This is a genomic window from Rhizobium sp. N324 (assembly GCF_001664485.1).
In the GTDB taxonomy this organism is placed as follows: domain Bacteria; phylum Pseudomonadota; class Alphaproteobacteria; order Rhizobiales; family Rhizobiaceae; genus Rhizobium.
Window position 1 is genome coordinate 228,323 of record NZ_CP013635.1, and the last position, 57,416, is coordinate 285,738.

Sequence of the window (57,416 nt, forward strand, 5' to 3'; positions counted from 1 at the left end):
AGGCTTGAATGCCCGGTTGCAGCCGGTCGAACTCATGGGAGAGCCCTCCCCCCATGACGATGATATCGGGGCTGAAGATATGGATCAGGCTGGTGAAGCCGCGCCCGAGAATTTCCGCCTCCTCGTCGACCAGTTGATTGGCGAGCCGATCGCCATTTCTGGCCGCCGCGAAAACGCTGCGGCTGTCGATAACACTGCCGTCGCTGCCTAACGTCGTCTCGCGGCTTTCCACCGCCCGCATTTGCGCGCGCCGCGCAAATGCGGGTCCGGATCCATAGGCTTCGAAACAGCCCCTGTTGCCGCAAGGGCAGAGGTCTCCGTTCGGCACGACCGACATGTGGCCGACATGGGCCGCCATGCCCTTGCGGCCGCGCACCACGCGGCCGTCCGAGATAACGCCGCCGCCGATCCCGGTGCTCACCGTGACGTAGACGAGGTTATCAAACCCCTTGCCGATACCGAACTGCCATTCGCCGATCGCGGCGGCAATGGCGTCGTTTTCAAGATCGACCGGAAACGCAAACCGCTTCTGCAGTTCCGCCTTCAGCGGAAAATCGACGAAGCCGGAAAGCGTCGGGATATCTGTCGCAACACCGGTGACCGTATCGAGCGGGCCCGGGGCGGATACGCCGACGCCCACCACCGAAGCAGTCTTCGATGCTGCAAGCAGTCGATCGGCGAGGCCGCAAATCTGGGCGAGCACCCGGTCGGGGCCGGCCAGCGCAGCCGTTGGTTCGGCCAATCGCGTCAGGATCCTGCCTTGCTCGTCGACAAGGGCGGCGCGCACCTGCGTTCCGCCGAGGTCTATGCCAATGGCAACCTGTTGCATGTGAAGACCACCGGTTAGAGTGCGCGCATCCATGCCATCCGCTCATCGAGCGACGGCGCATTGAAAGCCAGGGAACCGAGAACGACCGTTTCCGCACCGGACTGGCGCAGCAGCGGCACAGTGTGCTCGCGAATGCCGCCATCAGCCGCCAGCACGATCCGATCGGCCGCACCGCAACCAGCGATGATCTGCTTTGCCTGTTGAAGCCGGGCGCCGGCCTTCTGGTCGAGGCCCTGGCCTTTGACGCCGATCGCCGTGCCGAGCAGCGTCACAAAACGCAGCCGGGAAGCGTATGTCTCGATGCGCTCGACGGGAGTATCGACCTTAAGGACCATGCCGGCTGCGACACCGCGGCGATCGAGAAGATCGAGAGCCTGGTCGGCGACGCTTTCGTTTTCGACATGAAGACTGATCAGGTCGCTGCCGGCATCGGCGAACTGCTCGATCTGCGACAGGAGAATGCTGTCGGCGACCATCAGGTGAACATGGATCGGGCGCGTGGAGGCTTTGCGCACACCGGCGACAAGATCGGGGAAAAACAACATCGCCGGCGCAAAATGGCCATCGGCGACATCGATGTGGAGGATGTCGACGTGAGGATCGACACGTGCGAGATCATCGGCGAGACGCATGAGATCGGCCGACCAGACGGAGAACTCGGCAATCAATCGATCCTTCGGCAGATCGGCGATCCAGGTCTTGGAGGGGGTAGGCATTCTTTCAGAGCTCCTTCAGAAAATTGCCGACGGCAAGCCGAAAGTCGGCGACATATTGCGGACGGCTCTCCGTTTTCGGCGTGATCTGCACGAAACGCGCGCCGGCAATCCGCGCGGCAAGCGCACGCGCATGCCTGAGAGGATGGATGCTGTCGCGATCATGGCCGATGACGAGCGTCGGCAGAGCGAGATTGCCGATCTCCGCGTCGGTCACATCAGGGCCGTCGTTTGAGATCCTGGTCAGCAGTTCGGCGGTCACATCGAGAGGCGCGCGGGAGAAAAACCCGGCAAGCGAGGCGAGATTGTCCGGCGCCTCGGCGGCGAGCCGCACGCCGACGGGCCCGGCAAGAAATGCCTGCTTTGCCTCATCCGGCGGCAGCGTTTTCAGCAGTCGCCCGACTTCGGCATTGGGTGCCATATTGTCCGGCGCCGATGCCATCAGCCAGGCCGGCCTTGCCAGGATCAGAGCCTTGACGAGATCGGGCCGTTTGACGGCGAGACGCAAGGCGATCGCGGCCCCCATCGAAATACCGCCGATCACGACCGGCTTTGTAAGTTTATTCTCGATATAAGCGGCAATATCATCGCAGAAGAACGAAATCGACCATTGCTCGGGATTGTCGGCCCCCGAACGCCCGTGGCCGCGGGCTTCGACCGTAACCCGGCGATATCCGCTTTCGCGCGGAAAGACTTCATCCGTCTGCGCCGCATCTCCGCACAGGCCGTGCTGGAATATTGCCGGCGCGCCCTCGCCCGCCATATCGACGTTGAGAATGGTCCCGTCGCTGGTTTCGAACGGTTCAGCCTGTCTCATCGTCCTTTCCCCGCGCCTTCGCCGTCGAGGGTCTTTTTCAGAAAGGCCGCCACACCGGCCGCCTCCGAGGCTGACAGACCATGGGTGACGAGACTGCCGCCAAAGCCGATTGCCTTGAGACGGCCGAGATAATGCACGTAGTCGAGAACGCCCTTGCCGGCGGTCGCGAAACTGCCGTCGGGATTGCGGTCTTTCGCATGCGCCATGACGATCCGATCGGCGAGAAGATCGACGGCTGAAGAGACGATGCGCCGCTGCTCATCCAGCGTCGCGACCTCGAAAAGATTGGCCGGATCGAGCACGATCTTGACGCGGGGGCTCTTCAGCGCTGCGATCAGCCGATGGGCTTTCTCCGCCGAGTTGACGACATTGGCAAGCTCCGGCTCGATGCCGAGATCCACATTATAGCGCTCGGCGATCTCGATGGCCTCCCCCATGGCTTCAAGAAGATCGCGCCAGGCTGCCGGCGTATCGTTGTCGGCATGCGCTTTCCACTGGTCGATGGGGTCGCGTGTGCCGGTGCAGAGCGTGATCAGGGCGGTCGACATGCCGGCGCAGCGCGCGGCCAGCGTCGCCAGGTTGCGAAGGCCGGCCTGGCGCAGGGCGGGATCGGGATGGATCATGTTGTAGGTGCCGGACACGGCGACGATCTCGACGCCGCTCATGCGTGCCGCCTCGGTGACCGCGCGCGCCTCAACCTCGGCAATCATCTCCGGCATCGGCGGCAGGCCCGAGCAGGCCATATTGTATTGTGCTGCGGCAAACCCGGCCCGGGCGACGGAGTTGAGGACGGTCGAGGGGTCGATTCCCTCGAAGGTCTTTGCGAAAATGCCCAGTTTCATCAAACGCCACCCGTGACATCGGCCAGCGCCACCGCCTTGCCGCTTTCGGCCGATCGCGCGACGGCGACCATGGCGCGGACGGAGGCCAGGCCGTCATCGATGTCGGCGCCTTCCATCACTGCGCCATCCAGAATGGTGCGGGCGAAGCCTTCGACCTGACGGCGATAAAAATGACCGTCGGCGCCGAGAACGCGATGGGTCGCGCCGTCGGCTTCCCGGAAAATGTCGACTTCGCTGGTTTTGTAGTACCAGGGGTTATAGGTCTTTCCCAAAATGCTGCCGTTCTTGCCGTAGATCTGGAAACCCTCGTGCCAGTCCATGCGCACCTGGACGGTGAGATCGAGGTGGCCGAGCGTGCCGGAGGCAAACTCCACATCGACGAACCAGCACCAGATGCCGGCTCGCTCACTCAGACGCGCGGTGACGGCAACGATGTCGCCGGCAAAATAACGCGCCGTGTCGATCAGGTGGCAGCCATGCGCCAGCATGTAATAGCGGCGCAGGTCGGCTTTCGGATTGGCGGCGGGTTTTCGCGCATTGGCGCTGGCAACGATCAGCGGCTGGACCGCATCGGTCATCGGATAGCGGTGGGTGCTGTCGCAATACCATGCCTTCAGCGCAACCATCTCGCCCATCTCGTCGCGGATGAAGGATTTCGCCGCCTGAAGCCCGGCGTCGAAACGCTTCATATGCCCGACCTGAAACACTTTTCCCGACGTCTCGACTTCAGCCTTCAATTCAAGGCATTCCTCGACGGTGACACCGACCGGTTTCTCGCACAGCACATGCTTGCCCGCCTGAAGGGCGCGGATCGAGGCCGGGACGTGAAAGGTATCGGCGGTGGCGATGATCACCGCATCAAGGTCGGGATCGGCCAGCATCTTGTCATAGTCGTCGTAGGTTTTTTCCGCTCCATGGGTGATTGCCATTCGTTCGCGGAGATCCGCGGCGACGTCGCAGATCGCATAGAGATCGGCATTCACAGCCTTCGTGCAGCTCTCGAAGTGCGCGGCCTGGGCAATCTGGCCGGCCCCCAGTACGCCGATGCGGAGGCGCCGTTCCTGTTTTGCTGGCATCAAGAAGCCCTCTAGGTCGGATGTTGAAGATGAACGCCGGTTTCGTATTCGCTTAACAACGCCACATGGGTTTGAGGATGGAAAAAATGAAGTTTCGCCGGATCGATTGCCAGATTGATCGATTGGCCTGCCTCGACCGTACTGACAGCTTCGAAGCGGGCGACGGCGTTGGCCGCACCGCTCAGGTCTTCGACGGCGTCGGGGTCGCCCGAGTCGATCCGAACCGCGTCGATCTTCAAATGCACGATCAACTCGGAGCCAAGCTCCTCGATCGATTTGACGACGACCGGGATCGTCGGATGGGAGGCCCCGGACGGCAACCGGCTGTCGTAGAGGTCCTCCGGCCGAACGCCGAAGATCAGCGCCTTTCCCTCGAAGGCGGAAAGGCCGGGAGCACGCTCGAAGGCGCCGTCGGACAAGGGGATGGAGAAGCCTGGCAGATGGATCCGCATGCCCTCCAGACGCCCTTCGAACAGGTTCATCGACGGCGAGCCGATAAAGCCTGCGACAAACGCATTGACCGGGCGGTGATAGAGCGCCTTAGGCGTATCCACCTGCTGAAGCACGCCACCCTTCAGCACCGCGACGCGATCGCCCATGGTCAGGGCTTCTGTCTGATCATGCGTCACGTAGATCGTCGTCACCCCCAGCTGCCGCTGCAGGCTTGCGATTTCGGCGCGCATCTGAACTCGCAGCTTGGCATCGAGGTTGGAGAGCGGCTCGTCCATGAGGAATGCCGCGGGCTCACGGACCATGGCGCGGCCCATCGCAACACGCTGGCGCTGGCCGCCGGAAAGCTGAGCGGGTTTGTTGCCGAGCAGGCTTTCCAGCTGCAGGATCTTGGCGATCTCCTGCACGCGCTTGGTTCGCTCGGCCTTGCTCTTGCCGGCCAGTTTCATCGAAAAGGCGATGTTGTCGAACACGGTCATGTGCGGATAGAGCGCATAGCTCTGAAACACCACGGCAATGTCCCGGTCCTTGGGCGCCAGATCGACGACGTCCTGACCGCCGATGCTTAGAGTTCCGCTGCTGATTTCCTCGAGCCCGGCGATCATGCGGAGCGCGGTTGATTTTCCGCATCCGGACGGACCGACCAGAATCAGAAACTCGCCGTCATGGATCGTCAGGCTCAGATCCTTGATCGCATGGTAGCTGTTTCCATAGGTCTTGCAGATCTTGTCCAATACAACCACGGCCACGTCTCGTCCTCCCGTATCCGCCCGCTCACGTCTTCGATCGGCGCTCCGCCACCGCCGATCCTTTCGACAAGAAGGCTCAGGCCTGAGCTTCAAAGTCAACAGAAGAATCGAGGAGATTTCGCCATACGCCATCCACAGATCTGGTTATCTTTTTGAAACTACTCATTTTTATTTAATTTATTTGCGCGCTTATATTTTTTTACGCGCGTAATTTTTAGAGCCGATGCGACAGTCGTTGATGGCCGTTTCAAGCCTTACGGTCAGCGAGGGGCTCCGCACGGGCTGCCAAGGCTGCCACCTATCAACTGCGCGCTAATCGTGACATCCCGGGATCGGGCGCGGCGTCGGTGCATTTGCCCCTGCTATCCATGCCCGGCACGTCCGGTTGTCCGGCAGGCCCCTGCGCCCTCCGCGCGCGGTCACGGAAATGGCGGCAGCCGCTGTGGCATAGGCTACGCAATCCAGCGGGCTCTTCCCCTCGGCAAGGGCAAGAGCGTAGGCACCGTGAAAACAGTCGCCGGCGCCGGTCGTGTCGACCGCTTGAACCTGATAGGCCGGCAAGTGCCACCGGGTGGGATCGCCTTTCTGGCGGAGGCAGGTCCCTCGTTCGCTATCGGTCAGCACGACAGCGGACCTCTGCGCTGACCAGAGCGCGTCCAGGATCGCCGCCGGATCGGTGTGGCCGGTATACTCCCTCGCGAAAGCCAGCGGCAGCACCAGATGGTCGGCGAAGGCGAGGATTCGGTCCGTCGCAGCGCCGACCGTCCATTCGATGTCGGCTATCACGGCAAGGCCGAGCGCCCGCGCCCGTGCCACGACGCTTTCCGAGTGTGTGGCATAACCATCGATCAGCAGGACGGGGGCCTGCATCAGAACATCGTCGGGCAGCGCATCCGACGTGCCATGCAGCACATCGTCGTCGTAAGCTATGAACCGGTCGCCGTCAGGACCGACGGTGATCACGGAGCGGATCGGCGCGGCAGCGGCGTGGCGCGGCGCCAGGGATATGTCGACGCCCTCGCGCGCGAGCTCGGCCCCGGCCGGATCGGCCGCAGCATCCTCACCGAGCCAGCCGATGAAGCCGGCGCGGCCGCCGAGCCTAGCGACGGCGACCAGGGCCGTCGCCACGTTGCCGCCATGGTCGGTTGCCCGTTTCGTCACCTTCCCCTTGCCGGCCGAAAGCCCCCGATCGACATAAATGATGTCATCGATGGCAAGGGCGCCGAAGCCCAGAACCTGGAGCGGGCGCGACATGGCTCAAGCGCCGGCCGCCGCCAGCGCCTCCTCCGGCGCCATGCCATTATGAATAACGAATTTGAAGGCGCGCGCGGCCATGGTCGTATCGCCGTGACCCCAGAGGTTGCGGCCGACGACCGCGCCCTTGGCGCCGGCGCGCAATGCTTCCGATGTCTGGACGAGCGCGCCGAGCAGCGTATCGGTCTTCGGGCCGCCGGCAATCACCACCGGGATCGGGCAAGTGGCGACGGTCTCGCGGAAAGATTCGAAATCCCCGGTGTAGCCGACCTTGATCACGTCGACGCCGGCTTCGAAACCGATGCGCACCGCATAGGCGATTTCATCCGGGGTGAACACGATCTTGCCGCCGTCGGAGAAATCACGGGGATAGACATGGGCGACGACCGGCATTTCGAAGCGGGCGGCAGCGTTGACCGTGTCGGTCAGCCAGCGGATATATTCTCCTTCGGTGGCGCCGCGCACCGGAATGGCGACGGCCAGTGCGTCCGCACCATAGCGCACCGCGTCTTCCGGGGTGGCGATGAGCTGGCGAATCCGATCGTCGGCGGTGAAGCAGCCGCCCTGAATGACGAGGGCTGCCTTTCCGGCATAGTCCGACCAGAGGTGGCGCGCCGCGCCGGGCTGGATGCTGATGTAGTCGGGGCCTCCCGCCATGACGCGTCTGAGCGCGCCCGGCAGATCGGCAAGACCGCCCTCGCGAACATTGCCATAACCGACAAAATGGTCGACCGCGCCCCCAAACAAATGCCCCGAGGGGTTCGAGAACAGGCGTGCGAGGCGGACTTTCGTTCCGAGTCCCATGGCGATGCTTCCTTTGCGATTGCGGCGTCGAAAATGCCGGCGGCGTTGTTGAGAAAACCCTAACTCGAAAACAAACAAATGTTCAATATTTCGAATTCTTTCGTTTTCACGCGGAAAGAGAATTTTTGACGTGCATTTTTTGCTACTGAAGGCTATTTATGCAGCATAAGCCGCAGCATCAGGCGGCTGTCTTTCGTTTTTCAAAAGTCGCCTTATCACAACGAGGCGCGCCGCAGCCGGGATCGAACATGCTTGCAGAACAGAGGCGGCAGCAGATCATGCTGGAACTTCAACGGGTCGGTCAGGCCCGCACCCGCCAGCTCGCGGAATTCTTCGAGGTTTCGGAAGTCACGATCCGCTCCGATCTCGAAATCATGGACGCGAAGAAGCAGCTGATCAAAACGCATGGCGGAGCAATCGCCCTGCCGTCCGACTCGCCGGCCGCAGCCTTCGAGGAGCGCATGCAGCGCAATTTCGATGCGAAGCGGCGCATTGCCCAGGTGGCCGCGCGGCAGATCATCGACAACCAGTCGATCGTCTTCGACAGCGGCTCGACGCTGCTGCAGGTGGCCATGCAGATGCCGCCGGTCAACAACGTCGTGGTGGCGACGACGGCGATGAACATCGCCCAGCATCTGATGTACCGGCCGGGGCTCGACGTCCACATGATCGGCGGCCGGGTGTTTCCCAGCACCGTCAGCACGATCGTCTCGGATTCCGACAAGGCGGTCGGCGGGCTCGTCGCCCACCAGGCCTTCGTCAGCGCCCATGCGATCGATCAGGCCTTTGACGTCGTCGATGTCTCCGAGGATATCGCGCGCACCAAGCGCAACCTGGTTCGCATGGCCCGGCGCGTCGTGCTGGTGGCGGATTCGAGCAAGTTCGATATCGGTGCCTCCTCGAAAGCCTTCTCGCTGTCGCGCGTCGACCTGATCATCACCGACAGCAACATGCCGCACAGCATCCGCCACCGGCTGGACAAACTCGGCGTGGAGGTCCGTTACGCGTGATCTTCAGCCTCTCTCTTCACGGGAGAAGCGAGCCGGGAGAGGCTTTGCCGCGGCTCTATGGCGCTCGGCGCCAGGGGACGAGATCGGCTAAAACCCCAGTCGTCGAAGCGTCTCGCGATTCTTGCCAACGGCGGCGGCAGGATCGGTTCCGGCATGGTCCGACTCTTCCTCCACCACGATCCAGCCGGTAAATTCCGGCGCCGCCCGAACGGCCGAAATCACGGCAGGCACGTCGCAGACGCCTTCGCCGAGCATCGCCCAGATCCCGCCGGCGCCGACATCCTTCAGATGCACGTAGCGTATACGGTCCCGGTAGGCCGAAAGCGTGTCGCCGATCTCCTGGCCGCCCCGCAGGATATGGCCGGTATCCGGCACCCAACCCACGCGTGGATCCAGGAGAGCAAACAGCCGGTCATAATCGGCCCTGGTGAAGAGCAGCGTATTGTGGTGCGAGGAAGGGTGGACGGCGACGGCGACACCAGCCGACCGTCCGATCTCGGTCGCGCGATTATAGCACTCCGCCGCAATGGCGAACTTCTCCTCGCGCGGCCCATCCGAAACGACCGTGGCCGACCCCATTGAGACCATCGCACCGGGAAAATTCGCCACGAAATCCACCCATCGCCGGGCCGTCTCCAGATCGGAGGCGATATTTTCCGTCACCGTGAAACCGCTGGCGGAGCCGAAGGCAAAGGAAACCAGCGTCAAACCGGCCTCCGCAAGCGTCCGGGCAAAGTCGACAGGCTTAAGCGCGTAGTGACCGATCATCGTGTCGGTGATTTCGAGACCGGCATATCCGCCGTCGGCGATGGCGCGCACCAGATCGTCCGGCCCGCCGCTCCACCTCTTGCCCAGCATTTCCCAGGTGAAAGTCTGGCAGCCGATCTTCAGCGCAGCATCGTTCATAACTTGGTCCTGACCTATTCGTTGGTGACAGCCGAAATCGAAGGAGATCCACGCAGGCGATCATCGCGGCAATACGAAGGGCTTTGAATTGCGACGCTTCCCAACGTCTTGTCATTTCGTAGGGGAAAATGTTAGCGTGCGTCAACATAATTTATTGCTCGCGAATTCAACGTTTATCCGCGGCTCTCCGCGCACGGAACGGCAAGGTCAGGTTCTTCAATGGCACAGACACTCAGGATCGGCGTTGTCGGATGCGGCAGCATTTCGCTCGCCTATATGCGCAACGCGCCGCTGTTTCGCGGCGTCGAAATCACCGCCTGTGCGGATCTCAACGCAGACGCCGCCAAGCGCCGTGCAGCCGAGTTCAATCTGCGGATAGCCGAGGTCGACGCCCTCATCGACGACAGGAATATCGACCTGATCCTCAACCTGACGATTCCGGCCGCGCATTTCGACGTCTCGATGCGGGCGCTGTCGGCGGGCAAACATGTCTTCACCGAAAAGCCGATCGGCGTCACGGCCGCGGAAGGCCGCCTGCTGGTGGGCGCGGCTGCCGAAAACGGTCTCATGCTCGGTTCGGCCCCGGACACCTTCCTGGGGGCAGCCGGACGCCATGCCCGGCGGCAGATGGAAGCCGGCGCCATCGGCAGGCCGGTAACGGGAACGGCCTTCATGATGGGCCGCGGCATGGAGCATTGGCATCCGGACCCCAGCTTCTACTACCAGGCCGGCGCAGGCCCGGTGATGGACATGGGCCCCTATTACCTGACGATGATGGTCAATCTGATGGGGCCGATCCGCCGGGTGCAAGCCGTCGCCACAAGCGGGCAGGAAGAGCGGCTCATCACCGCCGAAGGGCCGAAACAGGGCACCACGTTCAAAGTCGGCACACCGACCAACGTGCTTTCGCTGCTGGAATTTAATTGCGGCGCCACGGTTACCTTCGGCGCCTCCTGGGACGTCTTTCGCCATTCCAACCACCCGATCGAACTGCATGGCACCGAAGGATCGCTGCGCCTGCCCGACCCCGACAATTTCGGCGGCCGCATCGCGCTCTCCAACCGTGGCGCGCCCTGGGAGGAAACCGATACGTCAGGCGCACTCTTCGGTGCCGTCAACTGGCCGATCGCGGCACCGGACCGCGCCAATTATCGCATGCTTGGCCTTGCCGACCTCGCCCGCGCCATCATCGAAGGCCGGACGCCACGTGCTTCAGGGGATCTCGCGCTGCATGTGCTCGATGTCATGGAAGCAATCCTGCGGGCAGGTGAAACCGGTGTCGCCCAGACCATTCCGAATACTGTCGCCCAGCCGAGCGAATTGGGGGAAGACGAAGCAAGGAGCCTGCTTGCATGACGCAGATGGATGAATCCGCAAGACGCGCACTGGCATGGCCGGGCGATCCGCAGGAGCCGGTGGAAAACTGCACTCCGGCGCTGGCGCGGCAACAATATCTGGACGGTTTCGCAGACATCCAGTGGCCGCTCGAGGATGTGGCCGAGATGTCGGAGAGGCATGCCGGCGCAATCCGGGTGAAGATATGGCGCGGCCGCACCGCGCCGGGCCAAGCAGCTCCGGCCTTGCTTTATCTCCATGGCGGCGGCTTTGTGATCGGCGCGCCGGAAACCCATGAGGATATCTGCCGGACGCTTGCCAATATGATTGGCGCCGTGGTGATCTCGCCCGACTATCGCCTCGCCCCGGAACATCCCTTTCCGGCAGCGATCGAAGATTGCGCAGCCACGCTCTTCTGGATGAGGGATCAGGCTGACGCCCTCGGCATCGATCCGGCACGAATCGTCGTTGGCGGCGATAGCGCCGGCGGAAATCTCGCCGCCGTCATCGCCCTTTTGGCGAGGGACGGAGAGGTGCCTGATGTCATCGGGCAGGTGCTGATCTATCCGGTGACCGACCAGTTGCAGGCAAGCGACAGCTACATGCGGTACGCCGAGGATTTCGGCCTGACGGCAGCGGCGATGCGATGGTTCCGGGATCACTATCTGCCGGTGACGGCAAGCCGCTCCGACTGGCGGGCCTCGCCGCTTCGCGCGGCATCACTCGCCGGCGTGGCGCCGGCCTTCGTGATCCTTGCCGGCCACGACGTGCTGTTCGACGAAGGCGCGCTTTATGCCGAGCGGCTCAATTCGGAAGCGCGGGCGACAAGCCGGACCTGGCCCGGACAGATCCACGGCTTCGTCTCGAAGAGACGGGCCATTCCCGAGGCGCAGGAGGCGCTCGAAGCCATTGCAGTGGCATGGCGCGCCATGGACCCTGCACTGGCGCGGTGAAGCCACGCCCCACGATGCTCTCACGCCGAGTCGCGCATCACCAGTGTTGCTTCCAGGATCACCCTGTTCGTTGAAGGCGTCGTACCCTCGTCTTCGCTTTCGATATGCGCCAGCAAAAGCTCCACGGACTTTGCCGCGATCTCCGGCGCGTTCTGCGCCATCGTCGTCAGCGACGGGCAGGTATATCGGCTGAGCGGATGGTCGTCGTGCCCGGCGATGCGCACGTCGCAGCCGTCGCCACGACCGATTTTCAGGCCGGAAGCGAAGGCCGCCGCCATGGCGCCAAAGGCGAAGCGGTCGTTGGCGCAAAGAAGGGTTTTGCCCGGCAGGCCGCCACGCGCAAGAATTCTCTGCATCTGCTCGTATCCCAAGCGCTCGAACTCCCAGGACGGCGGTGCGTCGCAGTCGATGACCATCGGCGCATGCCCTTCCCTTGCCATCGTCGCACGATAGCTCGCCTGCCGCTCGCCGGCGTTTTCCGTCAGATGCGGAATTTCCAGGAATATCGGCGGCTCACCGGACCGGCAGAGATATTGCACGATCGCTGCCATGCTTTGGGCGTTGTCGTTGCCGACATAAGGAAGATCGCCGCTGGCCGGATTGTCGAAGCAGACGACGGGGATGGCGTCCTTCAGTCTTTCCAGCGCGGAGCGGCGCGAGCCGGCCCCGAGCGGCGCCACGATCGCACCGGCAACCTTCAGCGAGAGCAAAGTTCGCACCGCCTCCGCCTCAAGCTCCGGCCGCGTGTGCGACGAGATCTGAAACGGCCAGAATCCCTTGTCGCGCAACTCTAGTTCGATCAGCGACACCACCTGCACATAAAAGGGATCCGACATGGTCGGGACCAGGATCCCGATATTCCGGGTCCGTTTGCGATTGAGATGCCGGGCGAACAGGTTCGGCTCGAAATTCGACTTCTTGAGAGCCGCCTCGATACGCTTGCGGGTTACCTCCTTGATCTGCGAGGGATCATCGAAATATTTCGACAGCGTCGGACGCGACACGCCGGAGGCGGCCGCGAAATCGTCCATCGATTTATAACTCTTCTTGGCCATTCAGTTCCTTAACCGACAGGGGCGATCACGCTGGATCGAATTGATAATCGCATTGGCGGCACTGCCTTTCGAAAAACGAAATTTTCGTCTTCATCCGCCAGTTCCTCGTCTCCACTGGGCCGCTGTAAAGCCGCTCGTTTCGGGCCAGAACCGAGAGTTTTGCAACGAAGGCGACCGTCGTGAGGCCTTTCAGTTTGTTGGGCAAACTTTCATTTGTTTACGAAAGTAAAGAAAAAATGCATCACAAGCAACACAAATGCTGCGAAAAAACCTCAGCGCCTCAGATGAATAATACATTTTAATATCAAATAGTTATCACTCAGTACATCGCCCATGCTGGCGTCACTTTTTTCCCACATCGCAGTTCTTCATTGACAGACAGGTGCCTCCGGGAACCTACTTTGCCTACGGTCTTGAGGAGGATCGATCAACTGAAAATCTATGGGAGGCACAGATGAATATCAGAAAATTCAGCGTGACGATGCGGGCTGCCGTGGCCGTGTGGGCGCTTTGCGCCAGCTCGGCATTTGCCGACACCACCATCGAGTTCATTCAATGGTGGGAACCCGAAATGCCCTCCGGTGCACTGCGCGGCATCATGAACGATTTCGAGGCGGCAAATCCCGGCATCAAGGTGACGCTCGTCAGCGGTCCCTATGCCACGACCCGTGACCAGATCGTCGTCGGCGCCGCCTCCGGGACCTTGAGCGACGTCGTCGGCCTGGACGGCGCCTGGGTCAACGGCCTCTCCAAGCAGGGCGCGATCGCTTCCATGGACGAACTGATGGAGAAGGCGAAATACGACAAGAGCCAGATCACCGATATCGTCAAGGTCGACGGCAAGAGCGTGATGTTCCCGCTGGCATCCTTCGTCTATCCCGTCTTCGTCAACCTTGATATTGCCAAGGCGTCTGGTGTCGACAAGCTGCCGGCCACGCGCACGGAATTCGCCGACGCCGCCAAGAAGATGACAGACGCGTCAAAGAATCAGTATGGCTGGGTTTTGCCACTATCGCTGCAGTCTCCGAGCGGTATCCAGAACGACGTCATGTCCTGGGTCTGGGCCTCCGGTGCCTCGATGATGAAGGACGGCAAGCCTGACCTCGAAAATGACGCCGTCGTCGGCACGCTCGACTATCTGGCTTCCCTCAACAAGCAAGGCGTTATTTCTCCCGGCATTTTCGCCAAGAAGGAGCAGGACAAGGTCGAGGAATTCGTCAACGGCCGCGTCGGCATGATGGTCGATTCCCTGGCACATGTGAACCTCATCCGCGAGCGCAATCCGAAGCTCAAATTCGGCATCTCCGCCTTGCCGGCCACCGACGGCTATACCGGCAAACGCGGCATGCCCTATGCGTCATGGGGCATCGGCATCAGCGAGGGCAGCAAGCATAAGGAAGAAGCCTGGAAACTGGTGGAATATCTGATGAGCCCCGACGTCAACGGCCGCCTGGTGTCGATTGCCAATGCCTTCCCCGGCAATGTCCATGCCAAGCCGGACTTCGTGGCATCGGACCCGATCTTCGCCGAAGCTTTCAAAATCTTCCAGAGCGGCTATCCTGCCAACGAATTCGTCGGCCTTCCGGTTGCCGAAGAGCTGATGCGCGACATGAACGTCGAAGTTCAGAAGATGTTCGATGGCGGTCAGTCGGCCAAGGACGCGGCTGCCAATACCGAGAAAGCCTGGCTCGCGAAGTTCTGATGCATGTCGCCCGGAAATGCGCAGCGGCGCTCCGGGATAACGACATGCATAAAACAAAGGACCAAAGCACATAGCTTTCACGAAATCGCCGGCAGCGCGACGCGGCGCTGCCGGCGTAAGTCGTCAATCTCGGCAGAATGGGAAGTCACAGCTCATGAATCATTCCGCTCCGGCTCTGGTCGCTGCGCAAGTCAACGCGCGGAAGAAAAGATGGCTTCGTTACAGCACCTTGAGGAAACTGGTGCCGTATTTCTACGTGTCGCCGGCGACCTTTTTGCTGGTTCTGCTGATGCTGTTCCCCATGGTGATGGTCTTCAAATATTCACTGATGGACGGCGCCATCATGAAAAAGGACGCTGCATTCGCCGGCGTCCAGAATTACCTGACCATCTTCGAAAATCCGGTCTTCTGGCAATCGGTCGGCCAGACGATGTATTTCACGATCATGAGCGTCGTCTTCCACTTCATCATCGGTCTCGCCTTCGCGCTCCTGTTGAACACCAACCGCGTCGATCCGCTGATCAGGAGCATCCTGCGTGTGCTCTTCATCCTGCCGTGGCTGTTCACGGCCGTCATCATAGCCATCATCTGGCGCCTGCTGCTCGACCCGAACGGCGTCGTCAACAGCGTGCTGATGGCGCTCCATATCATCAATTTCAAGATCGAGTGGTTCTCCTCGACCCACACCGCCATTCATGCCCTAACCTTTGCAAACATCTGGGCGGGTTATCCGCTCTACATGGTCAGCCTGCTCGCCGGCCTCCAGGGCATTTCGAAGGAGCTTTACGAGGCGGCCGGGATCGACGGCGCCAATGAATTGGAAAAATTCTGGTACATCACCATTCCACAGCTGATGCCGATCATTATCAGCATCGCGCTTCTCGACTTCATCTGGACGATGCAGGTTTTTCCGCTCGTCTGGATGACGACGGGCGGCGGCCCGATCTACTCGACGGAGGTTCTGTCCACCTTCACCTACAAGCTCGCCTTCTCCCAGTATGAATTTTCGCTGGCTTCGGCGAGTGCGATGATCATCCTCATCATTTCGATGAGCGTCACCTACTTCTACATCAAACACCAGCAGCGCAGGTGACCGCCATGGCAAAGCGTTCCTTCAAAAGCTCGACCCTGCCGACCATCCTGACCTATCTCGGGCTGGCGGTCGGCCTCGTCTTTTCGACCTTTCCGATCGTCTGGATGTTTTTCAGCTCGCTGAAATCGAACACGGAAATCTTCGCCCTTCCGCCGCGGCTTCTGCCGCAGGATTTCACCGTGGCCGCCTATCTGACGATCTTCAACGATCCGGTGAAGGTGCGGTTCTTCATCAACAGCTACTTCGTCGCCGGCGTCGTCACCTGCCTGACCCTCGTCATCGCCATCCTGACCGCCTACGGCTTCAGCCGCTATTCGTTCCGCTTCAAGAACACCTTGAACATCTTCATCATCAGCACCCAGACCGTTCCACCGATCACGCTTCTCATCCCCTATTTCGGCATGGTCGTTGCCTTCAGGATCTTCGACACCTATCTGGCCCTGATCCTCACCTACATGGTCTTCACACTGCCTTATGCAGTCCTGCTGATGACGGGCTATCTCAACACCTTGCCGAAAGAGCTGGATGAGGCCGTGCTTGTCGATGGCGGCTCGAGCTGGACAGCGCTTTGGCGTGTCATCGTGCCCGTCTCCATCCCCGGGATCGTCGCCACTGCGGTCTACACGTTTCTGCTGGCGTGGAACGAATTCCTCTTCGCCCTGACGCTGACAAAGTCGATGGATCTCAGAACCGTTCCGATCGGCATCCAGCTGCTGATGGGCCAGCACGCCTTTGAGTGGAATGAAATGATGGCGATGAGCGTGCTCGGCTCCCTCCCCCTGCTGGTGCTGTACCTGGTTGCCCAACGCTATTTCCTGGCGGGCATGACCGCCGGCTCGGTCAAAAGCTGAGGGAGGACCAATTCGTCTTAGGCGTTGATGTCCGCCACGGCTTATTGCGAAGCTTCGCCGACCGCGTGCAGGATCGAGCGGGCAATATCGGCAAAGCCAAGTCCGGCGGGCTGCGAGGAGACCCACTTCGGCGCGAATTGCAGGTGCGGTAGGACCGGGATGATGTTGTTGACCCCGAAGGAATTGCGGATAAAGCCGAACATCGGCGCATCGTTTCGAGAGTCGCCGACGAAGGCGGTCACGGTGGGCGTCTCAGTCGGGTCGACACCAAACAGGCCGGTTAGAACCCGCTCGCTCATCGATCTCTTGTTGTAGTCGCCGATCCAGGTGTTGATGTGGATGGAGCTGATCGCCACCGTTCCGCCCATAGCTCTGATGCTGGACGCCAGATCTTCGACCTCGTGCGGATCGTGACCCTGTATGTCGATTGCGACATCCGCCAGCCGGAAGACCTGGTCGTGGGCGATCCTGAACGGCCCGCGCTTTTGCGTGATCAGCGCTTTGATCGCCTGCAGGTGCCGGCGTTGGCGCTCGCCCTGCAGGACGCCATCCTCCCAATAATCGAAGACGACGTCGCCATCCCGGCGGGTGACGCAATATGCGCCGCTTTCGCCGATGACGGCGGCCACCGGCCAGGCGCGGACGATATGTTCGCACCAGCCGGCTGAGCCGCCCGTGACCGGCACGACGGCAATGCCGGCCCGACTGAGATCCCACAGAGCCTCATAGGTCTGCGGCAGAAGTTTGCCCTCTGTCGTCAGCGTATCGTCGATGTCGGTGAACAGGTAGCGCACGTCCTGTAGCTCCCGCGCCGATGGCGCCAGGTCCACGTAGCTCATGTCGTCTCCTCGCTGCATGTCACCACGTCCAACCCGCTTTCGGCGAGGGCATTGGCGGCCGACGCTTCGCCGGGCAGCCGATCCGTGTAGAAACGGGTGAGTTTGCTGAACGGCGCAACCCGCACGGAGGCGGTGCGCGTCCACTTGCTGACGTCTGCGGCGAGAATCTGCGTTTGTGAATTTTCAAGAAGCGCGTTGGTGATCTGGGCTTCGCTGTAGCTGAAATCCATCAGGCCGGTGAGCGGGCTCAGAGCGCCTGCGCCGACCACGGCGTGGGTTGCATAGAATTTTTCGACGAACCGGATCACATCCGTGCCGACCACGTCGCGGTCATCGTGTCGCAAAAGACCCCCGGTCAAATGGACCTCGACACTCGGGGCGTCGCACAGGCTCAAGGCGACATGGATGTTGTTGGTGATCACCGTCAGACCCTGGTGATCGCGCAACGCGTCGGCAACGAATTGCACCGTACTGCCGATGCCGAGAAACACGGTCGCCTCCGCCCCGATGTCGGCGGCGACGCGTTTTGCGATAAGCCGCTTGGCCCGCCGGTTGAGCTGGGCGCGGGCATTGAGCGAGATGTTGCTGCCCTCGACCGGCAGGTCGACGCCGCCATGGAAGCGGCGCGCATGCCCCAGATCGCATAAGGCATTGATATCGCGCCGAATGGTCTGCGTCGTCAGATCGTATCGACGTGCCAGCTCCTCGATGTACTGAACACCTTCGATCTCGATCAGCGCAAGGATTTCGCGTTGTCGGCTCGATATGATCCGCTGCCCCATCGCCGCTCCTTAGGTGAGGTAGACACTGGGGTCGTCTGTTATCACGCCGGTCAAACCCGCGTCCCAGAAAGATGCGAGCCGCCTTGGGTCGTTGCAGGTCCACGCCCGCACCTTGATGCCGCAACGAACGGCCTCTTCGAGAAACCCGATACTGAGAGCCTTATAGTCAAGATGGATGGTCGTTGCCGGGATCGACCGAAGGATATCCAGCCAATCCGCGGGCACCTTGCTCCACAGCATGGCGAGCTCGTAACTTGGATCGAGCGCATGCATTCCTTTCAGCGCAGCCGCATCAAAGCTCGAGATCATGATCCTGGTGTGCGGCGCCCGTGCCTTCAGATGCTGATCGACGACATTGACCAGCTGGTCGAGCGATTTGTGATGGGCATGCTGCTTGATCTCGACATTGGCGTTGAGGCCAAATTCGCCGAGGGCCGAGACGACCCGCGCCAGCGTCGGCAGCGGTTCGCCCTTGAACTGCGGGCCGAACCATTCGCCGGCGTCGATGGCCTTGAGATCCGACGCCGTGAGGTCGGCAAGATTTCCCTTTGACGACGAGCAGCGATCGATTGAAACATCGTGGATCACCGCCGGGGTGCCATCGCCAAGAAGGGCAACGTCGAGTTCGACCCATTCCGCGCCTTGTTCGGCGGCTGCCCGAAAGGCAGCAATGGTATTTTCGGGCGCCACGGCAGAGGCGCCCCGATGCGCCTGAATTTCACTGCGTGGCGGGCCGGATCGCGGCTCTACGGTCGTCATCGTCTCATCTCTTTCGTCGTCTTCTGCTGGATGAAGAAATAAAAATCCCGCGTCAATCCGTGCGTTTTCCGGTATTGCTGTTAAAAGGGTGCATCGCATCAACACGGGCGAAAACGTCGATATTCGCATTCTCGGCAAAGTCCGGCCGGCCCGGCACCGTCAGGACGACTGTCCGCTGGCTCTCACCCAACCGCACATGCAGATGGCTTTCTCCGCCGATCGGCTCGAGCAGCTCGACCGTCGCATTCAGGCGAACCGTCGGCTCCGCCGGCTCGGTGACGAGCAACGCGTCGGGGCGAAGGCCGACCATGTCGGTGCCGGCGGGCAATGCCAGGGTACCTGCCCTGTCGGCGGCCCTGAGCACGTCGACCGGCACAAGGTTCATAGGCGGCGAGCCGATGAAGCTGGCGACAAACAAACTCGCCGGTCGATCGTAGACCGCCACCGGCGTGCCGACCTGTTCGACGAGGCCTCCGTTCATCACCACCAGCCGGTCCGCAAGGGTCATCGCTTCAAGCTGGTCGTGGGTGACGTAGATGCTGGTGGTCTTCAGACGCCGTTGCAGCCGGCGAATTTCGACGCGCATCTGCACCCGCAATTTGGCATCGAGATTGGAGAGCGGCTCGTCGAACAGAAAGGCGGCCGGCTCGCGGACGATGGCGCGTCCCATCGCCACACGCTGGCGCTGTCCTCCGGAGAGTTCGCGCGGCTTGCGATCCAACATCGGTCCGATTTCCAGGATCTCGGCGGCCTCCGCCACGCGGCGGTTGATTTCCGCCCGTTCGGTGCCGCGGTTTTTCAAACCATATTCGAGATTTCCGCGCACGGTCATATGTGGATAAAGCGCATAGTTTTGGAAGACCATCGCAATGTCGCGGTCGGCCGGCTCCGCCTTGTTGACATTGCGGCCGGCAATCTCGACATCGCCTTCGCTGATCGTTTCCAGCCCGGCGACCATGCGAAGCAGGGTTGACTTTCCACAGCCGGAGGGGCCGACGAGCACGATCAGTTCGCCGTCTGCAACCGACAGGTTAATGCCTTTGACAGCCGGAACGGCACCATAGTTCTTCTTGACGTCGATGATATTGATCGTGGCCATTTCATTTCTCCGTTTCGACCAGGCCTTTGACAAAAAGGCGTTGCATGGCGACGATGACGAGGACGGGTGGCAGGGCGGCCAGAATGACCGCTGCCATCACGAGGTTCCAGCGCGGCTCGGCATCGGCAACCGCTGCCATGCGCTGAATTCCCATGACGACGGTATAGAAGCTCTGGTCGGTGGTGATGATGAGTGGCCAGAGATACTGGTTCCAGCCGAGCACGAACAGGATGATGAACAGGGCGGCGATATTGGTGATCGACAGCGGCAGCAGAATATCGCGGAAGAACTTCATCGGCCCTGCCCCGTCGACACGCGCGGCCTCCATCAACTCGTCAGGCACCGTCAGAAAGAACTGGCGAAACAGGAAGGTCGCCGTTGCCGAGGCGATCAGCGGAATGATGAGGCCGCCGTAATTGTTCAGCATTCCGAGGTCGGCGACGACCTTGTAGGTCGGCACGATACGCACCTCGACCGGCAGCATCAGCGTGATGAAGATCATCCAGAATGCCAGGGTCCGGAACGGAAACCGGAAATAGACGATGGCAAAGGCCGAAAGGATCGAGATGGCGATCTTCCCGACGGCGACGCCGACCGCCATGATCAGCGAGTTGATCATCATCGGCCCGATCGGCGGCGCTCCCGAGCTTGTCATCCCCGACGACAGCATCGTCGAATAGTTCTCGATGATGTGGCTTCCCGGGGTCAGCGGCACGACGCCCGACAAAAAGTCATTGGGCCCGTGGCTCGATGCGATGAAAGCGACGTAAACGGGAAACACCACGATCGTGACACCGAGGATCAGCACAAGATGGGCCAGGAAATTCAGAAAAGGGCGATTTTCAACCATCCTTGGGCTCCCTCAATATTGCACGCGGCGTTCGATGAAGCGGAACTGCACCGCCGTCAGGGCGACGACGATCACCATCAGAATGACGGACTGCGCCGCCGACGAGCCCAGATTCAGACCGATGAAACCGTCGAAATAGACCTTGTAGACCAGGATCTCGGTTGCGCGCGCCGGCCCGCCCTGGGTGGTGGCATGAACGATGCCGAACGTATCGAACATCGCGTAAACGATATTGATGACGATCAGATAGAAGGTCGTCGGCGAGATCAGCGGGAAGACGATCGTCCAGAAACGCTTGGTAGGTCCGGCCCCATCGATGGCGCCGGCTTCCTGAAGCGAGCGCGGCACGGATTGCAGCGCAGCCAGGAAAAACAGGAAGTTATAGGATATCTGTTTCCAGGTGGCGGCGATCACGATCAGGATCATCGCGTCGTTGGGATTGATCAGATGGTTCCAATCGACGCCCATCGACCGCAGCATATAGGCGACGATGCCGATCGACGGATTGAACATGAACCACCAGAGAATACCGGCAATCGCCGGGGCGACGGCATAGGGCCAAATCAGCAGGGTCGAATAAATTCGGGAGGTGCGGAGCACGCGCATTGCCGCGGCCGCTAGGAGCAGCGCGATCGACGTCGACAGCACCGTCACCAGAATGGCGAAGATCAGCGTGTGGCCGAAGGCATTGATATAGATCGGATCGGCAAAAAGCCGCCGGTAGTTTTCGAACCAGACGAAGTTCGTTTTGAAGCCGAAGGCATCCTCGCGCAGGAAGGATTGCCAGAAGGCCGTTGCCGCAGGCCAGAGAAAAAATACCACGGTCACGAAAATCTGGGGGGCAATGAGCAGGTAAGGCAAAAGCTTGTTGGGAAATACGGTCCGTTTGGTTTGCATGAGCCCTCACACTGACGGATGGGAAACGGGGGCCGGTCTTTCGCCAGCCCCCGTCGCGGTGTCCATTAGTTGGCGGACTCGAAATCGCGAAGCTGTTCGTTGCCGCGTGCGACGACTGAATCGACCGCTTCCTTCGCCGTCTTCTTTCCACCCAGCAAAGCGGCAAACTCATCGTCGATGATGCCGCGCACCTGGACGTAATTGCCGAAGCGGATGCCCTTGGAATTGTCGGTGGGCGTCACCCGCGTCAGCTGTTTGATGCCGATGTCGGCGCCGGGGTTTTTCTCATAATAGCCCTGGTCCTGGCCGAGCTTATAGGCAGCTTCGGTGATCGGCAGGTATCCGGAAAACTGATGCCAGTCGGCCTGAACTTCCGGCTTCTGCAGGTAGGTGAAGAATTTCGCCACACCCTTATATTCCTCTTCCGGACGACCTTTCAGCGTCCAGAGGGTGGCGCCGCCGATGATCGAATTGAGCGGCTGCTTGATGACGTCATCGTAGAAGGGAAGTGGCGCAAAACCGACTTTGAAGCCTTTGGCGTTGTTGATGACGCCGGCCCGGCCGGCCGACGAGTTCATATACATCGCGCATTCCTGCGAATAGAACATCGGAGGCGCGTTGTCGCCGCCGACAGGCCCGCCGAATTTGAACAGACCTTCCTCCTGCCACTTCTTCAAATTGTCCCAATGGCGGATCGTCAGATCGTTGTTGAAGGTGAATTCGGCGTCCAGGCCGCCAAAGCCGTTGGCCTTGGTGGAATAGGGCTTGTCATGCAGGGCATTGAGATTTTCGGTCTGGATCCAGGAGATCCAGGCGCTGGTGAAGCCGCATTTGGCCGCACCCGATTTCATGATGGTCCGCGAGAAGGATTCCACCTCCGCCCATGTTTTCGGCGGCGTTTCCGGATCGAGCCCGGCCTTCTTGAAGACGTCCTTGTTGTAATACATGATCGGCGTCGAGGAATTGAAGGGCAGCGATAGGACATTGCCGCTGGTGTCCGAGTAATAACCGACGACCGGCGCGATGAATTTGCTCTGGTCCCAGGCCTCGCCTTCGTCTTTCATCAGCTGGTAAACCGGATAGACCGCACCCTGTGCGGCCATCATCGTGCCGGTGCCGACTTCATAGACCTGGACGATTGCCGGCTGCTGCTTGGCACGAAACGCAGCGATCGCGCCGGTCAGCGTCTCGTCATAGGTCCCCTTATAGACCGGGACGATCTCATAATCGGACTGAGATGCGTTGAAGCCTTTGGCGATCTGTTCAAGCTTCGCGCCATTCTCGCCGCCCATCGCATGCCACCACTGGATCTTCGTGGCGGCCATGGCCGGGACGGATAAGGACAGGCTGGTCAATCCTGCGGACAGGAAAAAAGCGATCTTGTTCATCTTCACTCCCATTGCTCTCGGTCCGCAGCCTCCCGCTCCAGACGTCCGGCAATGGTAACAGCCATAGTTCACTTTGCAATAATGAAATGTTCAAATGAACATTTACCCGAAAACGGCAGGACAGCGCGATCGACGGATTGCGATTTCTGTCAATGACTTCCCTTCTCCGGTCTCGCGGCTTTCCATGGCAGCCGTGGTGCTTTATGACGATTTTGTGACAGTCCATGGAGTGCCGATGTTAAGCTGGTTTCGAAAACTCATGCCGCGCGAAGATCGATTCTTCGATCTCTTCGCTCAACACTCAAAAACCGTCGTCGGTGCGGCCGAAGCGCTCAACGAACTTTTGGGCGGCACGGACATCGAAGGCCATTGCGCCCGGATCGTTCAATTGGAGGATGAAGCGGACGAGATTACCCGCCAAGTGCTGCTTGCCGTGCGCCGCAGTTTTGTCACACCCTTCGATCGCGGCGATATCAAGGATCTCATCCAGTCGATGGACGATGCGATCGACATGATGCAGAAGACCGTGAAGACCATCCGGCTGTTCGAGCAGAAGAGCTTCGACCCTGTGATGCAGGAAATGGGAAAGACGATCGTCCAGGCGGCACATCTGATAGCCGAAGCGCTTCCCCTTCTCGATCGGATCAGCGCCAACGCTCCGCGTCTGGCCGCGCTCGCGGAAGAAGTGACACGCGTCGAGGGCCGGTCCGACGAATTGCACGAGCAGGGCCTGAAGGATCTTTTCCGCCGCCACGGCGCCTCAAATGCGATGGCTTATCTTATCGGCAGCGAGATCTATGGCGAGCTTGAGAAGGTCGTCGACCGTTTCGAGGATGTCGCCAATGAAATCAGTGGCATCGTCATCGAGAACGTTTGATGGAAGCCACCCTCGCCCTTCCCCTTCTTGCCGCGCTCGTGGCTGTTGCCCTCTTCTTTGATTTCCTCAACGGCCTGCACGATGCCGCCAATTCTATCGCCACGATCGTGTCGACGCGGGTGCTGCGTCCGCAATATGCGGTGTTTTGGGCGGCTTTCTTCAATTTTATCGCCTTCTTATTCTTTGGACTGCACGTCGCAGAAACGCTCGGGACCGGCATTATCGATCCGGCCATCGTTACGCCGCAGGTCATCTTCGCGGCGCTGGTGGGCGCGATCGTCTGGAACATCGTCACCTGGGTCTTCGGTATCCCTTCGAGCTCATCGCATGCACTGGTCGGCGGGTTGGTCGGTGCCGGTCTGATGAAGACAGGTTTCAGTTCGATCGTCTGGAGCGGATTGTTGAAAACGGCCGGCGCCATCGTGATGTCGCCGGCGATCGGATTTTTCCTTGCACTGCTGCTCATCCTGATCGTCTCGTGGATCTTCGTGCGGCAGACGCCTTTCGCTGTCGATCGGACATTCCGGATCTTGCAGTTTGTCTCCGCCTCCCTCTATTCCCTCGGCCACGGCGGCAACGACGCTCAGAAGACGATGGGCATCATTGCCGTGTTGCTCTATTCGCAGGGATACCTGGACGGCGGCTTCCATGTGCCGCTCTGGGTCGTTCTCTCATGCCAGAGCGCAATGGCGCTCGGGACACTTTGCGGCGGCTGGCGGATCGTCCATACCATGGGATCGAAGATCACGCGGCTCAACCCAATGCAGGGCTTCTGTGCCGAAACCGGCGGAGCCTTGACGCTGTTCGGCGCAACCTGGCTGGGCATCCCGGTCTCGACGACGCACACGATCACCGGCGCCATCATCGGCGTGGGTGCCGCCCGCCGGCTGTCAGCCGTTCGCTGGGGTTTGGCCGGCAATATCGTTATTGCCTGGGTCGTCACACTCCCGGCCGCCGCAACCATTTCAGCGCTCTGTTATTGGCTCTCGGACTTCTTCTAATGCATGTCGCAATCCGAAACCGCTCCGCACGTCCGCGCAGCGTGCATTAGCGCCTAGTCACCGCCGCGCCCCAGCCCCGCAGCGCATCGCAGACCTCCGCTCTGCTGGGCGCGCCGATACGGCCGCCGAAGACCTGGCATTTGAGCGCCGCCGCCATGGACGAGAAGCGCATCGTCTCGGCGATCGGCGCGCCTTCTGCGATAGCCAGAGCGAAAGCGCCATGGAAAATATCGCCTGCCGCGAGCGTATCGACGGCCCTCACCATGGGAGCAGCAAGATGGAAGACTTCGCCGGCTCGGTCGTCGAACCAGAACGAACCGTTTTCCCCTGATGTGACGCTGATAAAGGCGTGCTCGAACTTTCGCTTCAGAAGGCCGACGGCCTTCGCCGGCTCGGCGGTTCCGGTCAGGCGCTCGGCGGCCGGCTGCGAAAACACGATGTGGCTGGCCGCCGGCGCCAGCATCTCGATCACGCCGTCGCCCGCAACGTCGCCATCGAGAATGGCCGGTTTGCCCGCCTCTCCGGCTGCAAGCAGCGTCCGCAATGCCAGCTTCGGCCAGCGGACGTCGACCAGAACCGCATCGAAAGCAGACACGTCCTGTTTTGTCACCGGCTTGACCGTCTCGTGCAGGGCAGCATCGTAAAAGGGCACGATCAAGCGCTCGCCCTGATCATCGACAAGGATCGTCGAAACGGCCGAGCGGGCGCCTGCCACACGGACCATGCCGCTCGTATCGATACCACTGTTGCCGAGGTCGGCAATGATGCGTACGCCGGTGGCATCATCCCCGACCGCACCCCAGAGGCTGGCATTGCCACCCAGCCGGGCGACCGCAAAAGCCGCGCTCGACGCCATGCCTTCGGCGACCTGCAGCATATCGTAGGGAAGAATTTTGCCCTGGCCGGTCGGCAGCGTGCGCACACGAAACAGCGTGTCCAGCACCGCAGCGCCGACGCACAAAACGCTGCGCGGCGGAGAGCATGATGCCGAAAAGTATGAGCGGTTTTCGGACGGCATCATGCTCTAACTCTTTAATTGAGAACAGAATTCAGATTCCAGGCCGACCGGCCTAAAATCATCCTGTTCAGGCAGGCGGGGCGATGGCAGACGTCGTCAAAACCGTCTTCTCAGCTGCTTACTTGACGGCTCCGGCCGTCAGTCCCGCCACGATCTGCCGTTGCGCAAACACCGTCAAGATCAGCACCGGCAGAGTGACGATCAACGCCGCGGCAGCAAGCGGCCCCCAACTGACCTGTTCGAACGAAAGCATATTGTAGACCGCGACCGGAAGCGTGCGTGTCTCGCGGCTGGCGAGCACAATGCCGAAGACGAAGTTGTTCCACGAGAAGATGACCGACAGGATGAAGGCGACGACAATGCCGGGTTTGGCGATCGGCAAGGCAACCAGGCGGAAAATCTGCCAGGGCGTCGCGCCGTCGATGCTCGCAGCCTCTTCCAACTCCATCGGCGTCGTTTCGAAATAGCCGATCATGATCCAGACGACGATCGGCACCGTGACGACGAGATGAATGATGATCTGCGGCACCAGCGTGCCGAGCAGGTTGAGCCACTGGAACAGCAGGAAAAGCGGAATGAGGAAGGAAAGGCCGGGCGTCATGCGCGCGATCATGATGACCATCGCCGACTTCTCGGCCTTTAGCCGTGCGATGCCGTAACCGGCCGGCACGCCGATCAGCAGCGCCAGAAGCGTGGCGGCACCGGTCACCAGCACCGAATTCCACAGATAGAGGAAGAAGTTGTTCTCCTCGAAAACCTTCACATAATTCGACCAGGCGAAACGCTCCGGAATAAAGATCGGCGGATAGGCGCCGTTGTCGATCTCATATTTGAGCGACAGCGAGATCATCCAGAGGAAGAACAGGACGACCGGCGAAATCATCACCAGGGCAACGAACAGCAGTCCGATGCGATCGAGTGTCTTGCGTTTCATCAGCGAGCCTCCCCATCGGACCAGTTCGCACGCTGCCGCAGCATCAGAAGGACGAAGGAAAGCAGCACGATGAGGATGAAGAACACCACCGCCATGGCCGAGCCATAACCGATATCGTAATAGGCGAAAGCAGTGTTGTAGAGATAGATATTGATCGTTTCCGACGCCGTGCCCGGGCCGCCCTGGGTCATGGCGTAGATGATGTCGAAGCTTTTCACCGCGTCGATGCTGCGGATGATCACGGCGATCATCAGGAAGGGCGCGATCATCGGCAGGGTCAGATAGCGGAATTTCTGCCAGACATTGGCGCCGTCGATCTCAGCACTTTCATAGGGCTCGCGCGGAACCGCCGCCAGGCCGCCGAGCACGATCAGCATGATAAGCGGCGTCCATTGCCAGGTCTCGACCAGCACCAGCGACGGGATGACGCTGCTCTGATTGTAGATCCACTCCTGCGGACCGATGCCGATGAAGGAAAGAAGATAATTGAGCACGCCGAGCTGCGGATGGAACATCATGGTCCAGACCAGGGCGATGGCGACCGGTGTCGCCATCATCGGCATCACGAATATGCCGCGCAGAAGGCCGCGCAGCGGAAACTGTGCATCGAAAATCAGCGCCGCCAGCGTTCCCAGGAAAAGCGGCGCCACCACGGAGAGCGTCGTATAGAGCACCGTATGCCACAGCGACTCCCAGAAGCGCATGTCCACGGCCAGCCGGGCATAATTGTCCAGCCCGGCAAAGACTTGGGACTGGCCGAGCGTCCAGCTGTTGACGCTCATCCAAAGGGTAAACACCCATGGAAAAACGATGACGGCCGCAATGACGATCAGCGCCGGGATGACGAAGGGCCAGTAGTTGGGAGCAACGCGACCCGCGTTGCTCCTTGCCTTCGAGGCGGCCTTGGCGGCTGCGGCCGTTTCGATGCTTGCCGAGGTCATTATCCCTCGCTTTTCGCCAGGACGGGCTCGAACTGCGCGGTCGCGGCCTTGAGTTCGGCTTCCGGATCGGCGCCGCCAATCATATTGGTGAGACCGACGCCATAGATGTCGCGGAATTCGGTGACCGGAATGATGACCGGCAGCGCCAGCTGCGAGATCTTGCCGGAACCGACGACGGCATCGAGCCATGCGCCAGGCATCTTGACGCCTTCGCGGACCTTCGCATCCTCGAGCACGGACTGGCGGAAAGGAACGCCGGCGCCGGCCTGCAGCAGACGGGCGCCCATCTCATGCGAGATCGCCCATTGGCAGAAGAGGTAAGCCGCTTCCTTTTTCTGGCTTGCAGCGACGACGCCAAGCCCGTCGCCGAAGGTTCCGGCAGCCTGTGCCTTCGGGCCTTTCGGCATGATGCCGTAACCGACCTGGCCGACGACGCGCGATTTTTCCGGATTTTCGATCGGCGGCGCAAAGCCGACGCCATCCAGCCACATGCCGATCTTGCCCTGCAGGAAGGCCGACTGGGCCTCGGCCCAGTTGAAGCCGGAGACGCCGGGAGGGGCGGTCTTGGTCATCAGCCTCTGGTAGAGCTTGGCGGCATCGACCGCTTCCGGCGAAGTCGTGCGCAGCTTGCCATCGGGGCCGAGCGGGCTCGAACCATAACCTAGCAGCAGCGACGTCCAGACCGGCGTATTGGCGTTTTTCAGGCCGCGGGCGACGAAGCCGTAGGTGTTGGTCGACGGATCGGTGAGTGCTTCGGCCGCACTTGCCAGCTCTTCGAATGTCGTCGGGTAGGAAAGCCCCTTCTTCTCGAACAGCGCCTTGTTCCAGTAGATGATCCAGTAATCCACCGAGAAGGGAAGAGAACGCAGGACGCCGCCGGCGTCCTTGGCGAAGGCGAGGCCGGCTTCGGCGAAATCACCTTCCGTCAGGGATGGGTCGGTCAGCGCCGGATCCTTGAGGAAACCGCCGATATCGGCAAGCCAGCCGCCCTTTTCGAACTGCCGCTTCTGGACGTGATAGCTCATATGCACGACGTCGAAACTCGGCTTTCCCGAGCTGAGCTCGATGGTCGTCTTCTGGCGCTGCTGCTGCTCGGGCGTCGCTTCGGCGTTGACCTTGATGCCGGTGAGCGCCTCGAATTCGGGCAGATACTTCAGAAGTATTTCGCTGCGCGGGCTCTTGACCAAATTGACCTCGAGCGTGGTCCCGGTAAAGCGCTTCCAGTCGACGGCAGCCGACGCCGAGCGCAAGCCGAGCATGCTGCTCGCCCCGAAAGCGGCCGTGCCCGCCAGAAAGCCGCGTCTCGTCGGATTCAAAAAAGATGGCATGGTATTCCTCCTCTTTTTGCCGGCGGTCTCCTCACCTCCGGCTGATTATTCCCGGTTATATCCTCAGCGCACGATCCCTTGCACCGTTGATGTGTGCGACAAGGCTGTTGACGGCGTCCTCCGCCGATCGTCGTTCGATCGCTTCGAGCACCTTCAGATGCTCGCCCATGACAGGCCCGACGTGACCCTCGATGCGAAACCGATCCTGGCTGATCAGCCGCATCTTGATCGAGTTTACCCGGTAGGCATTCGAAATGATGGTATTGCCAAGCGCATCGATAAAGGCGTCATGCATGCCCCAGTCGACGGCCTGCGCGCGCAGTTCCAGTTCATGCGAGCCATCGCCGCTTCGAATGGCGTCGGCAATATCGCGATGCTGCTTCAAAAGCCCGGCGATCGTCTCGTCCGACGCAGACCGGGTGAAGAGCGCCACCGCCTCCTTCTCCAGGAACACGCGCAGTTGAAACGCCTCACGGATGAGATTGAGATCGATGTGAGCGATCTGCAACCCCCGCTGCGGCACCGTCTTGATCAGCCCCTCGGCTTCAAGCCTGGGGATGAGCTCACGGATGGCGCCGAGCGTCAGCCCGGTCAGCTCCACGAGACGGCGCTGCGACACGAACTGGCCGGGGCGCACATCACGCGCAAGAAGATGGCGCGTGAAGCTCGCATACGCCTTTTCCCGCAGCGTCGGCTGCTCGTCCATTCCGTCCATCGCCTCTTCCCGCAGCATGCCCGACTATGCCGCTTTCGACTGGAAAAGCTTATCGAAAGCCATAACGAGTTGCGCCCGCCCTTCGCCGGATATTGAACCGAGCGGTGGGCGAACCGCAAGCCAGATCTCCTCCGACATCACGTGTGCCACCATCGCCTTCACGGCCGGGACGACAGGATATTTCAGCAGTTCGGCCACGAACCCCTCGATGCGGGGGTCGTCCTTGCCTTCTTCGGCCATCAGCTTGACGTCGCGGGGCACAAAATTGGCCATCCCGGAGATTGCCCCCTGGCCGCCGAGCCGCACGCCCTTGGCGAGATGCCGTTCATCACCCACCAGGATGATGAGATCGCTATGCGCCTTGAGCAGGCTTTCGGTATACGGCCAGTCGCCGGAAGAATCCTTGACGCCTGTGACGATATTGGGGAAGGCGGTCCGCAGCCTTCCGATCAGCGACACGGTCAGCGGAACCATGGTGAGCGAAGGGAGGTTGTAGACGATGATATCCCGCGCCTTGTCGCCCAATATGGCGAATACCGCCGAAAACCACTGGAAGACACCGTCGTCGCTGACGTTCTTGAAATAGGACGGCGGGGCAAGAAGGATATTGCGAACACCCTTGGAAAGAGCGTGATCGGCCTGCATCGCCGCATCCTCGGCGGCGTCGACCAGTACGCCAACGATGATCTTTTCCGCCGCGATCCCGGCATCGAGGAAGGCCGCAAAGACGCGGTCGCGTTCCCGGCTGCCGATCGAGGAGCCTTCACCCGTCGTCCCGAACAGCGTGACGCTGGAGCATCCGGCAGCAAGGCACCGTCTTGCCTGCGCGATCATAATCTCGATCGCGATATCGCCATTGCCGTCAAACGGCGTGGCGAGAGCGACTGACAGCCCGAATTTCTGGGTCAAATATATCCCTCCCGATTATTGGGATTGATGTAGCAGAGTGACATGTTAGCTGTAAAGAGGTGATTGCAGGCTGGCCAGCATTGGGTTCTCCCTTAACCGGCGTGCCTTACAGTCGGCCCATTTGCCCGCGCGAGCGCCATCAGCATCGGCCCGATCGCGAACTCGCCTCTTTCGGTCCTGCGGGTGAGATCTCTGAGATAACCACCGGGCGAATTGATATGCCCTCCCCTTTCCAGAATGCAGGCAATGACGGTCGCGGCATTTTCCGGGCCCATGCCGGAGCAAGCTTCCTCATAGGCCGAGGGGCTGACGCCGAGCATCGAGCGCACGATGACCGCGGCCGACATCAGATCTCGCCAATTGCCGATTGTTCCGCCCGGCCCATAGTCGAGGATTTGGGGGCAGGCTTGGAGAACAAGGGCGAGCGGGAAGGATTTCAGACCTGGGCCTGACACCGGAGCTGCCTTGCCAACCATTCCAACCGACGGCTTGGGTGGCCTCGGCCTTTGCTTACCCGGCGGTTCGGCCATAGCCTCGTTGTATGTCGCTGCCTTTTCGCCCTGCTTCGTTTCGAAGCTTGGTTCAAGTTCATAAGTTGAGTCGGGGTTTGAATTCTGTTTGTGACGCTCAATCTGAGACTCATTGGCGTCTATTTTTTGTCTTTTAATCTGCCTTTCCAGCAAGTTGACGGCTTCGTCCCGCAGCAGGGCCATCTCGTCGAGCAGCGATGCCAGCGCTTCGATGCTCGCCACGCGGGGGATCCTGGCGACGATCGCACGAAACATTACCGTCATCTGCTCCCAGTCGCCTGGAACCGCTTCTTCGATCGCCGTTGAAATCAGCTTGGAAATGTCTCGCCGACAAACCGTCAGCCGTTCCCGGGTTGCTCTCAGCAGTTCCCGGTCGGCAATCGTTTGGGCGGCAAGGCCTTCGATCTCGGCCGCACGGGCAAGCAGCGGCGCGACGCTGAAGCCGAAAGCTTCGCCGATGGCGCCAGCCCTGTCGCGGCGGGCATAACGCTTTCCATTCGGGCTGTCCTTGCGCAGGATCAGGCCAGCCTCGACCAGCACGGCCAGATGCCGCCGGAGTGTGGCCGGCGTCATGCCGCGGGCGCGGAGCGAAAGCTGCGCGTTCGAAGGAAAGACGATCAGGCCTTTTTCCTCGGAAATCTCGTCATCGGGATAGAAAGTCAACAGCGCGTCGAGCACCGTCAGCGCCCGATCGGTCACGCCGAGCGCCGGTCTCGCTTCGCAGATTGCCCTGAACAGCTTCCACTTGCTGCGTTTCATCCCCGGCTCGATGGTCTCGGCCAGTTGCTGGCTTGCCAGCATGCCAAGCGACATCGGCCGCCGCCCAAAGGGCGTCGTCACATATCCACTCTCCATTTGCCTTCACCTTCGTTCAGGCAAAAGAAAACCATCCACCAATTTGGTGCCTAAGACGCTTGACTGTGATTCGTGGAAATGCGATTCTCGATGTGCTTAAGATCTGAGAAGGGCTTCCACGACGCCGTCGTTGGGGGCCTTTTTCTTTTGCGCGTTACGCTCCTCTGTGCTTTTTGAACTCCTGGAACAGGCTCTGCAGCCGTTCCTGGACGAACTGATCGAAACCGGGTGCGGTCTTGCCGTCGAAGACGAAGGTCGCGCCTGACGCTGTCTTCTTGATCATGACAGGCACACCGCCGACCTCGGTTTTGGCCACTGCCGGCTTCTGTGCCGCTGTCTTCTTCGTTGCCAGAACCAGTGCCCGTTGAAACCGCTCGTCGCTCGAAATTTTCCGCGCGTCGTCCGCGGACAACTCGGCGACGATCTTTTCGATATTGGCCTTCTCAAGCCGCTCACCCAGTTCAAGCCATCGCCGGCGGCCGATATCGGGCGCCGCGCCGATGGCGTTGATGAGATCAAGCGGCACCTGCCGTATGACGATCAACATCCTTGAAAGCGCCGCCTTGTCGACGGCGAGTGCCGCCATGATCACATCGCGGCCGAAGCTGCGGTCTTCAAGCCTTGAGGCGAAGAGCGCGCGTTCGATATAGGAAAGATTGGTTCGGGCGCTGTTTTCCTGGCCTTGGCTGACGACCAGCTGACCATCGGTCAGGTCGCGGACGACCGCGCGCACCCTGATGCCGAGCTCTTTGGTGGCGGCCAGGCGACGATGACCGTAGGCGACCTGGTAGCGTCCCCTGGTTTCGGGATGCGGGCGGACGAGGATCGGAACCTGCTGCCCATGCTCACGGATCTGTTCGACAAGCTGTGCCAACTCGGCCGCATCGATCGCCAATCTGTCGCTGACGAAGGACGCGTCGATCAGGCCGGCATCGAGTTCGACGATGGCCTGGCCGGCGGCGAGCTGCCGTTCCAGCTCACTCGCCCGCTCCATTTTTTCGGTAATGTTGCCGAGTGTCTTGGTAATGCCGCCGACCGGGGCCGCACTGCGCTCCTGCGGCACGAATCCAGCGATCGGGCGATTGTCGCGCGGTGCGACAGTTTCCACCCTCGCCGGGCTCGGAGCGGAGATTTCGATGAGATTCTTACGCGCCATCTATCTACTTCCTCCCCCAGGTCGAGCGGATATGCGCCTCGATCTCGCTGTTCACGAGATTGAGCGACTCCAGCGCCCGGTCATAGGTGCCGCGGGTGAACTGCGACCGCTCCACCTCGTAAAGGGTCTGCTTGGTGACACCGGCGTCGGAGACCGCCGTCGACTTCACCATCGCATTGCGAAGCATTCGATTGCCGAAGATCGCCCGCATGAAGCCGGTCATCTGGCTTTGCGGCCCGTCGTTCGGCTCGAACCGCGTCACCAGATACCGCATCCAGTCATAGCTGGTGCGCCCGCCGGCCTTCTCTACGACCGACATCAGCTCGCTCGTCATCGTTAGAAACTGCGACATCGACATGACATCGAGCATCTGCGGATGGACCGTGATCAACACCGAGGTCGCCGCGCAGAGCGCCGACATCGTCAGGAAACCCAGCTGCGGCGGGCAGTCGATCACGACGACGTCGTAAAGGCTTTCGATCTCCGTCAAGACCTCGCCGATGCGGGCAAAGAACATCGTCTCGGCCCTACCCGAAGACATCGCCTTCGGCGTCTCGTGCTCGAATTCCATCAGCTCGAGATTGCCGGGAATGAGATGCAGATTGGGCGTGTAGGTGGCGCGCACGATGTCGGCGATGGGACGCGGCTGCTCGTAGCGGATCGCGCCGTAGATCGTTTCGCCCTCGCCGACGTCGAATTCCGGCTGATGGCCGAACAAGGCGGACAGGGAAGCCTGCGGGTCGAGATCGACGGCGAGCACGCGGTAACCCCTCAGCGCCATGAACTGGGCCAGATGGGCCGCGGTCGTGGTCTTGCCGGACCCCCCCTTGAAATTCATGACGGAGACGATCTGGAGCTTTTCCCCCGGCCTGCGAGCCGGCACATATTTCGGCGTTCCATTTCGCTCGTCGAGGACCCGGCGAATCCGGTCCATATCGACTGCGCTGTAGAGCCGCCGCCCGTTTGCCAGCGGATCGGGCCCGTGGCCGTCGGCGGCCACCTGCCGGAGATAACCTTCGCCGATGCCGATGAAGGCCGCAGCTTCCGCCGGTGAAAATGTTCTGATGGTCTTTTGGGAAAGCGGCGGGAAGATTTTTGCCTGATGCTGCTGAAGTTGATAGGACAACTCCTTCGCGTCTGTTGCCAGAAGCGAAGGGAGATGCTCTTGATCGTCCTGAAGAGCAAGACTCGGCTGCATGATCTATTTCCCAAATAACTGCGCAATTTTGAACGAAAGTGCTTCAGTTGCGCAGTTACCATATGCCGCGATTCGTGACCGAATTACAAATGCTTAACCAAAAGGCCGGTCCAGGCACGCGAAACGGGAGCGGGAATCTGGCGGTTTCATCGACCAATCGGCAGGTGATTCGCACCCGACCGGGCTATTGACCAGCAAGGCCGCTGCCTCGTTATGCACATGAAATTCATTGAATTTTATGTGACACCGCCGGCGGGATGGAAAGGTTCCGCCTGACTATCCGCCGCCGTCTTTCTATCCGGTTCGAATATGTCCATGCTTTCCATCTTGCCGCTCGCGTCGGTCAGGTCGAGACGATAGCCGGAAGCCTGTAGCGTCCGCTGGCGCCCGGCCGTTTGCCGGACGTAGTGACGCCCGATGATCTCGCGCCATCACCCGCCTTGGCTTTAGGGATGGAACTTACGCGTCGCCTAACAGTCGCGAAAGCGTCTTGGCGTTCTTGAGGGCATTGGCGTCTCTGTCGTTGTTGAAGTAGGCCCAAACGGTCTTCGCACCACTGCTCTTTATTCGGTCGGCCCAGACTGACAGTTCGGCTTCGCTGTAATCGTGGCGGTACCATTTCGTGGTCCCATGAAAGCGAACATAAATATCGTCTGCGGTCTTCACCAATTCATCCGGAAGACGCGGCCCGCTACATGAGCAGAAGATCGCACCGGCCGCTTCAAACTGGCGGAACACCTCATCGTTCCACCAACTTTTGTGGCGGAATTCAACAACATTCCGGCGGCACGGATCGAGCTGCCGAAGGATTAGGTCCAGAGTGTCGGGGGAATAGCGGACGCTTGGCGGCAGCTGGAAGAGGAAGCACCCCATGCGCTCACCGAGCATATCCGCGACATAACCGAAATCTCTGATCAATTCCCCGCAATCTTCGAAACGCCTGATATGCGTAATGAGCTCGCACACCTTGATCGTATAGACGAAATCGCCGTTCGCCTGGCGAAGCCAGGTTTTGACCGCGGCGACTGTCGGCCACGAATAGAACGGAGCGTTCAGCTCGACCGTCTTAAACTCTCGTTCGTAAAACGAGAACCATTGATTTCGAGGAGCATCGGCCGGATAAAACAGACCCTGCCAGTGCCAGTAATACCAGCCCGAGCAGCCGATATTGAGCCTGCGCTTACCTTCGCACGCGGATGCCGCTACCTCTCGCTGCTCCGATTTGATCCGGGCTTCGTGCATCTTCGCAGCACGTTCGACGTTGGCCTCGCGCTGCTTGCGACGCCGCTCTTCCCGCCGCGCCTTCCGCCTCTCCCGGTCATCCGTCGACATCTCCGGCACGTCAAAGCTTCCATGTGTATGCCGGCTTCAAACATCCCTAGTGTGCATGGCGACGAACCGGCCGGCAGTAGCCTCGATTGCAGGTGTTCAACTTCGAAGGAAACCATCTGTTCCGCAGAGACCGCGGCGACACCGCCCGGATAGAGCCTGAAGCATGAACCACGTTCAGCACCTGTGCAAAAAGCCCGACGTCCTGCGCGTTGTCAGTGCCTTGCCACGGTGCACCACGACCGGACCAGGGGTCGATCCGATCGCGGAACCGCAGCGCAGGTCGCCTATTTGTTGGACGCGGCGTCTTCGATGACCTTCGCAACTCGATCGGGATGAGAGACCATGACGACGTGCGACGCCCCTTTCACCACAACCGTCTCTTTCGAGCCAGCTCGTTCCGCCATCCATGCCAGCGCTGCCGGCGGTATGTTTTTATCCGCGTCGCCGTAGACAAACCAGGAAGGGATATTCTTCCAGCTCGCCGAAGCTGATGCCTCGCCAAGAGCCTTGTCAGTGACAGGACGCTGTGTCGCGGCCATGAGCTTGCCTTCTGCCTTCGACACATCTGCAGCGAATTGATCGTGAAACTCACTCTGCTTGATGTACAGGTCCTTTACTCCACCATCCAACAGCACGGGTTCCGCAAGGGTGGGTGCGAGCGTACTCCCCGGAAACTTACCTGAAAGCGCGATCGCAGTTTCTCCAACATCCGGTGCGAAGGCGGCGACAAAAACGAGCGATTTGACGTTCGCGCTACCTGCTGCTGCCTCGTTGATCACTGAGCCACCGTAGGAGTGACCCACTAGTACTACGTCGGTCTTCAACCCGGCGACCACTTTGCGCACATAATCGCCATCGGTCGTCACGCTTCGAAGCGGATTAGCGACCGCCACCACGGGATATCCACCCTTTTCCAGCCGTGTGATCACGCCATTCCAGCTGGAGGCATCGGCAAACGCGCCGTGAACAAGGACGACCGTCGGCTTTTCGGCCGCGTTAGCATGCAAAAGGCCGGCTGCGGTCATTGCTGCGGCGGCGACAAACATCTTCAACATGATCTAGCTCCATTGCATCGTGTACGATTAATTTACGCACAATTATTCATAATGACAACCTCTAAATTCGGTGTTCACCTCGATTTGATATCGCCCCGGGTTCACGGGGCGATGTCAACTCCGTTCGATCTGTAAAAAACGTTCAAAGACGATCGCGCGGCGATAGATCCGGGCGGTCCAAGGTTTGGGGGCTCAAGGAATTTCAGCGTCGATTTCTCTGCAGGCGAAACGAGGCCGATCGCCGGCAGAACTAAGCCGCCATCGATTGGTAGAGCCAGTCGGAGAGCTTCTCGGTCGCCAGCCGCGCGCCGGCGCCCGGAAGCAGTGCGGCATCGGTCAATTCGACGCCGAAATACGATGTGGACGGATCCGTTATCACCTGCCGTTCGTCTTCGTTGGCGGCGAGATAGATCCGGGCGACCTCATCGATGCCGAACTGCTCCGGGCCGGCGATTTCAACGATACCGCCCAAAGGCGTTGCGACGGTCAATTCGGCCAGAAAGGCGGCGACCTCCCCGGCTGCGACCGGCCTCATCAAGGCTGGCGGCAGTCGAACGACGTCGCCTTGCCCACCGATGTCGATCAATCCATTGATGAACTCGTAGAACTGCGTGGAGCGGAGGATCGTGTATGGGCAACTGGAAGCCTGGATAAGATTTTCCTGTACCAATTTGGCGTGAAAATAATCGCTTTCCACGAGCCGTGGCGTGCCGACGACGGAGAGGGCGAGATAGTGCCCGACTTCAGCCTCAGCGGCGGCGGCAAGCAGGTTCTTCGTCGACGCCTTGAAGAAATCCAGGGCCGCATTGTCGCCGAACGATGCGGCGTTGGTGACGTCGACGATGACGTCGGATCCCGCGATGGCCGCGGTGAGGCCTTTGCCGGTAACCGTATCGACGCCAAGCGACAAGGATGCGGCAGCAACCTCATGGCCCGACCGGCGCAGGCTTTCGCTGAGCCGTGTTCCGATGACCCCGCTTGCTCCCACCACGGAAATTTTCATGTCGGCATCCTCGCGATCGATTGGATCGACAATGACCGGAAAACCGAATCCCTTCCATCATGCGAGAGGGTTGGCGCCCTAGCCGGAGGTATAGCCGAGCAGACCGAAAGTTTAGGATGACCCACCGAGGAACGGGGTCGGTCGTCCGTTTCCTGTTTGTGCCGGAGATCCCGCGGCGGCGCAACGCTACCTCTCCGCGCGGTGCATGGATTTCCATGAGTTGCAGCTGTGGTGTGGCGGGGTTACGGTTCGAACATGAGTTCGCCGGCTCCGATATCAAAACAGAATGTTGTACCAAATGCTGACGATCCCCGGGCTTTGCCTGTCCGGAAGGAGCTGTTGATGATGAGCGTCTGGTCGCACCGCCCCCGAGCCCTGTATCTGGGGCTTTTCATCGCCGCCTATGTGCTCGCCTGCGGCTTTGCCCAGTCGCTCGCGATCGTGCCGGGGACGGGTATTTCCATCTGGCCCCCGGGCGGGCTTTTCATCGCCACGCTCATCCTCGCCCCCAGGCGCAGCTGGCCATGGTGGATATTGGGGGGCTGCCTGGCGGAGTTACTCAGCAATGCCATCTGGTTTTACAGTCCCCTGCCTGCGGCCTTCCTGATCTATGTCGGCAACGCTCTTGAAGCGGTGGTCGCGGCATGGCTGATCAATCGTGTCTTGAAGCGGCCGGCACAGCTGGAAACCTTGCAGGAGGTTCTCGCATTCGTCGTGCTGGGCGCCGGCATTGCGCCGGTCGTGAGCGCGACGGTGGGAAGTGCGACGCTCGCCTGGTTCGGCATACAATCGCAATCCTTCGTGACGGCCTGGCCTCTCTGGTGGATCGGGGACGCAACCGGCGTTCTGATCGTCGCGCCGCTGGCGCTCGCCGTCTTCCACAACTGGCGCGGCAAGACCCGGCTCTCGGCCGCGCAATGGGTGGAGGCTGGCGTCCTTGGGCTGATTTTTCTCGGTGTCGCCGCCCTGTCGCTCAGCGGCTATCTTCCCTTCGCCTACATCATCATGCCGCCCCTTCTTTGGGCCGCGGTCCGCTTTGAGTTCAAGGGCGCCGCCATATCGCTGGCTCTCCTCGCCCTCATTACGGCCATCTTCACAATGACCGGCGCAGGCGAGTTCGTCGCCGATCCCGAGTCCCAGAAACACAAGCAGATCATGCTGCAGCTCTTTCTGGCCATCTCGGCATTTTCGGCGCTGATCGTTGCCGGCATATCCAGGCAACACCAGCTGGCCGTGCTGACATTGCGCCAAAGCGTGGAGACGCTGCGCGAGCGGGAGCAGGAGCTCTCGCAGCTTGTCGACATGGTTCCAAGCCACGTCTGGCGTCTGACACCCAAGGGCGAACCGACCTTCTTCAACCGACGGATGGTCGATTTCCTCGGATTCGATGTCGCGGATTCGGACAGGCCCGGCATGAGCCAGTTGGAGGCAGCCATTCATCCGGATGATGCAGCCGGCTTCACCCAGGCGCTCAACCATTGCCTCGCCACCGGCGAAAACTTCGCCATGCGATATCGGCTGCGCCGCGCTGATGGCGTCTATCACTGGATGTCGAGCCGCGCCGAGCCGATGCGGGATCAGGCCGGCAGCATTGTCCAGTGGTATGGTCTTTGCCACGACATCGACGATCAGGTCCGTGCCGAAGAGGCGGTACGCCTGAGCGAGCGAACGCTGCGACAGATGATCGACGCAGTGCCGGTTCGCGTCTGGAGCGTGGAGCCAGCGAGTGGCTCGGTCTATTTCAACAAACGCTATCAAGACCATTTCCGCGCCGTGATCGCCGATTTCGACGCCCGCGGCGAGCCGCGTATCGAAGAGCTGCTGCAGCAGCTGATCCATCCTGAAGACGCACCCGACGTCCAGCGCACGCTGCAGAATTGTTTCGAAAGCGGCGGCGGCACCGCGATGCGGTTTCGCTGGCGTGAAAAGGACGACGTCTACCGCTGGGCGGAGTGCAGGGTGGAACCCCGGCGCGACGACGACGGAAGGGTCGTGCAATGGTACGGTGTTTCTCTCGACATCGACGAGGAGGTGCGCGCGCTCGAGGCATTGCGTGATCGCGAGCGGGAACTGTCGCAGCTCGTGGACATGGTCCCGGTGCACATCGCCCGCATGGCGCCTGATGGCAAGCCGACCTTCTTCAGCAAGCGCACACTGCAATCCATTGGGGTTGATGACGTCGCAGCCTGGGACACGCCGGATATCAGCCGCTCGGCGGCGATCATCGGGGCAACCGTGCATCCAGAAGATGGGCCGCGCATGCGGGAGGTGCTCGCTCATGCGCTTGCGACCGGCGAGCCCTACACGATACGATATCGCCGGCGTTGGGCAGACGGCGAATATCGCTGGATGGAAGGCCGCGCAGAGCCGTTGCGGGATCAGAATGGAGCGATCGTGCAATGGTATGCGGCTGCGATCGACATCGATGACGAGGTGCGTGCGCAACAGGCACTGCGTGAGCGGGAGCGCGAGCTGTCGCAGCTCGTCGACATCGTTCCGAGCCTTCTCTGGCGCCTGAATGCGGAGGGCGAACCGACCTTCTTCAACAAGCGGCTGATCAATTTTCTCGGTCCCGATATCGCAGATGTAGGCAAGCCCGGCATGAAGCGGCTGTCCGCCATCATCGAAGCCGCCATCCATCCCGACGATGCGGAGAGCCTTGCCGGGGCGCTGAGGCATTCCTTCGCCACCGGCGAGCGCTTCTCGAAACAATATCGCCTGCGGCGCGCCGATGGCGTCTACCGCTGGGTCAGAGGCAGCGCCGAGCCGCTGCGGGACGAGAGCGGACAGATCATTCAGTGGTACGGCCTGACGCATGACATCGACGATCAGCTGCGTATCGAGGAGGAGCTGCGCGAGAGGGAGCGCTCGCTCTGGCAGATCGTCGAAACGCTGCCGGCAATGATCGATTGCGCAGCGCCCGATGGGGAGCCGGTATACCGTAACCCTCAGCTCCGCGATTTCCTCGGATATAAGCTCGAAGAGCTTGATGGAACCGGGAAAACCCGGCTGGACGGCACGCTGGATGCCGGCGTTCATCCCGACGACGTGGCCGGGGTCAAAGACAACTATGCCCATTCATTGCGCACCGGCGAGCCCTATGCGCGTCGGCATCGTCTGCGGCGGTTCGATGGCGAATATCGCTGGGTCGAGACGCGCGCTGCGCCGATGCGCAATGCCGAAGGCGTCATCGTCCAGTGGAATGTCATCTGCCTCGATATCGACGCAGAGGTTCGGGCGGAGGACGATCTGCGGCAAGCGCGGGAAGGCCTTGCGCGGGCGAGCCAGGTGGCGAGCCTTGCCGAGCTTTCGGCCTCCATCGCCCATGAGGTGAACCAGCCGCTTGCCGCCGTCGTCGCAAACTCGCATGCCTGCCAGCGCTGGCTGATGGCGGAGCCCCCGAATATGGAGCGGGCGCAGAGGACGGTCGAGCGAATCATCCGCGATGCAAACTCGGCCGCCGATGTCGTCAGCCGCATCCGCGCCCTGTTCAAGCAGTCCGCAGACAGGAGAGTGCACACGACGCTCTCCGGCGTCATCGACGAAGCGCGCAACCTTATGGCCGACGAAGCGGCCCGGCGGCGCGCCAGGATGGACGTGGACGTCGATGGAAACCTTCCGTTCATCGCCATCGATCGCATCCAGATCCAGCAGGTTCTGATCAATCTCGTCCGCAACGGCATCGAGGCGATGGAGACCGTTTCCGGCGACAGGGTGATCAAAATGCGCGTCCGCCATATCGGGAATGCCGTCCAGACCGAGATCAGCGATCGCGGCCAGGGGATCGAGTTTCCCGAAAAGATGTTCGAGCCGTTCTTCACGACCAAGGAAAACGGCATGGGCATGGGTCTGGCGATCTGCCGCTCGATCGTCGAGCTGCACGGCGGACGCTTGTGGGCAGAGAAGAACAATCCGCACGGAGCGACGTTGATCTTCACATTGCCCATTGAAACAAAGGCGGTGTCATGACGGCCGATGACCATATCGTCTTCATCGTCGATGACGATGAACGCATCCGCGAAGCGCTTGGCGAGCTCATGGACTCGCACGGCATGCGCGCCATCGCCTTCGAATCGGCCGGCGATTACGTGAAAGCGGAGAAGCCCGACGTGCCCGCCTGCCTCATCCTCGATATCGAGCTGCCTGATATCAACGGCCTCGATCTGCAGAGGCAGATCGCCGACAGGGACCATCCGCCGATCGTCTTCATTACCGGGCACGGCGACATTCCCTCCTCGGTGCGGGCGATCAAGCACGGCGCCGTGGATTTTCTGACCAAACCATTCAGTGACGCGGATCTCCTGGCGGCAATCCAGGCAGCACTCGCCGAGGATCGGGCAAAGCGATCGGGACGCGCCGAACTCGACATGCTGAAACGTCACTATCTCGACCTGACGCCGCGCGAGCGCGAAGTGCTGCCGCTCGTGGTCAGCGGCCTTCTCAACAAGCAGGCGGCAGCCGAACTGGGAATCAGCGAAGTCACGCTGCAGATCCATCGACGAAATGTGATGCAGAAAATGGCCGCGGCCTCGCTCGCCGATCTCGTGCGGATCGCGGAGAAACTGGAAATACCGATTACCCACTCGCGCCGGGTGGGGGGGAATTGAACATGACCGAGACAAGACATGTCGTCGCAATTGTCGATGACGATCCAAGACTGCTGGAATCGATGGGCGACCTGCTGGAATCGGCGGGTTACGTGGCCCGCGGCTTCCCGTCGGCGGGCTCGCTGCTCGTCAGCGGGCTGTCGGACTTCGACCTGCTCATCACCGATATCGGAATGCCCGGCATCGACGGCTTCGAGCTTCGTGACCTTGTGCGAAAATCACGTCCCGAGTTGCCGGTGTTCCTGATCACGGGCCGCCACGAGATAGCCGATCAGGGTCGCGCTCAGGGAGGCGGCGGTTTTTTCCGCAAGCCCTTCGATGCCCAGGCCCTGCTGGCGGCTATCGCCAATGCTTTACACCAATCGAGAGATGGAGGGTAACATGAGAGTTGACCAGCCGTTGCTGCGGAGATCGGCGCCGTCATCGTTGCAGTGCAAGTATGAAGAGGATCAGCCGCTCGTCATTATCGTCGATGACGACGCATCGATTCGCGAGGCGCTGTCGGAGTTGATCCTCTCGGCGGGTTTTCAGTCGGTCAGTTTCGCCTCGACCCGCGAATTGCTTGATGCCGATATCCTGGAAAATCCCGGCTGCCTGATCCTCGATGTCCGCATGCCCGGAGCAAGCGGCCTTCACCTGCAAAGCCATCTGGCCGAAAACGGCATTTCGAAACCGATCATTTTTCTGACCGGCCACGGCGATATTCCGATGACGGTCCAGGCGATGAAGGCGGGTGCTGTGGATTTTCTCACCAAGCCGGTGCGGGACCAGACGCTGCTCGACGCCATCACCGCGGCCATTGCGATGGATGCCGAACGACGGGCCGAAGCCGCAATCGCCAAACGCAATGTCAAACGCCTGGAGACGCTGACGCAGCGGGAGCGTGAAGTCCTGCACGAAGTGGCGCACGGACGCCTCAACAAGCAGATCGCCTTCGATCTCGGCATCAGCGAAGTGACGGTCAAGCTGCATCGCAGCAACGTCATGCACAAGATGGAGGCCGCCTCGATCGGCGAACTGATCCGGGCCTGGGAGACGCTGCCGGCGCATATGCGGCAGGCCGGCTCGCGTTAATTTTATCAATTGCCTGTCCACTTGATGCGCGCCGTATCCGATTTGCGTCGAAAAAGATGGTGCGGCGCCGGCAATGGGTTTCGCCTTGGCACCCATGCGTTATCTCTAAATTAAAGCTCGGGGATATGACCTCATGCCCGGCTTAAATTTCATAAAGGAGATCACGCCTGAACACTCGATCGCCAGCCGCGCCTTCCCTTGAAGCCAACGCCTTCGACATCGAAGCAAACTTCCTGTCGGCCATGGGGAACGCCAAACGGCTTCACATTCTGCACCTGTTGACGCAGGGAGAAGTGTCCGTGACCGTCCTGGCCGATGAAGTCGGATTGAGCCAATCTTCGACCTCACAGCATCTGGCAATTCTTCGAGAACAAGGTCTCGTGCAGACGCGAAGGGCTGCCCAGACGATCTATTATTCCCTTCAATCCGGCATGGCAAAGACGATGCTCGACACGCTGACCGACATCTTCGGATCGCGCCGTCGCGCCCCGGCAGACCGCGTCCGAGCCGGGCATCCGGCGAAATGACGAAGCCTTGCTCTTGCCGCTCGTGATCGGTCTCCTATTCTGCCGAGGATGACCTTGCCGCCATCACGTCGGAAGCATCGATCCCTGATGAACGTTTGATGTAGGCCTCCTAGACCACGGTGTGATTCCGCCTCCATCGCGAATGGAGATAATGAACCACATCAGGAATTGAACGGTCAGGAGGACGCGATCATGGACGTATATGAGGCAGTCACGAGCCGACGGTCGGTGCGCGGATTCAAAGATAAGCCTGTGGCGAGGGAGATACTTGAGCGCGTGCTGACCGCCGCGGCTTGGTCGCCCTCAGGATCGAACATCCAGCCATGGAACACCTACGTGATGACCGGCGCGTCGCTGGCCGAGCTCAAGACATCAGCCGTCGAGCGCGTGGCCCACGGCGACGCCTGGGACAAACGGCAGTATGAGATGTATCCGCCGGCACTGAAGTCCCCGTACGGGGAGCGTCGCTCCGCCTTCGGCAAGGAGCGCTACAGCGCGCTCGGCATTGCGCGCGAGGATTGGGAGGCGCGCCAGCGGGCGGCAATCGCCAACTGGAACTGCTTCGGCGCGCCCGCCGCCCTGTTCTGCTATATCGACCGTGACCTCGGCCTGCCCCAATGGGCCGACGTCGGCATGTATCTGCAGACCGTCATGCTGCTGCTCCGCGCCGAAGGGCTGCACAGTTGCCCGCAAATGGCATGGTCACAGGTTCGCGAGACCGTCGCGGAGGCCTTGTCACCCCCGGACGGGCTCATCCTCTTCTGCGGCATGTCGATCGGGTACGAGGACCCCGCGGCAAGTTCTGCCCATACGGGCCGCGCCCCGCTCGCCGAGACGGTCACTTTCGTCGGCGATTAGTTCCTTATGCTTGAAGGACAAGAGAGGCCTCCTATCATTCCTGCGTGTACGTCCTTGCCACCGCGATACTGGAGAACGCCATGACCACACATAAAGTAGGCTATCTCATCGGCAGCCTCGCCAAGGGCTCGATCAATCGCAAGCTCGCCAAGGCGTTGGTGCGGTTCGCCCCGCCGGAACTTGACATGTCGGAGATATCCTTCAAGGATCTGCCGCTCTACAGCTACGACTATGACGCCGACTATCCTCCGGCCGGCAAGGCATTCAAGGCGGCAATCGCGGCCGTCGACGCCGTGCTGTTCGTCACGCCCGAATATAATCGATCCATACCCGGCGGGCTGAAAAACGCCATCGACTGGGCGAGCCGCCCCTACGGCACCAATTCGTTCACACGCAAGCCGTCGGCGGTTATCGGCACGTCGCCGGGCGCGATCGGCACCGCCGTCGCCCAGCAGAATTTGCGCAGCGTGCTGAGTTTTTGCAACTCTCCCCAGATGAATGCCCCGGAAGCCTACATCCAATTCACACCAGGGCTGATCACCGATGACGGCGAGGTCACGAACGAGGCCACCGCGGATTTCCTTCGCAAGTTCATGCAGGACTTCCACGTCTTCATCGCAAGGGTTCGCTCGGTGCTGCCAAAAGACGCTTAGAGCATAATAGAAACTGGCCGCTGCCATGTGGCAGCAGCCAGTTCCCGGTTTTCGAGTAACGTCTTTACGCGAAGGCGTAGGAACCGTCCGGCCGCTTCGGCACGCGCCGCTGCCAGTGGATATAGCCTTCCTCCTGCATCGCCTTCTCGTCCATCTCGACGCCCCAGCCGGGCCGGTCGGGCCGCAGTTCCAGATAACCGTCCTTCGGCAGATAAGGATCGACGACGTAGCGGGTTTCGCCTTCCCGCTTTTCGATATCGTTGCCGCCATAGACATAGGCCTGGCCCTTCGGCAGCCGGTATTCGAGAATGCGGAAATTCTGCGCCGCGGCCGAGAAATGCACGTTGACGGCTGTCGCGAGCGGACCCATCGGGTTGTGCGGGGCAACGCCGACGAAGAAAGCTTCGGCAAGCGTGGCAATGCGGCGCATTTCGCTGATGCCGCCGACCACGCAGATATCCGGCTGGATGAGATCGGCGCCCTTGACCTGCAGCAGCCGCAGGAACTCGTTTCTGCTGTACAGCGATTCACCGGTGGCGAGCACGCAGTCGAGCCCCTGTTTCAGATCGCCCCACGCCTCGATATTCTCGGGCCGCAGCGGTTCCTCGAAAAACAGCGGATCGTAAGGCGCCAGGGCATTGCCGAGCTGGCGCGCGGCGATCGGTTCGAAAATCTTGGCGTGAGCGTCGAAGGCGATCTCGTATTCGTCGTTGACCGTCTCGCGCAACGAGCGGAAATAATCCGCCGAGGCTTTGACGACATTGCCCCAGCGATTGGCGTGCATGTCGATCCGCCATGGGCTGAGCTTGAAGGCGGTGAACCCCCATCCCTCCTTCAGGCGATCGAACTCATCGCGGGCGGCCGGCGCATCGGGCGCGGTGTAGACCCCGGCATAGACCTTGATGCGGTCTCGCACCTCGCCGCCGAGCAGCTTGTAGACCGGGACGTTCGCCGCCTTGGCGGCCAGATCCCAAAGGCAGTGATCGAGCGCGGAGATGGCGGCAAGGCCGAGCGCGCCCGGCGGGAACCGGCTTTGCTGGATCAGCAGGTTGACGAGATAGTCGACCCGTGTCGGATCCTGGCCGGCCACAAAGGCGTAGAGGTAATCGAGCAGCGGCGGCAGTGCCTTGTCGGGGCCGTGATTGTAGCATTCACCCCAGCCGGTCAGCCCGTCATCGGTATCGAGCGCGACGATCACGCGCGGACGGTCCTTGTCGCGGGTCATGAAAACCCGCATGCGGTCGATCTTCATCATTCTGTCCTTCTAGCGATTGAAATAGCTGCGGCGCGCCACACGCGTCTGCACGTAGACATGCTCGTTGTCGGTTCCGGGATTGTAGGCGCCGGCCGCTTGCGGCACCGAAACATTGCCGGCGCTCGGGAATCGCGCCACGAATTCTTCGTCGATATCGCAGCCGAGCCCCGGGCCATCGGGAACGGCGATCAGGCCGTCGACCTGCTGCGGATGCGGCACGATCGTCTGGCGGCGGCCGTCCCAGTCATCGTCGAGGCGCTCGAGAATGAGGCCGTTCGGAATGGCCGCCAGCAGATGCAGGGCCGCATATTCCGCCACCGGCCCCAGCGAACCGGAATGCGGCGCCATCTGGATATGATGGGCCTCGGCCATGGCGGCGATCTTCTTCATCTGGGTGATGCCGCCGGCCCGGCCGGTATCCGGCTGGATCACGTCGACCAGTTCCTTCTCGATCAGCTCGCGCTCGCCGAAAATGGTCGCCGAACGCTCGCCGGCCGCAAGCGGCACATGCGCTGCGTCGCGGATGCGGCGGTAGCCGTCGATATTCTCCGGCGCGATCGGATCTTCCACCCACATCAGCTCATAGGGTTCGAGCGCCCGCACCAGCCGGCAGGCATCCGCTGGCGTCAGCCAAGGCGGCCCATGCAGGTCGATGGCAATATCCATGTCGTCGCCGACGGCATCGCGGAGCGCCGCAACCTTGCGGACCGGGTCGGCGACCCCGCCGCATTTGATCGCCTTGATGCCGCGTTCCTTGAGGGCCAGCGCACGCTCGGGCGTATTGGCATGCGAATAGATCGGAATGCGGTCGCGCACCTTGCCGCCGAGCAGCATCCAGACAGGCACGCCGAGCGCCTTGCCCTTGATGTCCCAGAGCGCCATATCGATGCCGGTCATTGCACCGCCTCCGACCGTCCCGAGCATGCCATGGCCCATCATGGCGATATGCATCTTCTGCCACAGCCGTTCGATATGAGCCGGATCTTCACCGATGAGGAGAGGTGTAAGATCATGGATCGCCGTCTCGACGACACGCGGCCAGCCCGAGCACTCGCCGATGCCGGTGATGCCCTCATCGGTATCGATCTTCAGAAAGAGCCAGTTCCGGGTGCCTCCGAACTGCTTAGAGGTAGCGCCGCCGGGACGGTGATCGGAGGCCCAGTTCGACGGGTCGGGCTGACCGACTTGCATGAGAAATGTGCGGATTCCGGTGATTTTCATCTCTGAGAACTTCCATTCTTCCGATTGCCGGGCCCGAGAACATCGGGCGCGACGTAACGGAAGCGTCTGGAATGATCGCGGTCGCGCGGGTCGGGGCGCGGGATCGCCGATATCAGCGCCTGGGTGTAGGCGTGCTCGGGTGTGCGGCAGACCTGTTCCGCCTCGCCGATCTCGACGAGCTGGCCCTTGTACATGACGCCGACACGGTCGCACATGTAGCGGATGACGCCGATATCATGGCTAATGAAGATATAGGCGAGGCCAAGCTCGTCCTGCAGGCGCATCAGCAGGTCGAGGACCTGCGAACGCACCGAGACATCGAGCGCTGAGGTTGCCTCGTCGGCGACGATGACGCGCGGATTGAGCGTGATGGCGCGGGCAATGCCGATGCGCTGGCGCTGACCGCCGGAGAATGCGTGCGGGTATCGTTCGCGCGCCCTCGGATCGAGGCCCACCTGCTCCATGAGGTGGCAGACCCTTTCATCCAGCGCCCGCCCTTTGGCGACGCCGTTGACGAGCAGCGGCTCGCCGATGATCTGCGAGACGGTCATGCGCGGGTTGAGCGAGCCGAAAGGATCCTGAAACACCATGCGCAATTCGCGGCGCGCCTCGGCCAGGGTCTGGCCTTTTGCCGTAGCCAGATCGATGATGCCGCCGTCGGCGCGGCGATAGAGGATTTCGCCTGCTGTCGGATCGAGCAGCCGCATGATCGAGCGGCCCATGGTCGTCTTGCCGGACCCGCTCTCGCCGACGATGCCAAGCGTTTCGCCCGGCAACAGCGAGATGGAGACATCGTTCAGAGCCTTCACCTCGCCGAAATCCATCGACACGTTGCGCAGTTCGAGGATCGGCGCTTTCGTCCTGTCGAGCGGCGGGCGCGCCAGGCGGATTTCGGCCTTTTGCTCCAGCTTCAGGACCGAGCCGATCAGCATGCGGGTATAGTCGTCCTGCGGCGCATGAAAGATCTGCTCGACCGGCCCGTATTCCTTCGCCACGCCATTGTGCATGACCAGCACGTCGTCGGCGATCTGCGCCACCACGCCCATATCATGCGTGATGAACAGCACGGCCATGCCGTTGACCTTCTGCAGCCGGGCGATCAGGTCAAGGATTTCAGCCTGCGTCGTCACGTCGAGGGCAGTGGTCGGCTCGTCGGCGATCAGCAACTGCGGTTTGCAGGCGAGCGCCATGGCGATCATCGCGCGCTGGCGCATCCCGCCGGAATATTGGAAGGCATAGCGGTCCAATGCCTTTTCCGGCGAGGGAATCTCGACCTGCTTCAGCAGCGATATGGCCTCAGCGCGCGCCTCGGCCTTGCTCATCCTGGTGTGGAGGCGAAGCGCCTCGACGATCTGGTTGCCGACCGTGTGGATAGGCGACAGCGACGACATCGGCTCCTGGAAGATCATGGCGATGTCGCGGCCGCGGATCGCCCGGATCTGGCGCCCGCGCGGATTGAGGCTGGTCAGATCGGTCGAGCCGCCGTTTTGATCGTTGAGGACGATCGATCCGGCCGCAATGCGGCCGGGCGCATCGACGATCTGCAGGATCGAACGCGCCGTCACCGACTTGCCGGATCCGCTCTCGCCGACGACACAGAGCGTCTTGCCCGGTTCGATCGAGAAAGACAGATCGCTGACGGCGCGGAAGACGCCGGTGCGCAGCGGAAATTCGACGGTCAGGTTTTTCACCTCGAGCAGCGGCCTGGCGGCAATGGGTACGATATCGGTCATGCCGGCCTCATTTGTTGTAGGGATCGGCCGCATCGCGCAGGCCGTCGCCGAGGAGGTTGAGCGCCATCACGGCAACCACGACGGCGCAGCCCGGCATGAAGAGCCAGGGCGCGGTGGCGATCGAGCGAATGTTCTGGGCCTCGCGCAGCAGCACGCCCCAGGAGATGGTCGGCGGCTGCAGCCCGAGCCCGAGGAAGGAAAGCGAGGTCTCGGCAAGGATCATCGCCGGCACCGCAAGGGTGATCGATGCAATGATGTGGCTGGCAAAGCTCGGCAGCATGTGGCGAAAGATGATGCGTCTTTCGCGTACGCCGTCGAGTCTCGCGGCCGCCACGAACTCCTCCGTGCGCAGGGACAGGAAGCGGCCGCGCACCACACGGGCGAGCTGCGCCCAGCCGGTCAGCGACAGGATGATCGTGATCATCATATATTGCAGCGTCGCCGGCCAGTCCTGCGGCAGGGCCGCGGCCATGGCGAGCCAGATCGGGATCGTCGGCAGAGACAGCACAAAATCGATCACGCGCTGCATGATGAAATCGATGCGGCCGCCGTAATATCCCGAGATGCCGCCGATCACGATGCCAAGCATCAACGACAGGAAGACACCGACGAGGCCGATCGACAGGGAGACCTGCGCGCCCTGCACCGTCCGGCTGAAAACATCGCGCCCAAGCCTGTCGGCGCCCAAGAGAAGCAGCGGCGTGGTCTTGTCGGGCGAGGCAATCAGATGGATGTTGGTGTTGAACAATCCAAAGACGGAATATTCATAGCCGCGCCCGAAGAACTGGACGTCGACGCGCTTCGTCGTGTCTTCCTTGAAGATGGCGGCCAGCGTTTCCGGATCGCGGGTCAGCTTCATCGGATAATAATGCGGGCCGAAGGAGAAGCCGTTCTCAGTATCGATCAGATGCAATTTTTGCGGTGGGTGAAAGGTCGCCCGGGCATTTTGCAGGTTCGGATCGTTGATGGCGAAGAAGCCGGGGACCAGGGCAACGATATACATCATCACGGTGACGACGAGTGCCACCATGGCCAGCCGGTGTCGGCGGAAAGCCCACCAGATGAGCTGCCATTGCGATGCGACGGCGGCGCGATCCGGCTGTATATTTGTAACGGTAATGTCGGCCATATCGGCTCCTATTCCAACCGGATGCGGGGATCGACCAGCGCAAGCAGGATATCGCTGATCAGAGAGCCTATCAGCGTCAACGCGCAGATGAGCAGAACGAAAGCGCCGGCCAGATACATGTCCTGGGCCATCAGCGCCTGCAGCAGCAAGGGTGCTGCCGTCGGCAGGTTGAGAACGATGGCGACGACGACCGAGCCGGAAATGAGGTTGGGCAGCAGCCAGGCAATCGTCGAGATGAACGGATTAAGCGCGATCATCATCGGGTATTTCATCAGCAGCCGGAACTCCGACAGACCTTTTGCCCGTGCTGTCGTCACGTAAGGCTTCGGCAGTTCATCGAGCATGTTGGCGCGCATGACGCGGATAAGGCTTGCTGTCGAGGAGACGGCAAGAATGATGACCGGAAGCCAGAGATGCGAGAAAAGATCGCCCATCTTGGCGAAGCTCCAGGCCGCGTTCTCGTATTCCGGCGAAAACAGGCCGCCGACATCTTGGCCAAATTCAACCGCCGCGACATACATGAGCACCAGCGCCAACAGGAAAGACGGAACGGCCAGGCCGAAAAACGTGAAGGCGGTGAAAAAATAGTCGCCGATCGAATATTTGCGCACGGCGGAATAGACGCCGATCGGTAAGGCGATCGCCCAGGTGGCGATCAAGGTCGACAAGGCCAGAACAAGCGTCAGGGCCATGCGCTCCCAGATCAGGTCCGAGACCGGTTGCTGCCACTCGAAGGAAATACCGAAATCGCCGCGCGAAAGGATGCCCCATATCCATTTGAAATATTGGACAAGCATCGGATCGCCGAGCCCGAAACGCTCACGCAATTGCGCGGCCGTGTTCTGATCGACGATCTCGTTGGAGGCTGCCAGCGTTGCGATATAGGTGGTGACATAGTCGCCCGGCGGCAGCTGGATCAAAACGAAAGCGAGAAAGCTGACGGCGAAAAGCGATGGAATCATCCATAGCAATCGTTTGGCGATGAAGACCAGCATGAGGCGCCTCTTGCACTAACGTTGCCTGCCTGGCCTTGCCGGCCATCGGGTCGGCAAGGGGGAAGGCGAACCGAGGAAAGCGCCGTACCGTCGGTACGGCGCTCAATCAAAATCAGCTCGTGAAGGTGAACTGCTGCGGCAGCGCCGGCCCCGGATTGGGCCAGGACCAGCTGTCCGGCTCCTTCTCGGGAACATTGCGCAGATTGTTGCGGATGATGCCGAAGCCGCCGACGGCAAGGCAAAGCCCGACGGTCTCGAATTCTTCCGCCGCTATATCGAAGATCTGCTTCATGATCGCACCGCGCTTGTCGAGGTCGGCCGTCGAACGCGCCTCGTCGAAGAGCTTCATCCGCTTCTTCTGGCTTTCCGGCGGTTCCTCGCCGCGTGCGCCGTTGGAGGTGTACCAAAGCGTCCATGGAATGGCGTAACGCGACCCTTGAGGATGGAAGGCGAAGAAATCGCGCGGATCGAGCATCGGATCGAGGCCGCCGGGGCCAGGCCATACCTGCGCGTCATGGGCATTGTCGTCGCCGCGGGTGTAATAAAGCGCCCGCTCGATCGTGTTGACCTTCATGTCGATGCCGATCTGCGCCCAATGCGTCTTGACCAGTTCGAGCGCGTCGACGAGGTCGGGATAGAGCGTCGGAATGACGTCGATCGAGAAGAACACCTTCTGGCCGTCGGGCCGGAGGCGGAAACCGTCGCCGCCTTTCTTGTAGCCGGCCTCATCGAGCATCGCGCCCGCCTTGTCGGCGTCGAATTCGGTGAACTGGCGCGCATATTTCTCGTTATACCAGGGATGGGTCGGACGCGGCCCGGCCTGATAGGGTTCGCTCTGCCCGAAATAGACGATGTCGATGAGTTCCGGCCGATTGATGCCGATCGACAAGGCCTGACGGAACGACTTATCCGCAAACATCTTGCGCATCGCCGGATCTTTATGGGTGATGTTGAAGTAGATCTGGCACTGCTGCGAGGCCGAAGGCACGAGCGTCAGCAGGCGATAATCGCCCTTTTCCATGTTCTTCGACAGCGTCGGCTTGTTGGCAAGGACGCTGATATGGCGTTCCTGGATGTCGATCTTACCCGAGATGACATTCAGCATCAGCGATTCGACATCCTGCGAGATGCCGAAATTGATTTCGTCGATATAGGGAAGCTGATTACCCTCGGTGTCGACCTGCCAGAAATAGGGGTTTCGGGTCATGACAACACGCGTCGCGCCGCCGGCATAGGGCTCCTTGACCACCCATGGATCGAGCGTCGGCTTGTCGACATTGCCCCAACGTGACGGAATCTCGATGTCGCCGCAGCGGCTGCGGAACAGTTCCGTCCAGCTGGTGACGCCGGCCTTCTTCGCATCAGCTTCGATGTTGGGGTTATATTTCGGCAGGAACTGGCTGCAGTAATGCTTCGGAAAGAGCGTCGGATGCTGACCGAGCGGCGTGGCGAGGTTTTCGAGGTAAAGGGCGTTGGCCGCCGCAAAGGTGAACTTCACGGTATAATCGTCGACCTTCTCGACGGTGACCGGCTTGCCGGCGACGGCAAGCTGCGCGGGTGTCGAGCTGTAGAGTTCGGTGTTCTTGACGCAGTCTTCGATCGCAAAAACCACGTCATCGGCCGTAAAGGGATGGCCGTCCGACCAGCGTACGCCTTCGATCAGATGGAAGGTGAATTGCGTTGCGTCGTCGCTGACTTCCCAGCGCTCGGCAAGGTTCGGCTCCACGGCGGTAAATTCGAGGTTCCAGCGCACCAGGCTCTGGTTGCCGACCATGCGCAGGATGCCGTTGTGGTCGGACGAACCGCGAAGGCCGCGGCGCAGCGAACCGCCATAGGTGCCGACTTTTTCGAACGGATTGACGACCATCGGCTTCTTCGGCAGCCGCTCGGCGAGCGGCGGCAGTTTTCCGTCCTTCACAAGCTGCGCAAGCGCGGGCGCTTCGCCGCCTGCGGCGGCAGAGACGCGACCGGCGATAGACAAGGCTGCGACGCCCGCCATGCCACCAAGCACAGTGCGGCGGGTAACGCCGCGCGACAGAATTTCATTGGGCATCGAGTTCCTCCCTTTCTAAGCCGGCGCACCATTTGAACCGGCTGATGCGGCAGGCTCCCGACCTGCCGCCCGCACCCTCCTCGGCGCTGGGACCGAACCATAGACACGTTCCCAAATGATTACAAGAGTTGACAGATAATTACAAATTTTGTAGCGATGCAGTTACCGAACCGAGTTTTCCTGCGCCGATAGCAAGGCAGAAGCGAATAAATGGCAGAAATCTGTCATAAGCTGTACACTTCCACGCGGACATCATCGGTCGGCAACTGCAAGAGCCCATAGCGTTCAGAGAAAAGGACGATAATGACATTCGCGGTCGACGCCGTTTCGAACCGGGGCGCAACGCGCTTCAGCGACATCATCTACGAGAAGATCGTGGGGATGATCGCCGACGGCAATTTTCCGGTGAACGAACGGCTGCCGTCAGAGACCAAGCTCGCCGCCGATTTCGGCGCTTCCAGACCCGTCGTTCGCGAAGCGCTCGAACGCCTGAGAGCCGATGGCCTGGTCGTTTCGCGCAAGGGCTCGGGCTCCTATGTCAGGCAAAGGCCGGACTCGTCGATGCTGAAAATGGTGCCTGTGGGATCGCTCGCCGATGTCCAGCGGTTCTTCGAGTTCCGCGCCGGCCTCGAGGCCGAGGCGGCGGAGCTTGCCGCGCGAAACTGGCAGCCGGCCGACAAGGAGAGGATTACGGCAGCGCTTCTGTCGATCGAGCAATGTCTGCGCGACGGAGAGCTCGGCGCCGAGGAAGATCAGGTTCTGCATGATGCCATCGCCATGGCGACCGGCAACCAGTTCCACATCACCGTTCGCGAATGGTTCAGGCCGCATTTCGCCATCGGGCATTCCGTCACGCGAAGCCTGAGCCTGAAACGGACGCTGGAGCAGATTCGTAGCGTCCAGGACGAGCATGCGGTGATCGTCGAGGCGATCTTCGCACGGCGGGAAACCGAAGCGCACGATGCGATGAAGAAACACATACTGAACGCCCGCGCCCGCATGTTTCAGGGGGTTGAGCGATAATGGAAGGACGGATGATGAAACGGATCGCTGTGACGGGTGCTGCCGGCCGTGTCGGAACGCTGCTGCGCCCTCACCTTCGCGCGCATTTTGAGCACGTCCGCCTGATCGACCTGCAGGAACCGGCTGAACTGGGCGAAAACGAGACTTTCGTCAGGGCCGATCTTACCAAGCTCGACGAGGCCGGAGTTGCGCTGAAGGATATCGACGGCGTCGTTCATCTCGCCGGCATCGCCAGCGGCATCGACATGAACGCCATTCTGCATGCGAATGTGCTTGGAACCTACAATCTCTATGAAGCAGCGCGGATCAACGAGGTCCAGCGGGTCGTCTATGCTTCCAGCAACCATGCGACCGGCTTTTATCCGCGCGGCGAAGTCATATCGCCGCTCGACCCGATGCGCCCCGACAGCCCCTATGGGCTTTCCAAATGCTGGGGCGAACTGGTGGCGGGACTCTACTACGACACCTCGGGCATTCGCTCCCTTTCCATCCGTATCGGCAATGCCGGTACCTATCCCAATAGCGAGCGATCGGTCGCGATCTGGATCAGTGCGCGCGACCTGGCGCAGTTGGTGCGGATCGGGCTCACTCATCCGTTGATCGCCGCGACGGTGGTTTACGGTGTTTCCGATACCGACGAGAAATGGTGGGACAACGATCTGGCGAGGAGGCTCGGCTACCAACCGGAAGACCGGCCGCGCGATCACGCCCGCATCGAACAGGGGGCCGAAGGGCCGGTCGCGCTTGCGTTCCAGGGTGGCGGATTCTGTGAGATCAACCACGACGGCACCATCCGCATGCGTGACGCCGAAGGTTTGGCCAAAAGCCTGGAGGCGGCCGAATGACGGCGCCTCGGATCATGCACCCGCAAGTCCGTTCCGTGATCGAGCAACCGCTGACGGTCGGGGAATCGCCGGTATGGGACGACGACACCGGCACGCTGTGGTTCGTCGACATTCTGGCGCCGGCCGTCGTGCGGCTCTCGGCTTCGGGAAAGATCGACCGCTTCGACATGCCGGCGGCGGTCGGCAGCCTCGGGCTTTGCCGCGATCGAAGGATCGTCGTCGGCCTCCAGACGGGCGTCCATGTCTTCGATCCGGTCTCCCGCGATATCGAATTTCTATGCGACCCGGTCGGGCACGAGATAATCGGCCGACTCAATGACGGAAAGGTCGGCCCGGACGGACATTTCTGGGTCGGCTCAATCAGCGAAGCCAAGCCGCAAATCGAAGAGGCCGCTCTTTACCGCGTCGGCGCCGATGGCAGCACGCGGACGGTTGCAACGGGACTGACGAGCTCCAATGGCCTCGCCTGGTCGCCGGACGGCCGGCAGATGTATCACTCCGACAGCCGCCAATGTTTCCTGCAGGCATTCGACTTCGATCCTGAGAAGGGCAGTCTCGGTGAAGGACGTCGCCTGCGCGGCTTCACCGAAGAAGAGGGGCGGCCGGACGGGGCGACGACCGATCGCGACGGATTTTACTGGAGCGCCGGCGTCTCCGCCGGCCGCCTCAACCGGATATCGCGCGAAGGTGAAATCGTCGAGACCTACATCCTGCCGGTCCCGGCGCCGACAATGCCTTGTTTCGGGGGGCCGGATCTCAGAACCCTCTTCGTCACCAGCCTGTCGACGGACCGTACCGGGCGTTTCGAGGCGGGCACGGTCATCGCCTTCGAGGTGGATGCGGAGGGGCTGCCGCCCTTCCGCTTCGGATGACGATTATCTGGATGGAAAGCTAACGGGGAAAGAAAAATGAGCATCGCGATCATGCGCAAGGCGCTTACCGGCGTGTCGGGCGTTCCCGTCACGGCCTATGACGGTAAAGGCGAAGTCGAACCTCGGATTACGGCGAAGGTCTATGCGCGGGTGGCGGCAGCGGGCATCCACAACATCGTCGCTGCCGGCAATACCGGCGAATTCTATGCCCTGACGCCGCAGGAAATCCGGATCGTTCACGAGGCGGCGGTCTCGGGTGTCGACGGCCGGGCGCCGGTGACGGCGGCCATCGGCCGGTCGCTGCGCGAGGCGATCGGCATGGCGAGGGATGCGGCGGCGATCGGCGCCTCCGCCGTCATGTCGCATCAGCCGGTCGATCCTTTCGCGGCACCTTCGGCCCAGATCGGCTACTTCTGCAATCTTGCCGACGCTTCCACCCTGCCGCTCGTCGCCTATGTCAGGGCCGAAGGTTTCGGTGTCGAGGATATCGTCCGCCTCGCCAACCACGGCAATATTGCCGGCATCAAGTTCGCCACGACAGATCTGATGCTGCTGTCGCGGGCGATCCCGGCGGCCGATCCTGATGGCGCGCTGTTCGTCTGCGGCCTGGCGGAGAGCTGGGCGCCGACATTCACCGCAGCCGGCGCGCGCGGCTTCACTTCGGGC

Annotated in this window: 54 protein-coding genes and 1 pseudogene (2 of these 55 running past the window's edge); 19 read left to right on the forward strand and 36 right to left on the reverse strand. The window is 61.1% G+C overall.

Going from position 1 to position 57,416, the window contains the following annotated elements; translation table 11 throughout:
* From AMK05_RS31050 to AMK05_RS31085, 8 genes are all read right to left on the reverse strand, one after another.
* Positions 1-829, reverse strand: the 5' portion of a protein-coding gene (locus tag AMK05_RS31050) for an ROK family protein (protein WP_064844106.1). It extends 137 nt beyond the left edge of the window; the window shows 829 of its 966 coding nt (coding positions 1-829); it begins with the start codon at positions 827-829; the stop codon falls past the left edge of the window.
* Between the two features lie 14 nt (positions 830-843).
* On the reverse strand, positions 844-1,545 hold the full coding sequence (locus AMK05_RS31055) for a ribulose-phosphate 3-epimerase (protein ID WP_064844108.1): 702 nt from the start codon (positions 1,543-1,545) through the stop codon (positions 844-846).
* A gap of 4 nt (positions 1,546-1,549) precedes the next feature.
* A complete protein-coding gene (locus AMK05_RS31060; RefSeq protein WP_064844111.1) occupies positions 1,550-2,359 on the reverse strand; it encodes an alpha/beta fold hydrolase in 810 nt (269 codons plus the stop codon).
* Positions 2,356-3,201, reverse strand: a complete 846-nt coding sequence (locus AMK05_RS31065) for a sugar phosphate isomerase/epimerase family protein (RefSeq protein ID WP_064844114.1) — start codon at positions 3,199-3,201, stop codon at positions 2,356-2,358. The genes AMK05_RS31060 and AMK05_RS31065 overlap by 4 nt, the downstream gene beginning before the upstream one ends.
* A complete protein-coding gene (locus AMK05_RS31070; protein WP_064844116.1) occupies positions 3,201-4,277 on the reverse strand; it encodes a Gfo/Idh/MocA family protein in 1,077 nt (358 codons plus the stop codon). The genes AMK05_RS31065 and AMK05_RS31070 overlap by 1 nt, the downstream gene beginning before the upstream one ends.
* An 11-nt stretch (positions 4,278-4,288) precedes the next feature.
* The gene (locus AMK05_RS31075) at positions 4,289-5,476 is read right to left on the reverse strand and encodes an ABC transporter ATP-binding protein (protein ID WP_064844118.1); all 1,188 of its coding nucleotides are present in this window, start codon (positions 5,474-5,476) and stop codon (positions 4,289-4,291) included.
* Between the two features lie 312 nt (positions 5,477-5,788).
* Entirely contained in the window at positions 5,789-6,730 is a 942-nt protein-coding gene (locus AMK05_RS31080; protein ID WP_064844120.1) for a PfkB family carbohydrate kinase, read from the reverse strand.
* Between the two features lie 3 nt (positions 6,731-6,733).
* Entirely contained in the window at positions 6,734-7,534 is an 801-nt protein-coding gene (locus AMK05_RS31085; RefSeq protein ID WP_064844122.1) for a class I fructose-bisphosphate aldolase, read from the reverse strand.
* 248 nt (positions 7,535-7,782) lie between these two features.
* Here AMK05_RS31085 and AMK05_RS31090 point away from each other — a divergent pair, with 248 nt between their 5' ends.
* Entirely contained in the window at positions 7,783-8,544 is a 762-nt protein-coding gene (locus AMK05_RS31090; RefSeq protein WP_064844978.1) for a DeoR/GlpR family DNA-binding transcription regulator, read from the forward strand.
* A gap of 87 nt (positions 8,545-8,631) precedes the next feature.
* Here AMK05_RS31090 and AMK05_RS31095 read toward each other — a convergent pair whose 3' ends face one another.
* Positions 8,632-9,450: a sugar phosphate isomerase/epimerase family protein gene (locus tag AMK05_RS31095; RefSeq protein ID WP_064844125.1), complete on the reverse strand. Its 819-nt coding sequence runs from the start codon at positions 9,448-9,450 to the stop codon at positions 8,632-8,634.
* Positions 9,451-9,669: 219 nt separating this feature from the next.
* On the opposite strand from AMK05_RS31095, the gene AMK05_RS31100 reads away from it, so the two are divergent.
* Complete coding sequence (locus AMK05_RS31100) at positions 9,670-10,806, forward strand: Gfo/Idh/MocA family protein (RefSeq protein WP_064844127.1); 1,137 nt, start codon at positions 9,670-9,672, stop codon at positions 10,804-10,806.
* Positions 10,803-11,738, forward strand: a complete 936-nt coding sequence (locus tag AMK05_RS31105; protein WP_064844130.1) for an alpha/beta hydrolase — start codon at positions 10,803-10,805, stop codon at positions 11,736-11,738. The genes AMK05_RS31100 and AMK05_RS31105 overlap by 4 nt, the downstream gene beginning before the upstream one ends.
* 20 nt (positions 11,739-11,758) lie before the next feature.
* Here AMK05_RS31105 and AMK05_RS31110 read toward each other — a convergent pair whose 3' ends face one another.
* On the reverse strand, positions 11,759-12,793 hold the full coding sequence (locus AMK05_RS31110; RefSeq protein WP_064844132.1) for a LacI family DNA-binding transcriptional regulator: 1,035 nt from the start codon (positions 12,791-12,793) through the stop codon (positions 11,759-11,761).
* Positions 12,794-13,247: 454 nt separating this feature from the next.
* On the opposite strand from AMK05_RS31110, the gene AMK05_RS31120 reads away from it, so the two are divergent.
* The 3 genes from AMK05_RS31120 (at position 13,248) to AMK05_RS31130 (ending at position 16,439) form a co-directional block, all read left to right on the forward strand.
* Positions 13,248-14,495, forward strand: a complete 1,248-nt coding sequence (locus AMK05_RS31120; RefSeq protein WP_064844137.1) for an ABC transporter substrate-binding protein — start codon at positions 13,248-13,250, stop codon at positions 14,493-14,495.
* A gap of 154 nt (positions 14,496-14,649) precedes the next feature.
* On the forward strand, positions 14,650-15,588 hold the full coding sequence (locus AMK05_RS31125) for a carbohydrate ABC transporter permease (protein WP_064844140.1): 939 nt from the start codon (positions 14,650-14,652) through the stop codon (positions 15,586-15,588).
* A 5-nt stretch (positions 15,589-15,593) separates the two neighbouring features.
* On the forward strand, positions 15,594-16,439 hold the full coding sequence (locus tag AMK05_RS31130; RefSeq protein ID WP_064844142.1) for a carbohydrate ABC transporter permease: 846 nt from the start codon (positions 15,594-15,596) through the stop codon (positions 16,437-16,439).
* 41 nt (positions 16,440-16,480) lie between these two features.
* Here AMK05_RS31130 and AMK05_RS31135 read toward each other — a convergent pair whose 3' ends face one another.
* The 7 genes from AMK05_RS31135 to ugpB all read right to left on the reverse strand — a co-directional run bounded on the left by AMK05_RS31135 (position 16,481) and on the right by ugpB (position 23,053).
* A complete protein-coding gene (locus AMK05_RS31135) occupies positions 16,481-17,278 on the reverse strand; it encodes an HAD-IIB family hydrolase (protein WP_064844144.1) in 798 nt (265 codons plus the stop codon).
* Entirely contained in the window at positions 17,275-18,060 is a 786-nt protein-coding gene (locus tag AMK05_RS31140; RefSeq protein ID WP_064844146.1) for a DeoR/GlpR family DNA-binding transcription regulator, read from the reverse strand. Before AMK05_RS31140 ends, AMK05_RS31135 begins: the two co-directional genes overlap by 4 nt.
* 9 nt (positions 18,061-18,069) lie before the next feature.
* A complete protein-coding gene (locus AMK05_RS31145) occupies positions 18,070-18,819 on the reverse strand; it encodes a glycerophosphoryl diester phosphodiesterase (protein WP_064844149.1) in 750 nt (249 codons plus the stop codon).
* 52 nt (positions 18,820-18,871) lie between these two features.
* Positions 18,872-19,918, reverse strand: a complete 1,047-nt coding sequence (locus AMK05_RS31150; RefSeq protein ID WP_064844152.1) for a sn-glycerol-3-phosphate import ATP-binding protein UgpC — start codon at positions 19,916-19,918, stop codon at positions 18,872-18,874.
* A 1-nt stretch (position 19,919) separates the two neighbouring features.
* Positions 19,920-20,768 (reverse strand): sn-glycerol-3-phosphate ABC transporter permease UgpE, encoded by an 849-nt coding sequence (ugpE, locus tag AMK05_RS31155; protein WP_064844154.1) that lies wholly within the window; start codon positions 20,766-20,768, stop codon positions 19,920-19,922.
* A gap of 12 nt (positions 20,769-20,780) precedes the next feature.
* Positions 20,781-21,665 carry a sn-glycerol-3-phosphate ABC transporter permease UgpA gene (ugpA, locus tag AMK05_RS31160; protein WP_049731103.1) on the reverse strand — a complete coding sequence of 295 codons (885 nt, stop codon included), beginning with the start codon at positions 21,663-21,665 and terminating at the stop codon, positions 20,781-20,783.
* Between the two features lie 65 nt (positions 21,666-21,730).
* Complete coding sequence (gene ugpB / locus AMK05_RS31165) at positions 21,731-23,053, reverse strand: sn-glycerol-3-phosphate ABC transporter substrate-binding protein UgpB (protein WP_064844980.1); 1,323 nt, start codon at positions 23,051-23,053, stop codon at positions 21,731-21,733.
* A 235-nt stretch (positions 23,054-23,288) separates the two neighbouring features.
* Here ugpB and AMK05_RS31170 point away from each other — a divergent pair, with 235 nt between their 5' ends.
* Together AMK05_RS31170 and AMK05_RS31175 are read left to right on the forward strand one after the other, a co-directional pair.
* Positions 23,289-23,930, forward strand: a complete 642-nt coding sequence (locus AMK05_RS31170; protein ID WP_064844982.1) for a DUF47 family protein — start codon at positions 23,289-23,291, stop codon at positions 23,928-23,930.
* Positions 23,930-24,931 (forward strand): inorganic phosphate transporter, encoded by a 1,002-nt coding sequence (locus AMK05_RS31175; protein WP_064844156.1) that lies wholly within the window; start codon positions 23,930-23,932, stop codon positions 24,929-24,931. The genes AMK05_RS31170 and AMK05_RS31175 overlap by 1 nt, the downstream gene beginning before the upstream one ends.
* Before the next feature lie 46 nt (positions 24,932-24,977).
* Here the strand turns inward: AMK05_RS31175 and AMK05_RS31180 are convergent, their stop codons facing one another.
* The 13 genes and pseudogenes from AMK05_RS31180 to AMK05_RS31235 form a co-directional block, all read right to left on the reverse strand.
* Positions 24,978-25,949 carry a sugar kinase gene (locus AMK05_RS31180; RefSeq protein WP_064844984.1) on the reverse strand — a complete coding sequence of 324 codons (972 nt, stop codon included), beginning with the start codon at positions 25,947-25,949 and terminating at the stop codon, positions 24,978-24,980.
* A gap of 118 nt (positions 25,950-26,067) precedes the next feature.
* Positions 26,068-26,883, reverse strand: coding sequence for a carbohydrate ABC transporter permease (locus tag AMK05_RS31185; RefSeq protein WP_064844158.1), 816 nt, complete (start codon positions 26,881-26,883; stop codon positions 26,068-26,070).
* Complete coding sequence (locus AMK05_RS31190; RefSeq protein ID WP_064844160.1) at positions 26,883-27,824, reverse strand: carbohydrate ABC transporter permease; 942 nt, start codon at positions 27,822-27,824, stop codon at positions 26,883-26,885. The genes AMK05_RS31185 and AMK05_RS31190 overlap by 1 nt, the downstream gene beginning before the upstream one ends.
* Positions 27,824-29,152: an ABC transporter substrate-binding protein gene (locus tag AMK05_RS31195; protein WP_064844163.1), complete on the reverse strand. Its 1,329-nt coding sequence runs from the start codon at positions 29,150-29,152 to the stop codon at positions 27,824-27,826. Before AMK05_RS31195 ends, AMK05_RS31190 begins: the two co-directional genes overlap by 1 nt.
* A gap of 55 nt (positions 29,153-29,207) precedes the next feature.
* On the reverse strand, positions 29,208-29,885 hold the full coding sequence (locus tag AMK05_RS31200; RefSeq protein ID WP_012556246.1) for a GntR family transcriptional regulator: 678 nt from the start codon (positions 29,883-29,885) through the stop codon (positions 29,208-29,210).
* A 6-nt stretch (positions 29,886-29,891) separates the two neighbouring features.
* Positions 29,892-30,776, reverse strand: coding sequence for a dihydrodipicolinate synthase family protein (locus tag AMK05_RS31205; RefSeq protein WP_064844165.1), 885 nt, complete (start codon positions 30,774-30,776; stop codon positions 29,892-29,894).
* Positions 30,777-30,868: 92 nt separating this feature from the next.
* A complete protein-coding gene (gene repC / locus AMK05_RS31210) occupies positions 30,869-32,161 on the reverse strand; it encodes a plasmid replication protein RepC (RefSeq protein WP_064844167.1) in 1,293 nt (430 codons plus the stop codon).
* 154 nt (positions 32,162-32,315) lie between these two features.
* Complete coding sequence (gene repB / locus AMK05_RS31215; RefSeq protein WP_064844169.1) at positions 32,316-33,317, reverse strand: plasmid partitioning protein RepB; 1,002 nt, start codon at positions 33,315-33,317, stop codon at positions 32,316-32,318.
* Positions 33,318-33,321: 4 nt separating this feature from the next.
* Positions 33,322-34,515, reverse strand: coding sequence for a plasmid partitioning protein RepA (gene repA / locus AMK05_RS31220; protein WP_064844171.1), 1,194 nt, complete (start codon positions 34,513-34,515; stop codon positions 33,322-33,324).
* A 236-nt stretch (positions 34,516-34,751) separates the two neighbouring features.
* Positions 34,752-34,945: pseudogene (locus AMK05_RS35880) on the reverse strand (hypothetical protein); the annotation flags it as partial.
* Positions 34,946-34,974: 29 nt separating this feature from the next.
* On the reverse strand, positions 34,975-35,856 hold the full coding sequence (locus AMK05_RS31225; RefSeq protein WP_064844174.1) for a DUF72 domain-containing protein: 882 nt from the start codon (positions 35,854-35,856) through the stop codon (positions 34,975-34,977).
* Between the two features lie 275 nt (positions 35,857-36,131).
* On the reverse strand, positions 36,132-36,902 hold the full coding sequence (locus AMK05_RS31230; RefSeq protein WP_064844176.1) for an alpha/beta fold hydrolase: 771 nt from the start codon (positions 36,900-36,902) through the stop codon (positions 36,132-36,134).
* Between the two features lie 250 nt (positions 36,903-37,152).
* On the reverse strand, positions 37,153-37,905 hold the full coding sequence (locus AMK05_RS31235) for an SDR family oxidoreductase (RefSeq protein ID WP_064844178.1): 753 nt from the start codon (positions 37,903-37,905) through the stop codon (positions 37,153-37,155).
* A gap of 342 nt (positions 37,906-38,247) precedes the next feature.
* Here AMK05_RS31235 and AMK05_RS31240 point away from each other — a divergent pair, with 342 nt between their 5' ends.
* The 7 genes from AMK05_RS31240 (at position 38,248) to AMK05_RS31270 (ending at position 45,624) form a co-directional block, all read left to right on the forward strand.
* Complete coding sequence (locus AMK05_RS31240) at positions 38,248-41,874, forward strand: PAS domain-containing protein (RefSeq protein WP_064844179.1); 3,627 nt, start codon at positions 38,248-38,250, stop codon at positions 41,872-41,874.
* Entirely contained in the window at positions 41,871-42,512 is a 642-nt protein-coding gene (locus AMK05_RS31245; protein WP_064844180.1) for a response regulator transcription factor, read from the forward strand. Before AMK05_RS31240 ends, AMK05_RS31245 begins: the two co-directional genes overlap by 4 nt.
* Positions 42,513-42,514: 2 nt before the next feature.
* Positions 42,515-42,892, forward strand: a complete 378-nt coding sequence (locus AMK05_RS31250; protein ID WP_049731090.1) for a response regulator — start codon at positions 42,515-42,517, stop codon at positions 42,890-42,892.
* Between the two features lies 1 nt (position 42,893).
* The gene (locus tag AMK05_RS31255; protein ID WP_064844182.1) at positions 42,894-43,586 is read left to right on the forward strand and encodes a response regulator transcription factor; all 693 of its coding nucleotides are present in this window, start codon (positions 42,894-42,896) and stop codon (positions 43,584-43,586) included.
* A 167-nt stretch (positions 43,587-43,753) separates the two neighbouring features.
* On the forward strand, positions 43,754-44,113 hold the full coding sequence (locus tag AMK05_RS31260; protein WP_064844184.1) for an ArsR/SmtB family transcription factor: 360 nt from the start codon (positions 43,754-43,756) through the stop codon (positions 44,111-44,113).
* 192 nt (positions 44,114-44,305) lie between these two features.
* Complete coding sequence (locus AMK05_RS31265; RefSeq protein ID WP_064844986.1) at positions 44,306-44,971, forward strand: nitroreductase; 666 nt, start codon at positions 44,306-44,308, stop codon at positions 44,969-44,971.
* 80 nt (positions 44,972-45,051) lie between these two features.
* A complete protein-coding gene (locus AMK05_RS31270; RefSeq protein ID WP_064844186.1) occupies positions 45,052-45,624 on the forward strand; it encodes an NADPH-dependent FMN reductase in 573 nt (190 codons plus the stop codon).
* A gap of 64 nt (positions 45,625-45,688) precedes the next feature.
* Here AMK05_RS31270 and AMK05_RS31275 read toward each other — a convergent pair whose 3' ends face one another.
* From AMK05_RS31275 to AMK05_RS31300, 6 genes are all read right to left on the reverse strand, one after another.
* Positions 45,689-46,876, reverse strand: a complete 1,188-nt coding sequence (locus AMK05_RS31275; RefSeq protein WP_064844988.1) for a galactarate dehydratase — start codon at positions 46,874-46,876, stop codon at positions 45,689-45,691.
* A gap of 12 nt (positions 46,877-46,888) precedes the next feature.
* Positions 46,889-48,100 carry a mandelate racemase/muconate lactonizing enzyme family protein gene (locus tag AMK05_RS31280; RefSeq protein WP_064844188.1) on the reverse strand — a complete coding sequence of 404 codons (1,212 nt, stop codon included), beginning with the start codon at positions 48,098-48,100 and terminating at the stop codon, positions 46,889-46,891.
* On the reverse strand, positions 48,097-49,833 hold the full coding sequence (locus AMK05_RS31285; protein ID WP_064844190.1) for an ABC transporter ATP-binding protein: 1,737 nt from the start codon (positions 49,831-49,833) through the stop codon (positions 48,097-48,099). The genes AMK05_RS31280 and AMK05_RS31285 overlap by 4 nt, the downstream gene beginning before the upstream one ends.
* Positions 49,834-49,840: 7 nt before the next feature.
* Positions 49,841-50,962, reverse strand: a complete 1,122-nt coding sequence (locus AMK05_RS31290) for an ABC transporter permease (protein WP_064844192.1) — start codon at positions 50,960-50,962, stop codon at positions 49,841-49,843.
* An 8-nt stretch (positions 50,963-50,970) separates the two neighbouring features.
* On the reverse strand, positions 50,971-51,957 hold the full coding sequence (locus AMK05_RS31295; RefSeq protein WP_049731083.1) for an ABC transporter permease: 987 nt from the start codon (positions 51,955-51,957) through the stop codon (positions 50,971-50,973).
* Positions 51,958-52,069: 112 nt separating this feature from the next.
* Positions 52,070-54,010 carry an ABC transporter substrate-binding protein gene (locus tag AMK05_RS31300; protein ID WP_064844194.1) on the reverse strand — a complete coding sequence of 647 codons (1,941 nt, stop codon included), beginning with the start codon at positions 54,008-54,010 and terminating at the stop codon, positions 52,070-52,072.
* 303 nt (positions 54,011-54,313) lie between these two features.
* Between AMK05_RS31300 and AMK05_RS31305 the strand changes: the two genes are divergently transcribed.
* The 4 genes in view from AMK05_RS31305 to AMK05_RS31320 are tightly spaced (at most 36 nt apart) and all read left to right on the forward strand, a layout consistent with a single transcriptional unit that may run on beyond the window.
* On the forward strand, positions 54,314-55,033 hold the full coding sequence (locus AMK05_RS31305) for a FadR/GntR family transcriptional regulator (protein ID WP_064844197.1): 720 nt from the start codon (positions 54,314-54,316) through the stop codon (positions 55,031-55,033).
* A gap of 14 nt (positions 55,034-55,047) precedes the next feature.
* Positions 55,048-55,878 (forward strand): NAD-dependent epimerase/dehydratase family protein, encoded by an 831-nt coding sequence (locus tag AMK05_RS31310; protein ID WP_064844990.1) that lies wholly within the window; start codon positions 55,048-55,050, stop codon positions 55,876-55,878.
* A complete protein-coding gene (locus tag AMK05_RS31315) occupies positions 55,875-56,750 on the forward strand; it encodes an SMP-30/gluconolactonase/LRE family protein (RefSeq protein WP_064844199.1) in 876 nt (291 codons plus the stop codon). The genes AMK05_RS31310 and AMK05_RS31315 overlap by 4 nt, the downstream gene beginning before the upstream one ends.
* 36 nt (positions 56,751-56,786) lie before the next feature.
* Positions 56,787-57,416 carry the 5' portion of a dihydrodipicolinate synthase family protein gene (locus AMK05_RS31320; protein ID WP_064844201.1) on the forward strand. It continues 324 nt past the right edge of the window, so the window shows 630 of its 954 coding nt (coding positions 1-630); it begins with the start codon at positions 56,787-56,789; the stop codon falls past the right edge of the window.

Coding starts and splice junctions, on each gene's coding strand:
- AMK05_RS31055 (WP_064844108.1), bottom strand. CDS start 1,545: ATGCCTACCCCCTCCAAGACCTGGATCGCCGATCTGCCGAAGGATCGA.
- AMK05_RS31060 (WP_064844111.1), bottom strand. CDS start 2,359: ATGAGACAGGCTGAACCGTTCGAAACCAGCGACGGGACCATTCTCAAC.
- AMK05_RS31065 (WP_064844114.1), bottom strand. CDS start 3,201: ATGAAACTGGGCATTTTCGCAAAGACCTTCGAGGGAATCGACCCCTCG.
- AMK05_RS31070 (WP_064844116.1), bottom strand. CDS start 4,277: ATGCCAGCAAAACAGGAACGGCGCCTCCGCATCGGCGTACTGGGGGCC.
- AMK05_RS31080 (WP_064844120.1), bottom strand. CDS start 6,730: ATGTCGCGCCCGCTCCAGGTTCTGGGCTTCGGCGCCCTTGCCATCGAT.
- AMK05_RS31085 (WP_064844122.1), bottom strand. CDS start 7,534: ATGGGACTCGGAACGAAAGTCCGCCTCGCACGCCTGTTCTCGAACCCC.
- AMK05_RS31090 (WP_064844978.1), top strand. CDS start 7,783: ATGCTTGCAGAACAGAGGCGGCAGCAGATCATGCTGGAACTTCAACGG.
- AMK05_RS31095 (WP_064844125.1), bottom strand. CDS start 9,450: ATGAACGATGCTGCGCTGAAGATCGGCTGCCAGACTTTCACCTGGGAA.
- AMK05_RS31100 (WP_064844127.1), top strand. CDS start 9,670: ATGGCACAGACACTCAGGATCGGCGTTGTCGGATGCGGCAGCATTTCG.
- AMK05_RS31105 (WP_064844130.1), top strand. CDS start 10,803: ATGACGCAGATGGATGAATCCGCAAGACGCGCACTGGCATGGCCGGGC.
- AMK05_RS31110 (WP_064844132.1), bottom strand. CDS start 12,793: ATGGCCAAGAAGAGTTATAAATCGATGGACGATTTCGCGGCCGCCTCC.
- AMK05_RS31120 (WP_064844137.1), top strand. CDS start 13,248: ATGAATATCAGAAAATTCAGCGTGACGATGCGGGCTGCCGTGGCCGTG.
- AMK05_RS31125 (WP_064844140.1), top strand. CDS start 14,650: ATGAATCATTCCGCTCCGGCTCTGGTCGCTGCGCAAGTCAACGCGCGG.
- AMK05_RS31130 (WP_064844142.1), top strand. CDS start 15,594: ATGGCAAAGCGTTCCTTCAAAAGCTCGACCCTGCCGACCATCCTGACC.
- AMK05_RS31135 (WP_064844144.1), bottom strand. CDS start 17,278: ATGAGCTACGTGGACCTGGCGCCATCGGCGCGGGAGCTACAGGACGTG.
- AMK05_RS31140 (WP_064844146.1), bottom strand. CDS start 18,060: ATGGGGCAGCGGATCATATCGAGCCGACAACGCGAAATCCTTGCGCTG.
- AMK05_RS31145 (WP_064844149.1), bottom strand. CDS start 18,819: ATGACGACCGTAGAGCCGCGATCCGGCCCGCCACGCAGTGAAATTCAG.
- AMK05_RS31150 (WP_064844152.1), bottom strand. CDS start 19,918: ATGGCCACGATCAATATCATCGACGTCAAGAAGAACTATGGTGCCGTT.
- ugpE (WP_064844154.1), bottom strand. CDS start 20,768: ATGGTTGAAAATCGCCCTTTTCTGAATTTCCTGGCCCATCTTGTGCTG.
- ugpA (WP_049731103.1), bottom strand. CDS start 21,665: ATGCAAACCAAACGGACCGTATTTCCCAACAAGCTTTTGCCTTACCTG.
- ugpB (WP_064844980.1), bottom strand. CDS start 23,053: ATGAACAAGATCGCTTTTTTCCTGTCCGCAGGATTGACCAGCCTGTCC.
- AMK05_RS31170 (WP_064844982.1), top strand. CDS start 23,289: ATGTTAAGCTGGTTTCGAAAACTCATGCCGCGCGAAGATCGATTCTTC.
- AMK05_RS31175 (WP_064844156.1), top strand. CDS start 23,930: ATGGAAGCCACCCTCGCCCTTCCCCTTCTTGCCGCGCTCGTGGCTGTT.
- AMK05_RS31180 (WP_064844984.1), bottom strand. CDS start 25,949: ATGCCGTCCGAAAACCGCTCATACTTTTCGGCATCATGCTCTCCGCCG.
- AMK05_RS31185 (WP_064844158.1), bottom strand. CDS start 26,883: ATGAAACGCAAGACACTCGATCGCATCGGACTGCTGTTCGTTGCCCTG.
- AMK05_RS31190 (WP_064844160.1), bottom strand. CDS start 27,824: ATGACCTCGGCAAGCATCGAAACGGCCGCAGCCGCCAAGGCCGCCTCG.
- AMK05_RS31195 (WP_064844163.1), bottom strand. CDS start 29,152: ATGCCATCTTTTTTGAATCCGACGAGACGCGGCTTTCTGGCGGGCACG.
- AMK05_RS31200 (WP_012556246.1), bottom strand. CDS start 29,885: ATGCTGCGGGAAGAGGCGATGGACGGAATGGACGAGCAGCCGACGCTG.
- repC (WP_064844167.1), bottom strand. CDS start 32,161: ATGGAGAGTGGATATGTGACGACGCCCTTTGGGCGGCGGCCGATGTCG.
- repB (WP_064844169.1), bottom strand. CDS start 33,317: ATGGCGCGTAAGAATCTCATCGAAATCTCCGCTCCGAGCCCGGCGAGG.
- repA (WP_064844171.1), bottom strand. CDS start 34,515: ATGCAGCCGAGTCTTGCTCTTCAGGACGATCAAGAGCATCTCCCTTCG.
- AMK05_RS31230 (WP_064844176.1), bottom strand. CDS start 36,902: ATGTTGAAGATGTTTGTCGCCGCCGCAGCAATGACCGCAGCCGGCCTT.
- AMK05_RS31235 (WP_064844178.1), bottom strand. CDS start 37,905: ATGAAAATTTCCGTGGTGGGAGCAAGCGGGGTCATCGGAACACGGCTC.
- AMK05_RS31240 (WP_064844179.1), top strand. CDS start 38,248: ATGATGAGCGTCTGGTCGCACCGCCCCCGAGCCCTGTATCTGGGGCTT.
- AMK05_RS31245 (WP_064844180.1), top strand. CDS start 41,871: ATGACGGCCGATGACCATATCGTCTTCATCGTCGATGACGATGAACGC.
- AMK05_RS31250 (WP_049731090.1), top strand. CDS start 42,515: ATGACCGAGACAAGACATGTCGTCGCAATTGTCGATGACGATCCAAGA.
- AMK05_RS31255 (WP_064844182.1), top strand. CDS start 42,894: ATGAGAGTTGACCAGCCGTTGCTGCGGAGATCGGCGCCGTCATCGTTG.
- AMK05_RS31265 (WP_064844986.1), top strand. CDS start 44,306: ATGGACGTATATGAGGCAGTCACGAGCCGACGGTCGGTGCGCGGATTC.
- AMK05_RS31270 (WP_064844186.1), top strand. CDS start 45,052: ATGACCACACATAAAGTAGGCTATCTCATCGGCAGCCTCGCCAAGGGC.
- AMK05_RS31275 (WP_064844988.1), bottom strand. CDS start 46,876: ATGAAGATCGACCGCATGCGGGTTTTCATGACCCGCGACAAGGACCGT.
- AMK05_RS31280 (WP_064844188.1), bottom strand. CDS start 48,100: ATGAAAATCACCGGAATCCGCACATTTCTCATGCAAGTCGGTCAGCCC.
- AMK05_RS31285 (WP_064844190.1), bottom strand. CDS start 49,833: ATGACCGATATCGTACCCATTGCCGCCAGGCCGCTGCTCGAGGTGAAA.
- AMK05_RS31290 (WP_064844192.1), bottom strand. CDS start 50,962: ATGGCCGACATTACCGTTACAAATATACAGCCGGATCGCGCCGCCGTC.
- AMK05_RS31295 (WP_049731083.1), bottom strand. CDS start 51,957: ATGCTGGTCTTCATCGCCAAACGATTGCTATGGATGATTCCATCGCTT.
- AMK05_RS31300 (WP_064844194.1), bottom strand. CDS start 54,010: ATGCCCAATGAAATTCTGTCGCGCGGCGTTACCCGCCGCACTGTGCTT.
- AMK05_RS31305 (WP_064844197.1), top strand. CDS start 54,314: ATGACATTCGCGGTCGACGCCGTTTCGAACCGGGGCGCAACGCGCTTC.
- AMK05_RS31310 (WP_064844990.1), top strand. CDS start 55,048: ATGAAACGGATCGCTGTGACGGGTGCTGCCGGCCGTGTCGGAACGCTG.
- AMK05_RS31315 (WP_064844199.1), top strand. CDS start 55,875: ATGACGGCGCCTCGGATCATGCACCCGCAAGTCCGTTCCGTGATCGAG.